The 56527-nt window shown below is 67.4% G+C and carries 50 protein-coding genes, 2 tRNA genes and 1 other RNA gene (2 of these 53 only partly in view); 32 read left to right on the top strand and 21 right to left on the bottom strand.

The features are described 5' to 3' along the window. From EJP69_RS04940 to EJP69_RS04920, 5 genes are all read right to left on the bottom strand, one after another. Window positions 1–65 (bottom strand) — tRNA-Arg (locus EJP69_RS04940); it reaches 12 nt to the left of the window's first position. 186 nt (window positions 66–251) lie between these two features. Then, a tRNA-Pro gene (locus tag EJP69_RS04935) sits at window positions 252–328 on the bottom strand. A 35-nt stretch (window positions 329–363) separates the two neighbouring features. Next, window positions 364–1068 carry a glutathione binding-like protein gene (locus EJP69_RS04930; RefSeq protein WP_126468879.1) on the bottom strand — a complete coding sequence of 235 codons (705 nt, stop codon included), beginning with the start codon at window positions 1066–1068 and terminating at the stop codon, window positions 364–366. 109 nt (window positions 1069–1177) lie between these two features. Beyond that, window positions 1178–1447, bottom strand: coding sequence for a UBP-type zinc finger domain-containing protein (locus EJP69_RS04925; RefSeq protein WP_093195558.1), 270 nt, complete (start codon window positions 1445–1447; stop codon window positions 1178–1180). 38 nt (window positions 1448–1485) lie between these two features. Further along, a complete protein-coding gene (locus EJP69_RS04920; protein WP_126468878.1) occupies window positions 1486–3168 on the bottom strand; it encodes an FAD-dependent oxidoreductase in 1683 nt (560 codons plus the stop codon). A gap of 171 nt (window positions 3169–3339) precedes the next feature. On the opposite strand from EJP69_RS04920, the gene EJP69_RS04915 reads away from it, so the two are divergent. From EJP69_RS04915 to EJP69_RS04905, 3 genes are read left to right on the top strand one after another with little or no spacing between them, the layout of a single operon-like run. Further along, window positions 3340–4221, top strand: coding sequence for a GNAT family N-acetyltransferase (locus EJP69_RS04915; RefSeq protein ID WP_093195556.1), 882 nt, complete (start codon window positions 3340–3342; stop codon window positions 4219–4221). Beyond that, complete coding sequence (gene ppk1, locus EJP69_RS04910) at window positions 4218–6539, top strand: polyphosphate kinase 1 (protein WP_126468877.1); 2322 nt, start codon at window positions 4218–4220, stop codon at window positions 6537–6539. The genes EJP69_RS04915 and ppk1 overlap by 4 nt, the downstream gene beginning before the upstream one ends. Window positions 6540–6558: 19 nt before the next feature. Continuing rightward, entirely contained in the window at window positions 6559–7020 is a 462-nt protein-coding gene (locus EJP69_RS04905; protein WP_176947504.1) for a SixA phosphatase family protein, read from the top strand. 30 nt (window positions 7021–7050) lie between these two features. Here the strand turns inward: EJP69_RS04905 and EJP69_RS04900 are convergent, their stop codons facing one another. Then, window positions 7051–8571, bottom strand: a complete 1521-nt coding sequence (locus tag EJP69_RS04900) for a Ppx/GppA phosphatase family protein (RefSeq protein WP_093302515.1) — start codon at window positions 8569–8571, stop codon at window positions 7051–7053. Window positions 8572–8835: 264 nt separating this feature from the next. Between EJP69_RS04900 and pstS the strand changes: the two genes are divergently transcribed. The 7 genes from pstS to phoR are packed head-to-tail and all read left to right on the top strand — an operon-like array spanning window position 8836 to window position 15484. Beyond that, a complete protein-coding gene (pstS, locus tag EJP69_RS04895) occupies window positions 8836–9870 on the top strand; it encodes a phosphate ABC transporter substrate-binding protein PstS (RefSeq protein WP_093195552.1) in 1035 nt (344 codons plus the stop codon). Between the two features lie 30 nt (window positions 9871–9900). Further along, on the top strand, window positions 9901–10983 hold the full coding sequence (gene pstC, locus EJP69_RS04890; protein ID WP_093195551.1) for a phosphate ABC transporter permease subunit PstC: 1083 nt from the start codon (window positions 9901–9903) through the stop codon (window positions 10981–10983). Then, entirely contained in the window at window positions 10980–11864 is an 885-nt protein-coding gene (pstA, locus tag EJP69_RS04885; protein WP_093195550.1) for a phosphate ABC transporter permease PstA, read from the top strand. The genes pstC and pstA overlap by 4 nt, the downstream gene beginning before the upstream one ends. A 20-nt stretch (window positions 11865–11884) precedes the next feature. Then, on the top strand, window positions 11885–12664 hold the full coding sequence (gene pstB / locus EJP69_RS04880) for a phosphate ABC transporter ATP-binding protein PstB (protein ID WP_021007056.1): 780 nt from the start codon (window positions 11885–11887) through the stop codon (window positions 12662–12664). Between the two features lie 16 nt (window positions 12665–12680). Continuing rightward, the gene (gene phoU / locus EJP69_RS04875; RefSeq protein ID WP_019653047.1) at window positions 12681–13382 is read left to right on the top strand and encodes a phosphate signaling complex protein PhoU; all 702 of its coding nucleotides are present in this window, start codon (window positions 12681–12683) and stop codon (window positions 13380–13382) included. Between the two features lie 27 nt (window positions 13383–13409). Beyond that, the gene (gene phoB / locus EJP69_RS04870) at window positions 13410–14102 is read left to right on the top strand and encodes a phosphate regulon transcriptional regulator PhoB (RefSeq protein WP_007836652.1); all 693 of its coding nucleotides are present in this window, start codon (window positions 13410–13412) and stop codon (window positions 14100–14102) included. A 44-nt stretch (window positions 14103–14146) separates the two neighbouring features. Continuing rightward, complete coding sequence (gene phoR / locus EJP69_RS04865) at window positions 14147–15484, top strand: phosphate regulon sensor histidine kinase PhoR (RefSeq protein ID WP_170217042.1); 1338 nt, start codon at window positions 14147–14149, stop codon at window positions 15482–15484. A gap of 49 nt (window positions 15485–15533) precedes the next feature. Here phoR and EJP69_RS04860 read toward each other — a convergent pair whose 3' ends face one another. The 3 genes from EJP69_RS04860 to EJP69_RS04850 form a co-directional block, all read right to left on the bottom strand. After that, window positions 15534–16877, bottom strand: coding sequence for an MATE family efflux transporter (locus EJP69_RS04860; protein WP_126468876.1), 1344 nt, complete (start codon window positions 16875–16877; stop codon window positions 15534–15536). Beyond that, window positions 16874–18610: a hypothetical protein gene (locus EJP69_RS04855; RefSeq protein WP_126468875.1), complete on the bottom strand. Its 1737-nt coding sequence runs from the start codon at window positions 18608–18610 to the stop codon at window positions 16874–16876. Before EJP69_RS04855 ends, EJP69_RS04860 begins: the two co-directional genes overlap by 4 nt. 79 nt (window positions 18611–18689) lie before the next feature. Then, window positions 18690–18959 carry a type B 50S ribosomal protein L31 gene (locus EJP69_RS04850; RefSeq protein ID WP_019653042.1) on the bottom strand — a complete coding sequence of 90 codons (270 nt, stop codon included), beginning with the start codon at window positions 18957–18959 and terminating at the stop codon, window positions 18690–18692. Between the two features lie 182 nt (window positions 18960–19141). On the opposite strand from EJP69_RS04850, the gene EJP69_RS04845 reads away from it, so the two are divergent. Then, window positions 19142–20200, top strand: coding sequence for an oxidoreductase (locus EJP69_RS04845; protein ID WP_126468874.1), 1059 nt, complete (start codon window positions 19142–19144; stop codon window positions 20198–20200). Between the two features lie 131 nt (window positions 20201–20331). Here EJP69_RS04845 and rho read toward each other — a convergent pair whose 3' ends face one another. Both rho and trxA read right to left on the bottom strand, forming a co-directional pair. After that, window positions 20332–21597: a transcription termination factor Rho gene (gene rho, locus EJP69_RS04840; RefSeq protein WP_093195546.1), complete on the bottom strand. Its 1266-nt coding sequence runs from the start codon at window positions 21595–21597 to the stop codon at window positions 20332–20334. 194 nt (window positions 21598–21791) lie between these two features. Next, entirely contained in the window at window positions 21792–22124 is a 333-nt protein-coding gene (gene trxA / locus EJP69_RS04835) for a thioredoxin TrxA (protein ID WP_093195545.1), read from the bottom strand. A gap of 157 nt (window positions 22125–22281) precedes the next feature. Between trxA and EJP69_RS04830 the strand changes: the two genes are divergently transcribed. The 3 genes from EJP69_RS04830 to EJP69_RS04820 are packed head-to-tail and all read left to right on the top strand — an operon-like array spanning window position 22282 to window position 29383. Next, window positions 22282–24888 carry a PD-(D/E)XK nuclease family protein gene (locus tag EJP69_RS04830; RefSeq protein WP_126468873.1) on the top strand — a complete coding sequence of 869 codons (2607 nt, stop codon included), beginning with the start codon at window positions 22282–22284 and terminating at the stop codon, window positions 24886–24888. Beyond that, window positions 24885–28148 (top strand): UvrD-helicase domain-containing protein, encoded by a 3264-nt coding sequence (locus EJP69_RS04825; RefSeq protein WP_126468872.1) that lies wholly within the window; start codon window positions 24885–24887, stop codon window positions 28146–28148. The genes EJP69_RS04830 and EJP69_RS04825 overlap by 4 nt, the downstream gene beginning before the upstream one ends. Further along, window positions 28145–29383, top strand: coding sequence for a TIGR03862 family flavoprotein (locus EJP69_RS04820; RefSeq protein WP_126468871.1), 1239 nt, complete (start codon window positions 28145–28147; stop codon window positions 29381–29383). Before EJP69_RS04825 ends, EJP69_RS04820 begins: the two co-directional genes overlap by 4 nt. Before the next feature lie 94 nt (window positions 29384–29477). On the opposite strand, the gene ffs is transcribed toward EJP69_RS04820, so the two are convergent. Next, window positions 29478–29574: signal recognition particle sRNA small type (ffs, locus tag EJP69_RS04815), an RNA gene on the bottom strand. A gap of 87 nt (window positions 29575–29661) precedes the next feature. On the opposite strand from ffs, the gene dnaX reads away from it, so the two are divergent. The 8 genes from dnaX to EJP69_RS04775 all read left to right on the top strand — a co-directional run bounded on the left by dnaX (window position 29662) and on the right by EJP69_RS04775 (window position 37164). Continuing rightward, window positions 29662–31536 (top strand): DNA polymerase III subunit gamma/tau, encoded by a 1875-nt coding sequence (gene dnaX, locus EJP69_RS04810; protein WP_126468870.1) that lies wholly within the window; start codon window positions 29662–29664, stop codon window positions 31534–31536. Window positions 31537–31593: 57 nt separating this feature from the next. Continuing rightward, a complete protein-coding gene (locus EJP69_RS04805; RefSeq protein WP_012747441.1) occupies window positions 31594–31926 on the top strand; it encodes a YbaB/EbfC family nucleoid-associated protein in 333 nt (110 codons plus the stop codon). A gap of 115 nt (window positions 31927–32041) precedes the next feature. Continuing rightward, window positions 32042–32632 (top strand): recombination mediator RecR, encoded by a 591-nt coding sequence (recR, locus tag EJP69_RS04800; RefSeq protein WP_093195540.1) that lies wholly within the window; start codon window positions 32042–32044, stop codon window positions 32630–32632. Between the two features lie 8 nt (window positions 32633–32640). Then, the gene (locus EJP69_RS04795; protein WP_093195539.1) at window positions 32641–33033 is read left to right on the top strand and encodes an MAPEG family protein; all 393 of its coding nucleotides are present in this window, start codon (window positions 32641–32643) and stop codon (window positions 33031–33033) included. A 138-nt stretch (window positions 33034–33171) separates the two neighbouring features. Next, a complete protein-coding gene (locus EJP69_RS04790; RefSeq protein WP_093195538.1) occupies window positions 33172–34212 on the top strand; it encodes an ABC transporter substrate-binding protein in 1041 nt (346 codons plus the stop codon). Window positions 34213–34256: 44 nt separating this feature from the next. Continuing rightward, a complete protein-coding gene (locus EJP69_RS04785; RefSeq protein WP_126468869.1) occupies window positions 34257–35072 on the top strand; it encodes an ABC transporter ATP-binding protein in 816 nt (271 codons plus the stop codon). Beyond that, window positions 35072–35908, top strand: coding sequence for an ABC transporter permease (locus EJP69_RS04780; protein ID WP_093195536.1), 837 nt, complete (start codon window positions 35072–35074; stop codon window positions 35906–35908). Before EJP69_RS04785 ends, EJP69_RS04780 begins: the two co-directional genes overlap by 1 nt. Window positions 35909–35976: 68 nt before the next feature. Further along, on the top strand, window positions 35977–37164 hold the full coding sequence (locus EJP69_RS04775; RefSeq protein WP_093302543.1) for a low temperature requirement protein A: 1188 nt from the start codon (window positions 35977–35979) through the stop codon (window positions 37162–37164). A gap of 42 nt (window positions 37165–37206) precedes the next feature. Here the strand turns inward: EJP69_RS04775 and EJP69_RS04770 are convergent, their stop codons facing one another. Beyond that, window positions 37207–38832 (bottom strand): transglycosylase SLT domain-containing protein, encoded by a 1626-nt coding sequence (locus EJP69_RS04770; RefSeq protein ID WP_093195534.1) that lies wholly within the window; start codon window positions 38830–38832, stop codon window positions 37207–37209. Further along, window positions 38829–39617, bottom strand: a complete 789-nt coding sequence (gene gloB, locus EJP69_RS04765) for a hydroxyacylglutathione hydrolase (protein WP_126468868.1) — start codon at window positions 39615–39617, stop codon at window positions 38829–38831. Before gloB ends, EJP69_RS04770 begins: the two co-directional genes overlap by 4 nt. 19 nt (window positions 39618–39636) lie before the next feature. On the opposite strand from gloB, the gene EJP69_RS04760 reads away from it, so the two are divergent. Next, window positions 39637–40389: a class I SAM-dependent methyltransferase gene (locus EJP69_RS04760; protein WP_126469281.1), complete on the top strand. Its 753-nt coding sequence runs from the start codon at window positions 39637–39639 to the stop codon at window positions 40387–40389. 51 nt (window positions 40390–40440) lie between these two features. Continuing rightward, the gene (gene rnhA / locus EJP69_RS04755) at window positions 40441–40890 is read left to right on the top strand and encodes a ribonuclease HI (protein WP_093195531.1); all 450 of its coding nucleotides are present in this window, start codon (window positions 40441–40443) and stop codon (window positions 40888–40890) included. 133 nt (window positions 40891–41023) lie between these two features. Here the strand turns inward: rnhA and moeA are convergent, their stop codons facing one another. The 5 genes from moeA to EJP69_RS04725 all read right to left on the bottom strand — a co-directional run bounded on the left by moeA (window position 41024) and on the right by EJP69_RS04725 (window position 46255). Next, window positions 41024–42340 (bottom strand): molybdopterin molybdotransferase MoeA, encoded by a 1317-nt coding sequence (gene moeA, locus EJP69_RS04745; RefSeq protein ID WP_126468867.1) that lies wholly within the window; start codon window positions 42338–42340, stop codon window positions 41024–41026. Then, window positions 42337–42972, bottom strand: coding sequence for a molybdenum cofactor guanylyltransferase MobA (mobA, locus tag EJP69_RS04740; protein WP_126468866.1), 636 nt, complete (start codon window positions 42970–42972; stop codon window positions 42337–42339). Before mobA ends, moeA begins: the two co-directional genes overlap by 4 nt. 14 nt (window positions 42973–42986) lie before the next feature. Beyond that, complete coding sequence (moaA, locus tag EJP69_RS04735) at window positions 42987–44135, bottom strand: GTP 3',8-cyclase MoaA (protein ID WP_126468865.1); 1149 nt, start codon at window positions 44133–44135, stop codon at window positions 42987–42989. A gap of 58 nt (window positions 44136–44193) precedes the next feature. Next, complete coding sequence (locus tag EJP69_RS04730; protein WP_126468864.1) at window positions 44194–45477, bottom strand: serine hydrolase domain-containing protein; 1284 nt, start codon at window positions 45475–45477, stop codon at window positions 44194–44196. Window positions 45478–45565: 88 nt separating this feature from the next. Beyond that, window positions 45566–46255 carry a hypothetical protein gene (locus tag EJP69_RS04725; RefSeq protein WP_126468863.1) on the bottom strand — a complete coding sequence of 230 codons (690 nt, stop codon included), beginning with the start codon at window positions 46253–46255 and terminating at the stop codon, window positions 45566–45568. Window positions 46256–46459: 204 nt separating this feature from the next. Here EJP69_RS04725 and EJP69_RS04720 point away from each other — a divergent pair, with 204 nt between their 5' ends. Both EJP69_RS04720 and EJP69_RS04715 read left to right on the top strand, forming a co-directional pair. Next, window positions 46460–47095 carry a superoxide dismutase gene (locus EJP69_RS04720; protein ID WP_093195526.1) on the top strand — a complete coding sequence of 212 codons (636 nt, stop codon included), beginning with the start codon at window positions 46460–46462 and terminating at the stop codon, window positions 47093–47095. A gap of 11 nt (window positions 47096–47106) precedes the next feature. Further along, window positions 47107–48030, top strand: coding sequence for a ZIP family metal transporter (locus EJP69_RS04715; RefSeq protein ID WP_126468862.1), 924 nt, complete (start codon window positions 47107–47109; stop codon window positions 48028–48030). A 93-nt stretch (window positions 48031–48123) separates the two neighbouring features. Here the strand turns inward: EJP69_RS04715 and EJP69_RS04710 are convergent, their stop codons facing one another. Then, the gene (locus tag EJP69_RS04710; protein ID WP_093302565.1) at window positions 48124–49557 is read right to left on the bottom strand and encodes an aldehyde dehydrogenase family protein; all 1434 of its coding nucleotides are present in this window, start codon (window positions 49555–49557) and stop codon (window positions 48124–48126) included. A 63-nt stretch (window positions 49558–49620) separates the two neighbouring features. Beyond that, window positions 49621–50172: a peroxiredoxin gene (locus tag EJP69_RS04705; protein ID WP_093195523.1), complete on the bottom strand. Its 552-nt coding sequence runs from the start codon at window positions 50170–50172 to the stop codon at window positions 49621–49623. Between the two features lie 161 nt (window positions 50173–50333). Between EJP69_RS04705 and EJP69_RS04700 the strand changes: the two genes are divergently transcribed. The 6 genes in view from EJP69_RS04700 to EJP69_RS04675 are tightly spaced (at most 17 nt apart) and all read left to right on the top strand, a layout consistent with a single transcriptional unit that may run on beyond the window. Beyond that, window positions 50334–51911 carry a phospholipase D family protein gene (locus EJP69_RS04700; RefSeq protein ID WP_126468861.1) on the top strand — a complete coding sequence of 526 codons (1578 nt, stop codon included), beginning with the start codon at window positions 50334–50336 and terminating at the stop codon, window positions 51909–51911. Window positions 51912–51920: 9 nt separating this feature from the next. Then, window positions 51921–52691: a sterol desaturase family protein gene (locus tag EJP69_RS04695; protein WP_126468860.1), complete on the top strand. Its 771-nt coding sequence runs from the start codon at window positions 51921–51923 to the stop codon at window positions 52689–52691. Beyond that, window positions 52675–53622 carry a fatty acid desaturase family protein gene (locus EJP69_RS04690; protein WP_126468859.1) on the top strand — a complete coding sequence of 316 codons (948 nt, stop codon included), beginning with the start codon at window positions 52675–52677 and terminating at the stop codon, window positions 53620–53622. Before EJP69_RS04695 ends, EJP69_RS04690 begins: the two co-directional genes overlap by 17 nt. A 3-nt stretch (window positions 53623–53625) precedes the next feature. Further along, window positions 53626–55542 carry an iron-containing redox enzyme family protein gene (locus EJP69_RS04685; protein ID WP_126468858.1) on the top strand — a complete coding sequence of 639 codons (1917 nt, stop codon included), beginning with the start codon at window positions 53626–53628 and terminating at the stop codon, window positions 55540–55542. Further along, entirely contained in the window at window positions 55526–56449 is a 924-nt protein-coding gene (locus EJP69_RS04680; protein ID WP_093195518.1) for a DUF6999 family protein, read from the top strand. Before EJP69_RS04685 ends, EJP69_RS04680 begins: the two co-directional genes overlap by 17 nt. 17 nt (window positions 56450–56466) lie before the next feature. Continuing rightward, window positions 56467–56527, top strand: the 5' portion of a protein-coding gene (locus EJP69_RS04675; RefSeq protein ID WP_126468857.1) for a hypothetical protein. Its footprint extends 311 nt past the window's final position; only the first 61 of its 372 coding nucleotides appear in the window; it begins with the start codon at window positions 56467–56469; the stop codon falls past the right edge of the window.

Below are 56527 nucleotides of genomic sequence, written 5' to 3'. Positions count from 1 at the left end.
AGGGGATCGAACCCCCGACAACCTGCTTAGAAGGCAGGTGCTCTATCCAACTGAGCTACGGGCAGATTTGAGGCCGAAGAGAAGCCAGGAAAATCAACGACTTAGACGCCTTTGCTTCCGGGCTGGCCGCGGCGGATTCTACCCAGTTCCACGGCACGACTCGCCCTGCAACGCGCATCGCCGACTCTGCTTCGGATCCAAAACGAAAAATGCACACAGCCCGCTATGTGACTGTGTGCATTTCGATTTTTTGGTCGGGGCGAAAGGATTCGAACCTTCGACCCTCTGGTCCCAAACCAGATGCGCTACCAGGCTGCGCTACACCCCGACAAGCCTTCTATTCTAGCCCGGATAAAGGACCTTTCAGTGCTTCTGGTACTGCGTCTTGCCGAAAAGAATCTCACGTTCCTTGTCGCCGGTGATCGGCTGGCGTAGGTCGGCCAGCACTTTCACGCCGCGCTGCACGGCCGGGCGCGCGGCGATGCCGTCGAACCAGTCCTTCAGACGGGGGAAGTCGGTGAGGGTGATGCCCTGGTTTTCCCAGCTGCGCAGCCACGGGAAGATGGCGATGTCGGCAATCGAGTAGCTCTTGCCGGCGATGAACTTGTTCTTCGACAGCTGCTTGTCGATCACGCCGTAGAGGCGCTTGGCTTCGTTGCTGTAGCGATCGATGGCATAGGCGATCTTTTCGGGGGCGTAGATGCGGAAATGATGCGCCTGGCCGAGCATGGGGCCGACGCCGCCCATCTGGAACATCAGCCACTGCAGCACGTCGTAGCGCTCACGGTCGCCGGTAGGCAGGAACTTGCCGGTCTTGCCTGCCAGGTAGACGAGGATGGCGCCCGATTCGAAGAGAGAGATCGGCTTGCCGTCCGGACCGTCGGGGTCGGTGATGGCGGGGATCTTGTTGTTGGGGCTGATCTGCAGGAAGTCAGGCGCGAACTGGTCGCCCTTGCCGATGTTCACGGGGTGCGCGCGATACGGCAGCTCGCACTCCTCCAGCATGATGTGAATCTTGTGGCCGTTCGGCGTAGGCCACGAGTAGACCTCGATGGGCGATGCGGGCATGTTGTCTGGCGCTCCGGTGATGGGCTGTGTTTGATGGGAGCCCGCCAGCTTATACGTGCGACTCCAAACGCGCGCAGGCGCGGGAATTCGCCGTCTGCCTGGTCAAGTCTCAGCCGACCTGTCTTTCATGCACGTTGCACCACATCCAGCTTTCGCCCGGCTCGAGCGAACGGATGACGGGATGACTTTCCGCGTGCGAATGCCTCGTCGCATGACGGTTCTTCGACGAATCGCAGCAGCCGACGTGACCGCAATGCACGCACAGGCGAAGGTGCACCCAGGTGTCGCCGGTCTTCAGGCAGTCTTCGCAGCCGCGTTGATGCTGTGCGTGGGGCTGCGCGATCTCGGTGGGCACGTGCTCGCAGGACTTGATGGGCAACTTTCGACTCCTTGTTGTTCGGGGTGACTGGTCGTGCCTCAGGCCACTGCCGAGGTTTGAGACAGATGCTGGTGAATCAACGCGACCGCCGCCGCGCCTTCGCCGATCGCGCCGCCCACGCGCTTGACCGAGCCCGAGCGCACGTCGCCGACGGCGAACACGCCCGGCACGCTCGACTCGAGCGGCGCGGCGGGCCGGGCCGGAAAGCCGAGGCTGGCGGCCGTGCCGGTCAGCACGAAGCCGTGCTTGTCGACAGCCACGCCGCAGCCTTCGAGCCATGAAGTCTCGGGCTCTGCGCCGACGAAGAGGAAGATGTTGCGCGCCGCGCAGTCATGTTCGTTGCCGGAGGTGTGACAGCGCCATGTCGCGCCGGTGAGCCCTTCGTTGGAGCCGCCGTGCAGGCGAACGAGCTCGGTGTGCGGCTGCAGCGAGATGTTCGGCGTGGCTTCGATGCGGTCGATCAGGTAGCGCGACATGCTGGCCGCGAGCGACGGTCCGCGCACCAGCACGTTGACCTTGGCCGCGTGGCGCGACAGGAACACCGCAGCCTGGCCGGCCGAGTTGCCGCCGCCGACCAGTGCCACCTCCTGGCTGGCGCAGATCTTCGCTTCGATCGCCGAGGCCCAGTACCAGATGCCGCGGCCTTCGAATTCGGCAAGACGTGGAACGTCGGGGCGGCGGTAGCGCGCGCCGCTGGCGATGACCACCGTGCGGGCGTGGATCGTGCGGCCGTCGGCCAGTGCGATGGCCAGGCTGTCCATCGGATTGTTGCGGGAGCAGTCGAGCGAGACGACCTTGGCCGGAATCAGCATCTCGACGCCGAATTTCTGGGCCTGCACGAAAGCGCGGCCCGCCAGCGCCTGACCGGAGATGCCGGTGGGGAAGCCCAGGTAGTTCTCTATGCGCGCGCTGGCGCCCGCCTGGCCGCCGAATGCGCGGCAGTCGAGCACGATCACGCGCAGCCCTTCGGACGCCGCGTACACCGCGGTCGCCAGGCCGGCGGGGCCGGCGCCGACGACAGCCACGTCGAAGAGTTCGTTGCGCTCGGCGGTATCGACCATGCCGAGGCAGCGGGCCAGCGCTTCGTCGCTCGGATTGACCAGCACGGAGCCGTCGGGGCACACGGCCAGCAGCTTGCAGGCGCCGTACTGCGTGAGCAGCGCGGCGGCGTCGGGGTCTTCAGCGGCGTCGACCAGGTGATATGGATAGCCGTTGCGGCGCAGGAAGTTTTCCAGCCGCGCCATGTCGGGCGACTGCGGCTGGCCGATCAGCACCGGCCCGCTGGCGCCGGATTCGATCAGCGCCACGCGCCGCAATATCAGTGCGCGGGTGATTCGCTCGCCCAGGTCGGCTTCGGCGACGAGCAGCGCCCGCAGTTGCGCGGGGGACACGAGCAGCGCTTCGACGTCTTCGTCGGCATGGCCGTCGACCAGGGCAGGGCGGCCGCTCAGCTGGCCGACTTCGGCCAGAAACTCTCCCGGCCCCTGCCGGACGATCGGAACCACGTGGCCGAGACCGTCGCGTTGCGTTACTGCGACGACGCCTTTCAGCAGCACGAACATGCCGGGGCCGGTTTCTCCCGCAGTGAACAGCCTCGAGCCGCGCGCGAACTGCTGCACGGTGCCGAAATGCGCAATGCGCGCAATCTCCGTGTCACTGAGTACGGGGAAGGTCTGATGGAGGCGGCTGTTGTCGGTGCCGTTGGCATTGGTCGTGGCCATGGGGAAACTCCGTTTCGAAAAACCACCGCATTAGACGACGAAGCCCGCCCGAGCGGTTACGGGCGTTTCGGCGGCGGCTGCGGGCTGTAACAGCGTCACGTGCCTGCAATGTTCCTGACATGCCCGCTTCATCGCAGGTGCGGAGACTCCCTCGGCAGAAAGGGTTTCCCCATGAAAGAACTGCCCAACCCGACGTTTCCGCTTTCGCAGATCGGGCTGCGCGCGGCCTTGTGGCCCGCTCCTGCAACCGCCACATCGACCGCTGCCGCCCGCACGTCGGTGCCCCAGGCTCCCGCGGTCATCCTGCCGCAGGCCATCGAGTCCAAGCAAGGCATCACCGTGGGCTGGGCCCGTCACCTCGACGACGTGCGCGCCGCCCAGCGTCTTCGCTACGACGTCTTCGTCGGCGAAATGGGCGCCCGGGTCTCGTCGCCGGTGGCCGGCCACGACATCGACCTGTTCGACGATTTCTGCGAGCACCTCCTGGTGCGTGACGAACTGACCCAGCAAGTCATCGGCACCTACCGCGTGCTCACCCCGGCACAGGCTCGCCGGGTCGGTAGCACCTACAGCGATACTGAATTCGACCTCACCCGCCTGCGCGACCTGCGCGAGCGCATGGTGGAACTGGGCCGCAGCTGCGTGCACCCCGACCACCGCCAGGGCGGCGTGATCCTCGCGCTCTGGGGAGCGCTGGCCGGCTTCATGCACCGCAACAAGCTGGACACGATGATCGGCTGCGCGAGCATTCCGATGTCACACAACGGTGTCACAAATGGCGATGCGGCAGCCAGCATCTGGCGCCAGGTGTCGGCCAAGCACATGGCGCCGATCCAATACCAGGTGCAGCCCCGCCTGCCGCTGCCGGTCGAACGGCTCGACAGCACGCTCGATGTGGAGCCCCCGGCGCTCATCAAGGGCTACCTGCGTCTGGGCGCGAAAGTGCTCGGCGCGCCTGCCTGGGATCCGGATTTCAACGCAGCCGATCTGCCGATGCTGATGCGCATCGACGATCTGCCGGCGCGTTACCGTAAGCACTTCCTGGGCGCATGAAGCCGGCGGCCGACCGGCCCGAAACCGGGCCGCTCGCTTCGTCATCTGGCGAGGGCCGCCAGCAGATGGCTGGAGCAACTGCGTCACAAAGCAGTCACGGAACTGTCACAAGAGGGGCTGACACTGTCATATTTCAGCCTACGTTTCCTCCTGTGTCGCCTGCTGCAGAATCAGTGCCCATGCCATCCGCCCCCGCAGAATCGTCCCTCGACGTTGCGGCACCCGCGTTCACATTGCTCGATCGCGACCACAGCATTCTTTCGTTCAACGAGCGTGTGCTCGACTGGGCGCATCGCAAAGAGGTGCCGCTGATCGAGCGCTTGCGCTATCTGTGCATCGTCTCGTCGAACCTCGACGAGTTCTTCGAAGTCCGTGCCGCGCCTCATCTGATCGCGGGCAGCGCCGGCGACCACAAGGGCACCTACACGGTCGAGTCGTTCGAGCGGCTGGCCGAGGCGGCCCACAAGCTGGTGGCGCGCCAGTACACGCTGTACAACGACGAGCTGATGCCGACGTTCGCAACGCACGGCATCCGCATCATTTCGCACGGCGAGCGCAATCCGGCCCAGCGCAAGTGGGTCGCCGAGTATTTCGAGCGCGAAGTGCGCCCGCTGCTGATTCCGGTCGGCCTCGACCCTGCACACCCGTTCCCGCAAGTGGCGAACAAGTCGCTCAACTTCATCGTGAGGCTGGGCGGCAAGGATGCTTTCGGGCGCGAAAACCCGATCCAGATCGTCAAGCTGCCGCGCGTGCTGCCGCGTCTGATCAAGATGCCGGCGAAGGTGTCGGAGGGCAAGACGCTTTTCGTGGCGCTGTCCAGCGTCGTGCGGGCGCACCTCGGAAGCATGTTCCCGGGGCGCGAGGTGGGAGATTTCTCGCAGTTCCGGGTCACGCGGCATTCCGACCTTGCGGTGGACGAGGAAGACGTCAAGAACCTGCGCACCGCGCTGCGCCAGGGGTTGCAACACCGGCACTACGGTCAGGCCGTGCGGCTCGAAGTCTCGGCAAGCTGTGCCGAGTCGCTCGCGAGCTTCCTGCTGGCACAGTTCAACCTGCCGCCCGAGGCGCTCTACCGCGTGCACGGGCCGGTCAACCTGGCCCGGCTCACGCAGCTGGCCGATCTGCTCGACGAGCCTCAGCTGCGCTTTCCGCCTTACCGTGCGTCCTACCCGGTCACGCTGTCTTCCGGGCAGTCGTTCTTCGAACAGCTGCAGCGCGGCGACGTGCTGATCCACCAGCCCTTCGAGAGCTTCGAGGGCGTGCTGGCCTTCCTGCGCGAGGCGGTGCAAGACCCGCAGGTGCTGGCGATCAAGCAGACCATCTATCGCACGGGCGCCGACTCGGAAATGATGGACTTGCTGCGCGAAGCCGTTCGCCGGGGCAAGGAAGTCACGGTGGTGGTGGAGCTGAAGGCGCGCTTCGACGAAGAGGCGAACATCAACTGGGCTGAAATGCTCGAATCGATCGGCGCGCAGGTGGTGTACGGCGTGGTCGGCCTGAAGACCCACGCCAAGATGCTGCTGGTGACGCGGCGCGAGGGAAAGCAGCTGCGCCGCTACGGCCATCTTTCCACCGGCAACTACAACCCGCGCACCGCCAGGCTCTATACCGACATCAGCCATCTCACGGCCGATCCGCTGCTGACGGCTGACATGGAGGCGGTGTTCGTGCACCTGGCAAGCCAGAGCCGGCTGCCGAAGCTCAACCGCATGTGGCTGGCGCCGTTCGACCTGCACAAGAACGTCATCGCCCAGATCGATGCGCTGGGCGTGGCCGCCGCGGCCGGCCAGCCGACGCGCATCGTCGCCAAGATGAACGCGCTGACCGACGACGAGATCATCGCCTCGCTGGTCCGCGCCGGTCAGAAGGGCGTGAAGATCGACCTGATCGTGCGCGGCGCCTGCACGCTGCCGGCCCAGGTGCCGGGTGTGACGGACAACATCCGGGTGCGCTCGGTGATCGGCCGTTTCCTGGAACATTCGCGCGTCTTCTATTTCCGCAATGGCGAGGAAGAGGCGCTGTACCTGTCCAGCGCCGACTGGATGAACCGCAACATGATGCGCCGCGTCGAGCTCGCCTGGCCCGTGACCGACCCCGGACTGCGCCAGCGCCTGATCGACGAATGCCTGGTGGCCTACCTGCACGATGGCCGCGATGCCTGGGACCTGGGCGCGGACGGTACCTACACGCGCGTCGACCACGACACGCATTCGGGCGAGGCGGGCGCATCGCCCGTCGTCGAAGCCCATGGCGCGCAGGCGGCGCTCATGAACCGCTACGCATCACGAGGGCATCTCAGAGATGCATCCAGCAACTGAAGATCGAAAGACGATGACCATGGACTTGATCTTCTGGCGTCACGCCGAAGCCGAGGACTGGACCGAGGGGTGCGACGACATGCAGCGTTCGCTTACCCCGCGCGGCGAAAAGCAGGCCAAGCGGATGGCGGCCTGGCTGGACCGTCAACTGCCGGACGGCACGCGCATCATCTGCAGCCCCGCTCGGCGCTGCGAGCAGACTGCCCTGGCGCTGGGCCGCAAGTACAAGCTGCGTTCGGAGCTGGCTCCCGACACCACGGCCGAGGCGCTGCTCGGCGCGGCCGGCTGGCCCAATGGCAAATCGGTGGTGTTGATGATCGGCCACCAGCCGTCGGTGGGGCAGGCGATTTCCCTGCTGCTAGGCCTGAAACAGGACAGCTGTCCGGTGCGCAAGGGGGCGTTGTGGTGGATCCGCACGCGCGAGCGCGACGGCGACGTGCAGACCGTCGTTGTGACGGTGCAGTCGCCTGAATTGCTCTAACTGCTCTAACTGACTGGATAGTGGAGGGGCTCAGCAGCCGCTGAGCTCCACGCGCCAGTTGCTGGTTTTCTGCCAGGCCAGCACTTCCTCGCGCAGCAGGTGCGCCGATTGCGGATACGCATCCGCCCAGTCCGGCGCACAGGCGATGGTGAAAGCCCGGGCACCCAGTGCCGCGAGATGCAAAGCCTCCGGATCCGGGTCGCGCCGCGCATGGCAAAGGATTACGGCGAGCCGCAGGGACAGCAGTTGCATCACGAAGGTTTCGTCGTCCAGGGAGGCCTCGAGCTTGCGCAGCTTGCCGCGCTGGCCCAGCACCAGCTGGCCGAGCGCATGCAGCTCGTTGACGGCAAAGCCCGGTGCATCGGTGTTGTCGAGGATGTAGGCGCCGTGCTTGTGATAGTCGCTGTGCGACACCAGCGTGCCGATCTCGTGCAGTTGTGCCGCCCATCCGAGCTTGCGCAGCGCGCGGCCTGCCCGGTTGGTCGTGCTGCCGCCGCGCGCGGCGGGCGAAAGCTGCACGAAAAGGGCGGCGGCGGTCTCGCCGACGCGCCGGGCCTGTGCCGCATCGACCGCGAACCGGTTGGCGAGCCGCGCCACGGTGGTGGTGCGCATGTCGGCAACGCTCTCGTCGCGCTCGAGCAGCTCGTAGAGCACGCCGTGGCGCAGCGCGCCCTGGGCGACTTTCATCTCGTCGATGCCGAGCAGGTCGAACACCGCGCGCAGCACGCTGAGCCCGCCGCCGATCACGGCCTTGCGGTCTTCGCGCATGCCGTCGATGCGCAGCTTTTCGGCGCTGCCGGCCTTGAGCAGGCGGTCGAGCAGCCAGTCGAGGCCCTCGCGCGTGACCAGGCCGGGCTCGCCGCCCGCCGCCGCGAGCACGTCGCCGACCGCGCCGATGGTGCCCGAGGCGCCGTACGCCACGTCCCACTGGTCGCGGGTGTAGCTGCCGAGCGCGTCGTCCAGCACGGCCTTGGCGGCGACTTCGGCGGCTCGGAAGGCGGACTGGGTGAAGAGCCCCTCGCCGAAGTGCTTCATCGACCAGGCGACGCTGCCGACCCGGTACGACTCCATGCGGTCGGCTTCCAGGGCATGCCCGATGATCATTTCGGTGGACCGCCCCCCGATGTCGACCACCAGCCGGCGCTCGCGGTCGGAGGCGTCGTTGTGCGGCAGCATGTGCGCCACGCCCTGATAGATAAGGCGGGCTTCCTCCCGCCCCGGGATCACGTCGATGCCGAAACCCAGGATGGTGCGCGCGCGCAACAGGAATTCTTCCCGGTTGCGGGCTTCGCGCAGGGTCTGCGTGGCGACTGCCCGCACCTGCGAGCGCTTGAAGCCAGCCAGCCGCTCGCCAAAACGCGCGAGCGCATCCCAGCCGCGCTGCATGGCCTCGGTCGTGAGGTTGCGTGCGCTGTCCAGGCCGTTGCCCTGGCGCACCGTTTCCTTGAGGTATTCGGTGCGGTGGATCTGGCCGTGGTCGACCTGTCCGATTTCGAGCCGGAAGCTGTTGGAGCCCAGGTCGACTGCTGCGAGGCGGGTGCCGTTTTGCATGTGGTTCTGAAGGGAGAAGGCGGGGAGTCTTTATGTTTGATCGTAGCGCCGTGACAGGGCGCCCCGCCTTCTGGATCGCCCGATGGCGAGTCTCGGGAGGCTAGGCGCATCGCATGACGGTTATGTGACAGCGTCACACGAATCACCGGCGGGAAAAAGGCATTTTCCCTCGACAGAGGGGTGTCACACCGATGTCACAGAAGCTTTCTAGAGTCCGTCCCAAGCCCGAAAAGGGACTACTTCTTACTTCTAAAAGGAAGCTTCATGAAAACGACGTTCAAATTTGCAACAGCCGGTCTCGTGGCCGCGGTGTTCTCCATTCCCGCCTTCGCACAAGACGTGACCGGCGCCGGCGCCAGCTTCCCGGCACCGCTGTACGCCAAGTGGGCCTCCGATTTCAACAAGGCCACCGGCGTCAAGATCAACTACCAGTCGGTCGGCTCGGGCGCCGGCATCAAGCAGATCGAAGCCAAGACCGTCGATTTCGGCGCTTCGGACGCTCCCCTGAAGGACGACGAACTCCAGGCCAAGGGTCTGATGCAGTTCCCCACTGTCATCGGTGGCGTGATCCCCGTGGTCAACATCCAGGGAGTCAAGCCCGGCGAACTGAAGCTCAACGGCCAGGTCCTGGGCGACATCTACCTCGGCAAGATCACCAAGTGGAACGACCCCGCCATCAAGGCGCTGAACGGTTCGCTGAACCTGCCCGACGCAGCTATCGCCCCGGTTCGCCGTGCCGACGGTTCGGGCACCAGCTTCCTGTTTACCAACTACCTGAGCAAGGTCAATGCCGAGTGGAAGACCAAGGTCGGCGAAGGCACGGCCGTGAACTGGCCCACCGGCGCGGGCGGCAAGGGCAATGAAGGCGTCGCCGCCTTCGTGAATCGCCTGCCCAACTCGATCGGCTACGTCGAATACGCCTACGTCAAGCAGAACAAGATGACGTACGCCCAGATGCAGAACGCCGCCGGCACCTTCGTGTCGCCCGACGACTCGGCATTCAAGGCCGCCGCCGCCGGCGCTGAATGGAGCAAGAGCTTCTACCAGGTGCTGACCAACCAGGCCGGCAAGGACGCATGGCCCATCACCGGCGCAACCTTCATCCTGATGCACAAGGTGCAGGACAAGCCCGCCAACGCGACCACCGTGCTCAAGTTCTTCGACTGGGCCTACAAGAGCGGCGACAAGACGGCCGACGAGCTCGACTACGTGCCGATGCCCGACGCCGTGAAGACCGCCATTGCGAAGGCATGGGGTGACGTGAAGGACTCGTCGGGCAAGGCCGTCGCGTTCAAGTAAACCTACCCATCAGTCCAGGACGGCGCGCCCATGAGCAACTCTTCGCTCCAGGACGCGCCGCTTTCGTCTTTGCCGGAGCGACCCGTGTCATCCACCTTTCCTGCCGCCACCACCTCTCTCGACCTCGCGGCCGAGCGCGGTCGTGCAACCGCACCTCCGCCGCCCGTGAAGGCTCCGCGTTCCGGCCCGATGGCCGACCGGCTGTTCGGCTGGGCCGCCAAGGGCGCCGCCTTGCTGACGCTCGCGATGCTCATCGGCATCCTGCTGTCGCTGGTTGCCGGTGCATGGCCCGCCATTTCCAAGTACGGCCTCGGTTTCCTCACGAGCAGCGTGTGGGATCCGGTCAAGGACGAATACGGCGGCCTGGTCATGATTTACGGCACGCTGGCTACCTCGTTCATCGCACTGGTGATCGCTGTGCCGGTGAGCTTCGGTATCGCGCTCTTCCTCACCGAACTTTCGCCCAGCTGGCTCAAGCGCCCGCTGGGCACGGCCATCGAACTGCTCGCAGCGGTGCCCTCCATCGTGTACGGCATGTGGGGCCTGCTGGTGTTCGGCCCGATCCTGTCGACCTGGGTGCAGCAGCCGCTGCAGAAGCTGCTCTCCGGCGTGCCGTACCTTGGCGCGCTGGTGTCCGGCCCGCCCGTGGGCATCGGTATTCTTTCGGCCGGCATCATCCTCGCGATCATGATCATCCCGTTCATCGCCTCGGTGATGCGCGACGTGTTCGAGGTGACGCCGCCGCTGCTCAAGGAATCGGCCTACGGTCTCGGCTCCACCACCTGGGAAGTCGTTTCCAAGGTGGTGCTGCCCTACACCAAGGCCGGCGTCATCGGCGGCATCATGCTCGGCCTCGGCCGGGCGCTGGGTGAAACGATGGCCGTCACGTTCGTGATCGGCAACATGAACCAGCTCAACTCCCTTTCCGTGTTCGAGGCTGCCAACAGCATCACCTCGGCACTTGCCAACGAATTCGCCGAAGCCGGCGCGGGCCTGCACCAGGCTGCGCTGATGTACCTCGGCCTCGTGCTGTTCTTCATTACCTTCGTCGTGCTGTCGCTCTCCAAGATGCTGCTGGCCAAGATGAAGAAGAGCGAAGGAACCAAGTCGTGAGCACCGCCCAGAACCTTCTCGTGGCCAAGGCATTGGCCGAAACGCGCCAGGCCAAGTTCGCTGCGCGCAACCGCGTCAACAAGATCGCTCTCACGCTGTCGCTTGCCGCCATGGCCTTCGGCGTGTTCTGGCTGATCTGGATCCTCTGGGAAACGCTGCGCCAGGGCGTGGGCGGCCTCGCCATCGCCACCTTCACCCAGATGACGCCGCCGCCGAACGAGGCGGGCGGCATCGCGAATGCGATCTTCGGCTCGTTCGTGATGGTGATGCTGGCCACCTTCGTGGGCACGCCCATCGGCATCATGGCCGGCATCTACCTGGCCGAGTACAACCCCAAGGGCTGGCTCGCTTCGGTCACGCGCTTCGTCAACGACATCCTGCTGTCGGCGCCGTCGATCGTGATCGGCCTGTTCGTCTACGCCGTGGTGGTGGCCTACTTCAAGACATTCTCCGGTCTCGCAGGCGCAGTCGCGCTTGCGCTGATCGTGATTCCGGTGGTGATCCGTACCACCGAGAACATGCTGCAGCTGGTGCCGCCGGGCCTGCGCGAAGCAGCCTATGCACTCGGCACGCCGAAGTGGAAGGTCATCACCAGCATCACGCTGCGCGCTGCCCGTGCAGGCGTGGTCACCGGTGTGCTGCTGGCCGTGGCGCGCATCGCCGGCGAAACCGCGCCGCTGCTCTTCACCGCGCTGAACAACCAGTTCTGGACCGCCGACGTGAGCCAGCCGATGGCCAGCCTGCCGGTCACGATCTTCAAGTTCGCGATGAGCCCGTACGAGAACTGGCAACAGCTGGCATGGGCCGGCGTGTTCCTGATCACGATTGCCGTGCTTGCCCTCAACATCCTGGCGCGGGTACTGACGCGCAACAAACATTGAACTCGGAAGAAGACAACAACATGCCAAACACAGTTGCACAACCGTCGCGCTCGAAGATCTCGGTCAAGGACCTGAACTTCTACTACGGCAAGTTCCACGCGCTCAAGGGCATCAATCTCGAGATCCCCGAGAACAAGGTCACGGCCTTCATCGGTCCCTCGGGCTGCGGCAAGTCGACCCTGCTGCGCACCTTCAACCGCATGTTCGAGCTCTATCCGGAGCAGCGCGCCGAAGGCACCATCGCCCTCGACGGCGAGAACCTGCTCACCTCCAAGCAGGACGTGGCACTGATCCGTGCCAAGGTCGGCATGGTGTTCCAGAAGCCCACGCCGTTCCCGATGTCGATCTACGACAACATCGCCTTCGGCGTGAAGCTGTTCGAGAACCTCTCGGCCAGCGAAATGGACGATCGCGTCGAATGGGCCCTGAAGAAGGCAGCCCTATGGACCGAAGTGCGCGACAAGTTGCAGCAAAGCGGCTCCGGCCTCTCCGGTGGCCAGCAGCAGCGTCTTTGCATCGCCCGCGGCATCGCGATCAAGCCCGAAGTGCTGCTGCTCGACGAGCCGTGCTCGGCGCTCGACCCGATCTCGACCGCGAAGATCGAGGAACTGATCGCGGAGCTCAAGAACGAATACACGGTGGTCATCGTGACGCATAACATGCAGCAGGCCGCCCGCTGCAGCGATTACACCGCCTACATGTACCTCGGTGACCTGATCGAGTTCGGCGCGACCGAACAGATGTTCTTCAAGCCGCAGCGCAAGGAGACCGAGGACTACATCACTGGCCGTTTCGGTTGAAGTCAAAGGAGACAACATGACCGAGAAACATCTCTCCAGCCAATTCGACAGCGAGCTCAACGGCGTTTCGTCGCGCGTGATGGAACTCGGCGGCATGGTCGAGTCGCAGATCAACCAGGCCGTGTACGCACTGCTGCAGTTCGATCCCGAGGCGGCCAACCGCGTGATGGAAACCGAGCATCGCGTCAACGCGATGGAGATCGACATCGACCGCGAGCTGTCGTCGATCATCGCGCGCCGCCAGCCGACCGCACGCGACCTGCGCCTGCTGATCGCCATCAGCAAGACCACCGCCAACCTCGAGCGCGTCGGCGACGAGGCCAACAAGATCGCCCGCATGGTCAAGTCGATCATCGAGAGCGGCGCGGCCCGGCAGCTGCCCACGACCGAACTGCGCATTGCCGCCGACCTGGCCGCGGGCTTGCTTCGCAAGGCGCTCGATGCCTTCGCGCGGCTCGACACCGCGGCGGCCGTGTCGATCCTGAAGGACGACGACCTGATCGACAAGGAGTTCGACGGGTTCGTCCGCAAGCTGGTCACCTACATGATGGAAGACCCGCGCACGATCTCGGCCAGCCTGGACCTGCTGTTCCTGGCCAAGGCCATCGAACGTATCGGCGACCACGCCAAGAACATCGCCGAATTCATCATCTACATCGTCAAGGGTGCCGATGTGCGGCACACTTCGATGCAGGAAATCGAGTCCGCGCTGCAGTAACAACCGCAGCAAGACTCCAAAGAAAGCATGAAGAAACCCCGAGTCCTGATCGTCGAAGACGAGTCCTCGATCGCCGAGCTGATCGCCGTCAACCTGCGCCACAACGGCTTCGAGCCGATCTGGTCGGAAGATGGCGCCGCAGCCCAGCGCGAGATCGACGCCTTCCTGCCCGATCTGATCCTGCTCGACTGGATGCTGCCCGGCCAGAGCGGCCTGCAGCTCGCGCGCCAATGGCGCAAGGACCCGCGCACCAAGGCCATCCCGATCCTGATGCTGACCGCGCGCGGCGACGAACCCGACAAGGTTGCCGGCCTCGACGCCGGCGCCGACGACTACATCACCAAGCCGTTCTCCACCCAGGAAATGCTGGCCCGCATCCGCGCCGTGCTGCGCCGCCGGGCACCTGAAGTGGTCACTGAGCGCGTCGAGATCGGCGAACTGGCCCTCGATACCTCCACGCACCGCGTGACCTGGCAGGGCGGCGCGCTGAAGGTCGGGCCGACCGAATTCAAGCTGCTGGCCTACCTGATGCAGCATGCCGAGCGCGTGCACAGCCGGGCGCAGCTGCTCGACAAGGTGTGGGGCGACCACGTCTACATCGAGGAGCGCACGGTCGACGTGCACGTCAAGCGCCTGCGCGAATCGTTGGGCGCGGCGGCTCCCATGGTCGAGACTGTCCGCGGAGCGGGCTATCGCCTGACCGCCCAAGTCACGGTTTGAGCGCCGTGGCTTCCCTTGGCCGCGGGCGCGGATAATCGCCCGCCATGCCGTTCCGTATTGCTACTTTTTTAATAGCATCCCTCATCATAGGAGCGGGTGCTGTCGGCATTTTTGGCTGGAAGTTCGGGTGGCTGGGCGCGTGGCTGGGCGCCGTAGTCTGGCTCGGGCTGGATGCCTGGCGTGCCGAGCGGCTGATGCGTGTATTGCGCAACGACGCCAGTGGCCTGCCTTCGCGTGGCGCAGGCGTGTGGGGCGAACTGGCGGAGCGCATCCGCAAGCTGTTGCGCGACCGTGAGCAGCAGACCCGACAGGCCGAAGACCGCCTCCAGGAGTTTCTCGCGGCAATCCAGGCGTCGCCCAACGGCGTGGTGCTGCTCGACGAGCAGGGCCGGATCGAATGGTGCAACCAGACCGCGGCAAGCCAGTTCGGCATCGATGCCGAGCGCGATCTGGCGCAGCATCTGGCCAACCTCGTGCGCGACCCGGCCTTCGTGGCCTACCTCGCGTCCTGGAACTACAGCCGCGACGTGGTCATCGACGCATCCGGACTCGGTCACGGCCACCAGCGCGGCCACCCCGTGCGGCTGTCGGTGCAGGTGCATCCCTATGCGGGCAACCGTCGGATGCTGCTCACGCGTGACATCACTGCGCTGGAGCAGGCCGAGGCGATGCGGCGCGACTTCGTGGCGAACGTGTCGCATGAGATCCGCACGCCGTTGACGGTGCTGGCGGGCTTTGTCGAGACCCTGCAGAACCTGCCGCTCGATGCGGATGAGCGCACACGCTATCTCTCCCTGATGGGGCAGCAGTCGCATCGCATGGAGACGCTGGTGAACGACCTGCTGACGCTGTCGCGGCTCGAAGGCAGTGCGCCGCCTTCGGGCAACCAGTGGATTCGCATCCGTGCACTGTTTGCGCAATGCGAAGACGAGGGCCGGGGCCTGTCGGGTCGCCTGACGCCGCAGGGCCATCGGCTTTCGTTCTCCGTGGATGCCGAGTCCGAGGTGTCGGGCGCGCCGACGGAGCTTCAGAGTGCGATGTCGAACCTGCTGAGCAATGCCATCCGCTACACGCCCGGCGGTGGCGAGGTGGCGGTGAGCTGGAAGGTGCTGCCCGACGGGCGTGGCGAATACGCCGTGAAAGACACCGGTCCGGGCATTGCCGCCGAGCACATTCCGCGGCTGACCGAGCGCTTCTATCGCATCGATCGCAGTCGCTCGCGCGAAACCGGTGGCACGGGGCTGGGGCTGGCGATCGTCAAGCACATCGCCCAGCGGCACGGCGCGGAACTGCGCATCGAAAGCACGGTGGGCAAGGGCTCCCGCTTCGCGCTGGTGTTCCCGGCGGCGCGTGTGCGTGAAGCGCGCGTGATGGCCAAGTAGGCCGTCGGGTTCTTCACTCTTCGTTCGTTCTTTCTTTCTTTCTTTCTGACTATCTCGCGCGCTGACGCATCGTCCAGCGCAGCAGCACTCCGAACAGCAGGGCGGTCAGGGCCAGCGCGGCGGCGCTCATGATCCAGAACGCCAGAGGCGACTGCATGGCCGCCCAGGGGCCGAGGCCACGGTAGGCGAGGAGATAACTTCCGCCAAGGCCCACGCCCCACAGCATCGTGCAGTAGATCACCAGTGGTGCCAGCGTGACCCGGTAGCAGCGCAGCACGAACACGCAGAAGGTCTGCACCGCGTCCGCGAAGTGGTACAGCGCCACGGCCAGCAGCAGCGCGCCAGCCATCGCGATGACTGCCGGGTTGTCGGAATACACGTTGGCGAGCTCGTTGCGCAGCGCGGCCATGACGGCGGCATAGAACAGCGCGCACACGGCGGTCAGCTCGAAGCCCTGGCGGCAGGCGTGCCGCGCCTTGGCTGCATCGCCCGCGCCGAGCCAGAAGCTCACGCGGGCGCTGGTCGCGATGGCCAGCGACAGCGGCGTCATGTAGGCCACGGCCAGCAGGTTCGATGCGATCTGGTGCGCCGCCGCGGCAGCTGTGCCGAGTCGCGCGATGAACAGGGCCATCAGCGTGAATGACGTGACTTCGACCAGCACCGCCAGGCCGCCCGGCACGCCGAGCCGCGCGAACTTGCGGATCTGCTGCCAGTCGGGGGCCTCGATGCGCTTCCAGAGCCCGTAATCGGCATAGAACGGCCGGCTGCGCAGCAGCCAGATGGCGCAGCCGAGCATGGTCCAGTTCACGCACAGCGTGGCCCAGCCGCAGCCCACGAGGCCCATGGCCGGCAGGCCCGCGCCGCCGAAGGTGAACCAGATGGACAGCGGCAGCTTCACGACCAGCGAGCCCAGCTGCAGCCGTGTCACGAGCTGGGGCCTGCCCAGGCTCTGGTTGAGCGTGCTGAACAGGCGGAAGAGCAGGGCGGGCGCCAGCGCGAAGGCCAGCACGGCGAGGTAGGCCTCGACTTCGCCCCGCATGTCCGCCGGCACCTGGGTCCATTGCAGTACCGAGCCGGGCAGCAGCAGGATCACCATGCCGACCATGATCGCAATGGCCGCCAGGTACAGCGATTGCCGCACCGACCGGCCCACCTCGCCGCCGCGCCCGCCGCCGTGGAGTTCGGCCCAGATCGGCAGCAGCGCCTGCAGGACGCCCATCAGCGAGACGTAGACGCTGACGAAGACCGCGGCGCCGACCGACAGCGCGGCCAATGCATGCTCGGAGTAGCGGCCGGCGATGATGGTGTCGGTCACGCCGAAGGCCATCACGGCCAGCTGGCCGACGAGCACCGTGCCGGCGTGCCGCGCGATCAGAGCCCGTTCGCCCCTCACTGCGGCGTGATCTTCTGGTAGAGCAGGAGGTCGTCGGCCGCGCTGCTGGGACGGCGCAGCGTACCGGCAAAGCGCCACTGGTCGAAGGGAATGATTGTGTGCAGGCGCTCGATCGTTTCGGGGCTGGCCAGCAGCCACGGGCAATCGGTGCCCAGCAGCAGTGGTTGCACGTTGAAGTTGCCGTGATGGCGCAGCGCGGCGATGTGCGGGCGGCTGAGCGCGAGTTCCGCGATGCAGCGCGGCTGGCCGACGCGCTCGGCCACGGCGCGGATCTGCGGCACGTAGCTGCGCGCGTAGTCGATGGGCGGAAGCCACAGCGTCATCAGCAGCATCCAGCACAGTGCCGTGCCGCCGGCCGGCAGCACCAGCGTCTTCCAGAGCGCGGCGCGATGCCGCCCCGTGCGCCAGCGCACCAGCCAGCACCAGGCGATGGTCGCGGCCGCGGCCAGGGCCACGGCAATCGGCGAGAACTCGGGAACGAAGCCGGGCACCAGCCGTGCGACGCTGGCCGCGGGCTTGGGCGGCACGCCCGTCTGCATGGCGATCCAGTAGATCCAGCCCAGCACCGCGAGGCCGCTGAAGAACAGCACGTTGAACCAGTCGATCAGGGCCGCCGCGCTGCGCCGGAAGGTGGGCAGGGCGAATGCCGCGAGCGTGGCGAAGGCGGGCAGCGCCAGCAGAAGCGAACGGTCGGAGTAGTCGGTGGTCCAGGTGGCGGCCAGCGGCACCACCGCGAACCAGAAGGGCAGCGCGACGTGACGGGCCGTGAGCTGTCGCCGCCAGCGCCACAGCGTCCAGATGGCGAGCGGCCAGACCGGCCACGTGAACCACACCAGCAGCTTGGCCTGGCTGCGCACGTCGCCGACAAGGGAGCCGCCGAGTACGGTGATCTTCCACGTGGGCAGCTTCAGGCCGAACACGAGCACGGCCGCCAGCACGGTGATGCCGATCATCGTGAGCAGGGCGCCGAGCGTGTAGCCGGGGCCGCTGTCTTCGTCATAGGCGTTTTCGCTCTCGGACTGCGCGGCAAGCCGGCGCTCGTAGGCGATGTACAGCGCGCTGCCGACAGCCAGCGCCAGTCCGACCGTGGGCGCACCGCTCAGCGTGATGCCGATGGTGCCCACGGCCAGTGCGATCACGGGGCCCGTGCGGCGATAGGGCAGCGCGGCCACGCCGTAGAAGAGGTGGGAGGCGAAGAAAAGCTGCGCCAGTGCGGGCGTGGTCTCGTGGCCCAGTTGCGCGAGACCGAGGCAGGCGATCAGTGCCAGCAGGCCGCCATCAGCGATGGCGCGCGCATAGTCCGTCGGGCGGGCCTCGCCACCGAATGCGAAGGCCACCGGCTGGGCGCGTGAGGTGCGGGCCAGGTAGTACACGGCGTACCAGGTGGCCGTGAAGGTGCCCCAGAGCAGGAACGCGAACGCGATGCGCACGGCCAGGTCGGGGTTCAGCCACGAGGGGGCGATCTTGATCGCCAGGGCACCGATCCAGTACGGGATCAGCGCCGGCGTTTCCGGGCGCAGGCCCAGCAGCATCGGGTCGAACCAGCGCGCGATGCCTTCGGTGCTGCGAGCCAGCTCGGCCATGTAGCCGAAGGCCGTGATGTCGGCGCTCTTCCAGGGGCCCCGGCCCACCAGCCCCGGCAGCAGATACGCCGCGCACAGCAGGAGCAATGCGATGCGCGGCAGCCGGCGCACGGCGCTCTGGGCAACGATCGCGGGGGTGGGCTGGTTCAAGTGGCGGGAGAAGGCTGGATTAGGAAATAAAAAGGGCAGCGCGGTAAACCGGGCTGCCCTCGACGCAAAAGCGCGTACCTTACTTCGAGGCGGCGCCGGTGGTCTTGCCGAAGCGGTTGCGGAACTTCTCGACGCGGCCGCCCATGTTGTCGACCGACTTCTGCGTGCCGGTGTAGAACGGGTGCGATTCGCTGGTGGTATCGAGCTTGAACAGCGGCAGTTCACGACCGTCGTCGGTCTTGCCCATTTCCTTGGTGTTCGCGCACGAACGGGTCACGAACTTGAAGCCGTTCGACATGTCGACGAACAGGACTTCGCGGTAATTCGGGTGAATGCCTTCTTTTGCCATGGTGTTTCCTTTTGCGCTTTTGGAATCAATGCGCGGTCGATGCGAGAGCCACCAGCGTGCCAGGAGCGGCGCGCTGCCTCGGAGAAGACCGAGGAGGCCAGACGAAGCTGCCTGACCGCACTTTTCGCGGAGCCAGCGATTATCGCATACTGCCCCATTTTCGAGCAAACCAAAGGCTCCCAATGACTTCCACACCCCTGCGCGCGGGCCTTGTCGGCTATGGTTTTGCCGGGCAGACCTTCCATGCGCCCGTTCTTTCGGCCGTTCCGGGCCTGGAACTGGCGGCCGTGGCCAGTTCGCAGCCGCACAAGGTGCATGCCGACTGGCCCGGCGTGGCGGTCGTTCCCGACGTGGCCGCCCTCGTGACCCGTTCGGACATCGACCTGATCGTGGTCGCCACGCCCAATGCCCAGCACCATCCGGTCGCCAAGGCGGCGCTGGAGGCTGGCAAGCACGTGGTGGTGGACAAGCCTTTCACGCTCGACGTGGCCGAGGCGAGGGAGCTCGACTTGTTGTCGAGACGCAACAATCGGGTTCTCGCTGTTTACCAGAACCGCCGCTTCGACGCCGATTTCCTGACTCTCAAGGATGTCCTGGCAACCGGCGAACTGGGCCGCCCGGTGTACATGGAATCGCATTTCGACCGCTTTCGGCCCGAAGTGAAGGAGCGTTGGCGCGAGCAGGCCGTGCCCGGCTCGGGCCTCTGGGTGGATCTGGGCTCCCATCTGGTCGACCAGGCGGTGCAGCTCTTCGGCCGTCCCGACACGATCCAGCTCGACACCGCGGTCCTGCGCGACGGTGCCGTGGTCGAGGACTACTTCCATGCCGTGCTGGGCTACGAGGCCGGGCCGCACGCGCCGCTGCGCGTGGTGCTGCATTCGACGACGCTCGCGGCGCACGCGGCGCCGCGCTATATCGTCCACGGCACGCGCGGGAGCTACGTCAAGCACGGCGTCGATACGCAGGAAGACGCGCTGCGCGCCGGACAGCGGCCGCCAGCCGAAGGGTGGGGCGCCGATCCGCTGGACGGAGAGCTCTCGTTGGCAGGGCCTGGCGGGACCTTCGTCAAGCGAAGCATTCCCACGCGGGCCGGCAACTACGTCGACTACTACTCCGCGGTTCGCGATGCCATCCTCGGCCATGGCCCCAATCCAGTGCCGCCTGAGCAGGCTGTCGCGCTGATGGAACTGCTCGACCTCGGTCGCCAGAGCGCTCTCGAGGGGCGTGCGATCCGCACATGAAAAATGCCCGCGCAAGGCGGGCATTCATTCGTAGGGTGCCACTGATTCGGCTTTGCCGGTCAGTGGGCACCGTCCCGGTAGGGGGTTGGCGTAGCGACACGAAGTGCGCGCAGCCTGGGGGCGAGCAACAGTTACCCGCCGCGACGCATCATGTCGAAGAACTCGACATTGGTCTTCGTCGCCTTCATGTTCTTGAGCATCAGCTCCATCGACTCGATCTCGTCCATGTTGTACATGAGCTGACGCAGGATGCGGGTCTTCTGCAGGATCTCGGGCGCCAGCAGCAGTTCTTCGCGGCGCGTGCCGCTGCGGTTGAGCTGGATCGACGGGAAGACGCGCTTCTCGTAGAGGCGGCGGTCGAGATGGATTTCGGAGTTGCCGGTGCCCTTGAACTCTTCGAAGATCACTTCGTCCATGCGGCTGCCGGTGTCGATCAGCGCGGTGCCGATGATGGTCAGCGAGCCGCCTTCCTCCACGTTGCGCGCGGCGCCCAGGAAGCGCTTGGGGCGCTGCAGCGCGTTGGAGTCGACACCGCCGGTCAGCACCTTGCCCGACGAGGGCACGACGTTGTTGTAGGCGCGGGCGAGGCGGGTGATCGAGTCGAGCAGGATCACCACGTCCTTCTTCAGCTCGACCAGGCGCTTGGCGCGCTCGATGACCATTTCGGCCACGTGCACGTGGCGTGCGGCGGGTTCGTCGAAGGTCGAGGCAATGACCTCGCCCTTCACGGTGCGCTGCATTTCGGTCACTTCTTCAGGGCGCTCGTCGACGAGCAGCACCATCATGTGGACGTCGGGGTAGTTGGCGCTGATCGCGTGGGCGATGTGCTGCATCATCACCGTCTTGCCGCTCTTGGGCGGCGCCACGAGCAGGGCACGCTGGCCTTTGCCGATGGGGGCGATGATGTCGATGATGCGGCCGGTGATGTTCTCGTCGCCCTTGATGCCCTCGCGCTCGAGCTTCATCTGTTCCTTGGGGAACAGCGGCGTCAGGTTCTCGAACATCACCTTGTGCTTGTTCTGCTCCGGCGGGCCGTTGTTGACCTTGTCGAGCTTGGTCAGCGCGAAATAGCGTTCGCCGTCCTTGGGCGTGCGCACCTCGCCTTCGATCATGTCGCCGGTGTGCAGGTTGAAGCGGCGCACCTGGCTGGGCGAGATGTAGATGTCGTCCGTGCTGGCCGTGAAACTGGTGTCGGGGCTGCGCAGAAAGCCGAAGCCGTCGGGGAGTATTTCGAGCACGCCGTCGGCGAAGACCTGTTCGCCGGCCTTGGCGCGCTTCTTGATGATCGCGAACATCAGCTCCTGCTTGCGCATGCGGCCGACGTTTTCGATCTCAAGCGCTTCAGCCTGCTTGAGGACTTCAGACACGTGGAGTGCCTTGAGTTCGTTTAAGTGCATGGAATGAGCCCTTGACGGGGCCTATCGGTCGGGGAGAAACGGAAAACGGGGGGAGGTTGGGTGTGAAGCGAGAACTGCCTCACCAACCGGGGAACTCGAACCGGTTGCCTGAGTAAAGGGCCGGTGATCTGTGGGAGATTATGACAGGAAAAACGCGCCGGCCAACGCATTGCGCGCTGGCCGGTTGAAATCGATCAGGCGAGTTGCTGGTCGATGAAGGCGGTGAGCTGAGCCTTGCTCATGGCACCAACCTTGGTGGCTGCCAGCTGGCCGTCCTTGAACAGCATCAGCGTGGGGATGCCGCGGATGCCGAACTTGGCGGGGATGTCGCGGTTCTCGTCGACGTTCAGCTTGGCGATCTGCAGCTTGCCTTCGTAGGCAGTGGAGACTTCGTCCAGGATCGGGGCGATCATCTTGCAGGGGCCGCACCATTCGGCCCAATAGTCGACCAGCACCGGCTGGCTGGACTTGAGCACGTCGGCCTCGAAGGAGGAGTCGGAGATGTGTTTGATGAGTTCGCTGGCCATGTGATGGGTCCTTGTGCGCAGAGAGTTTCGGTGCAGCTAAAGTGCTGGTCATTGTGACAGAAACCAAGGGGCGGCGTGCCTTGCAGGGCGGCTATGGCGGCGATAGCCAAAGCCCTTGCGCCCCGCGTCCGCGCGTGCTCCGACCCCTCGATAGAACATGAACGAAGGCCATCCCGTCCAGGCCCTGTGGTGCGATCCCGCCGATGGCGTGGTCGCGCGGATCGTCCGTGCGCTCGCCGAGCGCCAGCTGCATGCCGCCCGCACCGTGGTGCTGGTGCCCTATGCGCAGCTGATGGGCGTCGCGCGCGCCATGTGGGCCCGATGCGGCAGTCCGGGCTTCGTGCCGCGCTTCGAGACCACACACAACTGGGCCCGCAGCGCGGGCGGCTTCGTGCCGACGGGCTACGACATCGCCCACGACATGGCGCGCGACCTGGTCACCGCGCAGGCGCTGCTTTCGCAGGCGGGCTTCCATGCCGAGCGCTTCGCCCTGGCCGGCCGCGTCGTCGAGCTCGCCTATCAACTGGCGCCCCTGGCCGCTGCCGTGACGCCCGAGGAGCGCGGCGGCGAATGGGCGCAACGTGCGGCGAGCGTGGCGGACGCGGGCAGCGAGTCCGAGTGGTTCCGCATCGAGAGCGCATTGATCCGCATCGCCGTCGCCTGGACTTCGACCTCGAGCTACGCCACCGACGTGCTGCAGCGCGAGTCCACGCGAGCCCAGGTCGACGCGCTGATCGTGCTCGAGGGCTTCCAGGCCGATCCGCTCACCCAATCGCTCTGCAGGCTGTGGGGCGACCGCGCGCTTCACCTCTCGCTCGTGCCTTCCGGCGCGCCCACGCAGGCCTGCGCCTCGCACGTCGCCCTCGACCCCGAGGACGAAGCCGGGCTCGCCGCGGCCTGCGTGCTGCGCCATCTCGCCGAAGACCGCGCGCCCGTCGCGCTGGTCGCGACCGATCGCGCGCTCACCCGTCGCATCAGCGCCCAGCTGAGTGCGCAAGGCGTCGTCACGCACGACGAAACGGGCTGGAAGCTCTCGACCACGCGCGCAGCCGCTTCGCTGATGAGCGCGCTGCGCGCATGCGCCCACGACGCCACCAGCGACCAAGTGCTCGAATGGCTCAAGAGCGGCGCCGACGGCGATTCGCCCATCGTCCAATCGGTCGAAGCGCGCCTGCGCCACGAAGGCATGCGCGACTGGTCGGCGTGGTGTGCCTTGATGACCCGTAGCGAGAAGTCGAAAGACACTGCGCTGCTGGTCTTCACCGAGGCCGTCGAGGCGCGCCGTGCGCCCATGGCTCGTTCGCGCCCGCTGGCCGAGTGGCTGCGCGCGCTGCGCGAACTGCTGGAGGCCAGCGACCAGTGGGCCTTGCTCGAGGAAGACCTGGCCGGCGGCAAGGTGATCGGTGCGCTGTGGCTCGACGCCGGCGCGCATGGCGACGACGAGGACGAATTCCCCGGCGGCCGCCACACCCTGACGGAATTCACCGCCTGGGTGCGCGACGTGCTGGAAGACGCCAGCTTCGTGCCCCCCGCCGGCGACCAGGCGCCCAGGGTCGTGGTGCTCCCGCTCTACCAGTTGCTGGGTCGGTCCTTCGGCGCGGTGGTCATCCCGGGTTGTGACGATCGACGCTTGCCCGCATCGCCTGAGCCCCCAGGCAACTGGAGCGCAGCCCAGCGCCTCGAACTGGGCCTGCCCTCGCGCGAGGCACTCGAGGCTGCGCAGCGCGCAGCCTGGGCCGCGGCCCTGCACAACCCGTCGTGCGAGCTGATCTGGCGCCACTCCGACGCCAGCGGCGAACCCGTGCGTCCGAGCCCGCTCGTGCAGGCCCTGGAGCTCGACCACGCCCTGCAGCCCTCGGCCGATCCGCGCCTGCCGCGCGACGTGCCCGTGCAGCCGACCGGCTACCCGACGCCTTCGGGCGCTCTCCTGCCGCTGGAGAACATCTCCACCAGCGTGTATGAAGACCTGCGCCGCTGCCCCTATCGCTTTTTCGCGCTACGGCAGCTGGGCCTGCGCAGCGCCGACGAGCTCGATGCCGAAGTCGACAAGCGCGACTTCGGCAACTGGCTGCATGCGGTGCTCGGCCATTTCCACGAAGCCTTGGCCGAAGCTCCGACGCAGGATGCGCAGCAGCGCATCGCCCTCATCGAAGAGGCCGCGCGGCGCGCGACGCAGGAACTCGGGCTGTCCGACGCCGAGTTCCTGCCGTTCGCCGCCGCATGGCCCGCGGTGCGCGACGGCTACCTGGGCTGGTTGACCGGGCACGAGGCGGCCGGCGCAGTCTTCACCGAGTCCGAGCCGTGGAAAGAGCAGTCGCTGGGCGAGCTGCGCCTGATAGGCCGGCTCGACCGCATCGACCGCATGCCCGACGGCCAGGCCTTCGTGATCGACTACAAGACCGAGTCCGCCACGGTCAGCAAGGAGCGCGTGAAGGACCCGACCGAAGATACGCAACTGGCCTTCTACGCCGCGCTCGTGGCCGACGACACCCTGCGTGCGGCCTACGTGAACGTGGGCGAGAAATCCGCCGGCACGCAGACCGTCGAGCAACCCGCCGTGGTCGAGGCGCGCGACGCTCTGGTGGCCGGCATCATCGACGACTTCAGGCGCATCGCTCAGGGCGCGGCACTGCCGCCGCTGGGGGAGGGCGCCGTGTGCGACTACTGCGCCGCACGCGGCCTCTGCCGAAAGGACTTCTGGGGCGATGAGTCCCCGCTGCCCGCCATCGTGGGCGGCCCGACGACCGGAGGCGACACGCAATGAACGGCGCAGCCTACGAACACAACGGCCGGCACGTCAAGCGCGAGGCCTTCTACACCGTCGCCTGCGATCCGCGGCGCTCGGTCGCCGTCGAGGCCTGCGCCGGCGCGGGCAAGACCTGGATGCTGGTCTCGCGCATCCTGCGCGCGCTGCTCGAGGAGGGCGAGTCCGCCTGCGAGCCGCATGAGATCCTGGCCATCACCTTCACGAAGAAGGCGGCCGGCGAAATGCGCGAGCGGCTCGACCAGTGGCTGGAGGATTTCGCGCAGCGCGCACCGGAAGAGTTGGTCGGCCAACTCGTGATGCGCGGCATGGAGCCTGCCGCGGCAGCCGCTGCCGTGCCCCGCCTGAAGGGCCTCTACCGGCGCCTGCTCGAAGGCGGCAGACCGGTGCAGTTCCGCACCTTCCACGCCTGGTTCGCCGGGCTGCTGCGCAACGCGCCGCTCGCGGTGCTGCGCGAGCTGGGCCTGCCTTCGAACTACGAGTTGCTCGAAGACGACGCGGAGGCGCGCGGCCATACATGGCGGCCCTTCTTCGAGGCGGTCACGGCCGACAAGGAGGCGCTGGCCGACTATTACGCCGTCGTTGCCACGCACGGTCGCTCGCAGACGGCCAAGGCCCTAGGCGAGGCGTTGTCGAAGCGCGTCGAGTTCTCGCTGGCCGATGCTGAGAATGCCGTGCAGCATTTCAGCGCGCTCTATCCCGCGCTCGAAGGCCTGGACGAACCGACCGATGCATTGCGCGGCGAACAGGTCCGCCGTCGCTGGCTCGACCGGGCCGCCGCGCTGGGCCGTGAGAGCAACAAGACGCCGCAGAAGGCCGCCGAAGCCGTCATCGACGTGTTCGGAACGGGCGAGCCTGCCGCCGGTTCGCTGTCCGCCGCGCTTGCCCTGCTGCGCAAGAGCTTCTTCGTGGCGACCGAGGACCGCCTCAACAAGAACCTGCAGAAGTTTCCCGCCGCGCAGGAGGCCGAGGCCGAGCTGCAGCTGCTCTGCGCGGCCCAGGCCCAGCACGCCGCATGGCTCTACCAGCAGCGCATGACGCGCCTCACGCGGCTGCTGATCGCGGCCTTCGCCGAGGTCAAGCGCACCCATGGCTGGGTCGACATGAACGACGTCGAGCAGGCCGCGCAGCTGCTGCTGGGCCAGTCGGCCCTGTCGGGCTGGGTGCAGGAGCGGCTCGACGCGCGTATCGCGCACCTGCTGATCGACGAGTTCCAGGACACCAATCCGCTGCAGTGGCAGGCGCTCTACGGCTGGCTCAGCGCCTACACCGGCGCACAGGGACGCGCGCCGCGCGTGTTCATCGTGGGCGACCCGAAGCAGAGCATCTATCGCTTCCGCCGCGCCGAGCCGCAGGTGTTCATCGCCGCGAAGAAGTTCGTGCGCGAAGGGCTCGACGGCGAGCTGCTGAACTGCGACCACACGCATCGCAACGCGCAGTCGGTGGTCGGGCTGGTCAACGCGGCGATGCTGGCCGCGCAGGAGGCCGGCGAATTCGACGGCTACCGCGCCCACACCACGGAGCGCGGCGACGACGGCGAGTTGCTCAGGCTGCCGGCCATCGACCGCGATGCGCTCGGCGATACGGCCGAGGCGGCACCGGCCGACGACGGCATGCTGCACTGGCGCGACAGCCTCGTCACGCCGCGCGTGCTGCCCGAGGAACAACTGCTGCAGAAGGAGTGCGAGCAAGCCGCGCGATGGGTCGCGCAGCGCATCGCCGACGGTACGCAGCCCAGCCGCATCATGGTGCTGGCGCGCAGGCGCAGCCGGCTCTCGGCCATGCAGGACGCGCTGCGCCTGCGCCACATTCCCGTGCAGCAGCCGGAAAAGAACGACCTGCACGACGCGCCCGAGGTTCAGGACGTGGTCGCGCTGATCGACGCGCTGGTGTCTCCGGCGCACGACCTGTCGCTGGCGCGGGCGCTGAAGTCGCCGGTGTTCGGTGTCGACGACGAGGCGCTGGTGCAGCTCGCACTGCGACAGCGCGAGCGCGGCCCGGTGAGCTGGTTCTCGCTGATCCAGAAGGACGAGAGCCTTCCGCAGGTGCTGGTCGAGGCCGGCCCGCGGCTCAAGAGATGGCAGCGCTGGCTCATGACGCTGCCGCCGCACGACGCGCTCGACGCGATCTTCCATGACGGCGACCTGCTTGCGAAGTTCGGCGCCGCCGTGCCGGCTGCGATGCGCCAGGGCGCGCTGGCCAATCTGCGCGGCGTGCTTTCCGCGTCGCTGGACATCGACGGCGCGCGTTTCGCCACGCCGTACGCGCTGGTGCGTGCCCTGCGCGCGGGTGGAGTGCGTGCCCCGACCGTGGTCGCTCCCGACGCGGTGCAGCTGCTGACCGTGCACGGCGCCAAGGGGCTCGAAGCCGACACCGTGCTCATGCTCGATTGCGACGCCGCGCCGCCGCGCGCCCAGACCATGGGCGTGCTCATCGAATGGAAGGGCAGCGACAGCGCGCCGACGCGCTTCATCTTTCTTGCGAGCGAGAAGACACCCCCGGCCTGCGCGGCGGGCCTTCTCGAGGAAGAGCAGCGCGCGCGCCATCGCGAGGAGCTCAACGGGCTTTACGTTGCCGTCACGCGGGCGCGCGAGCGGCTGGTGCTGTCCTCGGTGCGGCCCGCGCGTGCCAACGAGGGCAGTTGGTGGGCGCGTCTGGAAGCGCTGTGCGAGCCCACGGAGGCCGACGAGCCGCTGGTCGCGCTGTCGGCGCCGGGCAGCGCAGCAAGTTTCCCGATGCAGCGCATGCCGGAGGCCCCCGAGCCTGTCGAGCAGCCGGCCGTGGCAAAGAAAGCCGCCAGCACCACGCTCGATGCCCGCGCCGCCGCCTTCGGCCAGGCGATGCACCGGCTGCTTGAATGGGCGGTGCCGGGCGAACCGCTGGCGGCTGCCCATGTGCGCGCCGCGGCCCGCGAATTCCTGCTCGACGCGCAACAGGCGCGCGGCGCCGCCGCGCTGGCCCAGCGCATCCGTTCGGGCGAGGGTGCCTGGGTGTGGGACGATCGCAGGGTCGACTGGCACGGCAACGAAGTCACGCTGGTGCACGAAGGCGAAACCCTGCGGATCGACCGGCTGGTGCGCGAGCGCGACAGCGGTGCCTGGTGGATCCTCGACTACAAATCCGCGGCGCGCCCCGAGCGGGACGCCGCGCTGATCGCACAGATGCAGCGCTATCGCGCCGCGGTGCAACATGCCTATCCCGGTGCCACGGTGCGCGTCGCGTTCCTCACCGGGCAGGGCGAACTGGTAAATCTCGAATGAATGTTTCTCCCACCGTCGCCGTCATCGGCGGCGGCCCCGCCGGCCTGATGGCGGCTGAAGTACTGAGCGCATCCGGCGCCCAGGTGCATGTCTACGACGCGATGCCCTCGGTGGGCCGCAAGTTCCTGCTGGCCGGACGCGGCGGGCTGAACCTCACGCACTCCGAGCCTTTCGACGCGTTCATGAGCCGCTTCGGCGAGCGCCGGGCGCAGCTGGAGCCGATGCTCGCGCAGTTCGGTCCGCAGCAGGTGCGCGAGTGGGCCAGCGGGCTGGGCATCGAAACCTTCGTCGGCACCTCCGGGCGCGTGTTTCCCACCGACATGAAGGCAGCGCCGCTGCTGCGTGCCTGGCTGCATCGGCTGCGCGCGGCGGGCGTGCAGTTCCACATGCGGCATCGCTGGATGGGCGAGGGGCCGTTCGACATGGCGTCGCTGCGCTTCTCGACGCCCGCAGGCGAAGTCACGGCGAAGGCCGATGCCGTCGTGCTGGCGCTGGGCGGTGCAAGCTGGGCACGCCTCGGCTCCGACGGCGCATGGGCGCCGTGGCTGCAGGCGCAGGGCATGGAAGTGGCACCGCTGCTGCCGGCCAACTGCGGTTTCGACGGGACGGGCTGGAGCGAGCATTTCTCCAGTCGATTTGCAGGACAGCCCTTCAAGTCGGTGGCGATTTCCTTCACGGACAGCCATGGGCGGCATTTCGCGCGCAAGGGTGAATTCGTCGCGACAGCCGGTGGCATCGAGGGCAGCCTGATCTACGCGGTATCGGCCTTGTTGCGCGACGAGATCGCCGAAAAAGGAAGCGCGACGCTGCTGCTCGACCTGCTGCCCGATCGAAGTGCCGAGCAGGTGCTGGCCGCAGTGAAGCATCCGCGCGGCGCGCGTTCGCTCAGCAGCCATCTGAAGAGCCGACTGGGTCTCGAAGGCATCAAGGCCGGCGTGCTGCACGAGGCCTTGAGCCGCGAGGCGATGCACGACGCGGAGCAGCTCGCGGCGACGATCAAGGCAGTGCCACTGAAGCTCGTCGCGGCCCGGCCTATCGACGAAGCCATCAGCACTGCTGGCGGCGTGCGCTTCGACACGCTGGACGCGCAGCTCATGTCAACGGCACTGCCGGGCGTGTTCGCGGCTGGGGAGATGCTGGACTGGGAGGCGCCGACCGGCGGCTACCTGCTCACGGCTTCGATGGCGAGTGGCGCCGCGGCGGCGCGCGGCGTGATCCAACGGCTGGGCCTTTGAAAGAAAGGCCTCGCGCCGTAGATTTTTTCGCTGGAGATCTGTTTTTGCGGGCCCCGTTTCATTTCGCGTGGAATGAAACGAAACCGCTGAAGAAGTTGACGAGCCTTACCCCTGGCACTGACTACGCAGTTAGGGCTGCTTGGTTCCCCACCTGACCCGGTTGGCCGCTTCACCATGCAGGGAGGCCCGTCAGGTTGGATTGTAACCCCTCGGGAAGTCCGCACTCCGGGGCGTGGGGTTCGGGGGACGGGGCCACGCCTCCTTTTAGAATGCCCGCAATGTCTTATCTCGTGCTCGCTCGCAAGTTCCGCCCGAAAACCTTCGGTGAGATGGTCGGCCAGGGGCATGTGGTGCAGGCGCTCGAGAACGCGCTGACCACGCAGCGCCTGCATCACGCCTATCTCTTCACCGGCACCCGGGGTGTCGGCAAGACCACGGTCTCGCGCATTCTTGCGAAATCGCTCAACTGCCAGGGGCCGGACGGGCAGGGCGGCATCACCGCCACCCCCTGCGGCGTGTGCCAGGCCTGCCGCGACATCGATGCCGGCCGCTTCGTCGACTACACCGAGCTCGACGCGGCCTCCAACCGTGGCGTGGACGAGGTCCAGTCGCTGCTCGAGCAGGCGGTCTACAAGCCGGTGCAGGGGCGCTTCAAGGTCTTCATGATCGACGAAGTGCACATGCTCACCAACACCGCGTTCAACGCGATGCTGAAGACGCTCGAGGAGCCGCCCGAATACCTCAAGTTCGTGCTGGCCACGACCGACCCGCAGAAGGTGCCGGTCACGGTGCTGTCGCGCTGCCTGCAGTTCAACCTGCGGCCGATGGCGCCCGAGACGGTGCTGGAGCACCTCACCGCCGTGCTGCAGACCGAGAACGTGCCGGCCGATCCGCAGGCGCTGCGCCTGCTGGCGCGCGCGGCGCGCGGCTCGATGCGCGATGCGCTCTCGCTCACCGACCAGGCCATCGCATTCGGCAACGGCGAGCTGGTCGAGTCCGGCGTGCGGCAGATGCTCGGCAGCGTCGACCGCGGCCATGTGTTCCGCCTGATCGAGGCGCTGGCCCAGGGCGACGGCAAGACGGTGGTCGAGACTTCCGAGGCGCTGCGCGTCGACGGCATGTCCGCCGCCTCCACGCTCGAGGAAATGACGGCCGTGCTGCAGGCCATGGCGGTGCTGCAGGCGGTGCCCTCGCGGGCGGAAGCGGCAGATGCGGCCACCGACCCCGATGCGGCCGACACCGCGCGCCTTGCTGCGCTGATGCCGGCCGACGAAACGCAGCTGCTGTACAGCCTGTGCCTGCATGGGCGCGGCGAACTGGGCCTGGCTCCCGACGAATACGCCGCGCTGACCATGGTGCTGCTGCGGCTTCTGGCCTTCAAGCCTTCCAGCGCGACCGCTTCGACGGCATCCCCGGAAAAAAAAACTCTGAATGAAGCCGCGGCCGCCGCGCCGCAGGCTCCGGCGCGTGTCGTGTCGCCCGCTCCGGCTCCCGTGTCGGTGGCCCGCCCGCCGGTCGAAGCGCCTGCAGCGGTTGCACAGGCTCCCGCTCCGGCCCCCGCGCCTGCTGTCGTCCAGGCCGCTGCACCGGTTCCGGCCGGCCATCGCCTCGCCGTGGTCGACGAACCCCGGCAGGCCGAGCCCCGCCCCGACGCCGCCGAGGCGCCCGCCAAGGTCGTCGGCGTGCCCATCCGGGTCCAGCCCCCGCCGAGTGCCCGCGACATCCCGCGCCCCGACGAGCCGCGAAGCACCTTCACGCCCATCCCGACCAGCGAGGACGGCGATTTCTGGTACGCCACGGTCACGCAGCTGATCGCGGCCGAGGCCATCAGCGCCCTGACGCGCGAACTCGCACTGCAGTCGCAGCTGGTGGGCCGCGACACCGACCAGTGGCTGCTGCGCATCGAGCGCGAGACGCTGAGCCAGCCGTCCAGCCGCGAAAAGCTCACTGCCGCGCTGAACGGCCTGGGTCACGCGATCAAGCTCGCCATCGAAGTCGGCGCCGTGGTCGACAGCCCCGCGCGCCGCAACAAGCAGGCGGCCGACGAACGCCAGCGCGTGGCCGAGGAGGCCATCATGAGCGACCCCGAAGTGCAGGCGCTGATGCGCGACTTCGACGCGAAGATCGTCCCCGGCACGCTGAAGCCGGCCTGAGTCCGCGTCTCCCGTATCCTTCACCCACTTTTCCAACCCGACAGATCAGGATCAAAGATGTTCAACAAAGGACAACTGGCCGGCCTCATGAAGCAGGCGCAGGCAATGCAGGACAACCTCAAGAAGGCCCAGGAAGAACTGGCCACCATCGAGGTCGAAGGCGAATCCGGCGCCGGCCTCGTCAAGGTCGTCATGACCTGCAAGCACGACGTCAAGCGCATCACCATCGACCCCAGCCTGCTGGCGGACGACAAGGACATGCTCGAAGACCTGGTGGCCGCCGCCTTCAACGCCGCCGTGCGCAAGGCCGAGGAAACCAGCGAGCAGAAGATGGGCAAGCTCACTGCCGGCATGCCCGGCCTGCCTCCCGGCATGAAGCTGCCGTTTTAAATGACTCTCCCCCAGGCTTGCCCACTTCGTGTGGCCGCCACCCCCCTCGCCGGGGGCAACACCAGCGGCCCGGCAAAGCCGGTTCCGCGGTGTTCCCGCGAAGGGGCAGCTTGACATGGCAGACGCCAGTTCGCTGGATGCATTGGTCGATGCGCTGCGCCGCCTGCCCGGGGTTGGCGTCAAGTCGGCTTCGCGCATGGCGTTCCACCTGCTTCAGCACGACCGTGAGGGCGCGCAGCTGCTTGCGCGCGCATTGCAGCAGGCGGCCGGCCAGGTGCGGCATTGCGAGCGCTGCAACACCTTCACCGAAGCGCCGATCTGCCACGTCTGCCTCGACACGCGGCGCGACGCCAGCAAGCTCTGCGTGGTCGAGACGCCGGCCGACCAGGCCGCGCTCGAGCGCACAGGCGCATTCCGCGGCTACTACTTCGTGCTGATGGGCAAGCTCAGTCCGCTCGACGGCATCGGCCCGAAGGACATCGGCCTGCAGAAGCTCTTCGATCGCGCGCGCGACGGCACGGTGAGCGAAGTGATCCTCGCCACCAACTTCACGGCCGAGGGCGAGGCCACGGCGCACGTGATCGGCGAAGCGCTGAAGCAGCACGGCCTCACCGTGACGCGACTCGCGCGCGGCGTGCCGGCGGGCAGCGAGCTCGAATACGTCGATCTCGGCACCATCGCGCACGCCCTCGTGGACCGCAGATAGATAGAACCATGACTCTCTCGCTGCTCACGATCGCCTACTGGTGCGTGCTCGTCGCCTGCGTACTGCCGTATCTGGCGGCATGGATCGCCAAGGCGGGCAGCTTCGGTCCGCGCGACAACCTGCATCCGCGCGAATGGGCCTCCAAGCAGAGCGGCTGGCGTGCACGCGCCAACAGCGCACAGGCCAACAGCTTCGAGGGGCTGCCGTTCTTCATCGGCGCGGTGATCATCGCGCACCAGCTCGGCGCGGCGCAGGCGCGCCTCGACATGCTCGCGGTGGCCTACGTGGTGCTGCGCACGATCTATCTCGCGCTCTACATCAGGGGCATCGGCAGTGCTCGCAGCGCTGTCTGGGCACTCGCGTTCCTGGTCAATATCGCGATACTTTTTCTGGCTCGATGAAGCCTTGGCGAAGGCTTCTCGGCGAGGCCTTCATGCTTACGTGAAAACCCGCACGGGAACACCCCGATGCAGTCGCGTGTTGCGGCCCCTAAGCTCGATTCAGTCCTTACGAATCACAGAGCCAACGGGCAAGGTTTCATGCTTCATCGCCGCACATTCGTTTCAGCTTCAGCCGCCATTGCCGCAGCAACCATTGCGTTGCCGCGTGTCTTTGCGCAGCAGGCGAAGCTGGAGAAGACCAAGGTCTCCATCGCGGTCGGCGGCAAGGCGGCGTTCTACTACCTGCCGCTCACCATCTCGGAGCAGCTCGGCTACTTCAAGGCCGAAGGGCTCGATGTGGAGATTTCCGATTTCGCCGGCGGCGCGCGCGCCCTGCAGGCGGTGGTGGGCGGGTCGGCCGACGTTTGCTCTGGCGCCTACGAGCACACCATCAACCTGCAGGCCAAGAACCAGTTCTTCCAGGCCTTCGTCTTGCAGGGCAGGGCGCCGCAGATCGCGGTGGGCGTGTCGACCAAGAACATGGCCGGCTACACCGGCATTCAGGATCTCAAGGGGAAGAAGATCGGCGTCTCCGCGCCGGGCTCGTCGACCAACATGGTGGCCAACCTCGTGCTGTCGCGCGGCGGGCTCAAGGCCAGCGACGTGAGCTTCATCGGCGTAGGCGTGGCCGCGGGCGCGCTCACCGCGCTGCGCTCGGGCCAGATCGATGCCATCAGCAACACCGACCCGGTGATGACGATGCTGGAGCAGAAGGGCGACGTGAAGATCATCAGCGACACGCGCACGCTCAAGGGCACGCAGCAGGTGTTCGGCGGCACGATGCCGGCGGCGTGCCTCTATGCGTCGAGCGAGTTCATCCAGAAGAATCCCAACACCTGCCAGGCGCTGGCGAACGCCATCGTGCACGGCCTGAAGTGGCTGCAGACGGCGGGGCCGGGCGACATCATCAAGACGGTGCCCGAGACCTACCTGCTCGGCGACCGCGCGCTGTATCTCGCGTCGTTCGACAAGGTGCGCGAATCGATCGCCACCGACGGCCTGATACCCGCCGACGGCCCGAAGACGGCGCTCAACGCCATCTCGAGCTTCGACACCTCCGTGAAGGCCGAGAAGATCGACCTCGCGAAGACCTACACCAACGATTTTGCAAGGCGCGCGAAAGACAGGTTCAAAGCCTGATTCCGAACGTCCCGCGACCCGGCTCAGGCCGGGTTTTTTATGCCATGTCCGACCACGCACTCGAACTCCTCTCCATCAGCTGCACCTTTCTCTCGAAGGACGATCCGGGCCAGCGCTACACGGCGGTGGCCGACACCACGCTGCGGGTGAAGGCGGGTGAATTCGTCTCGGTGGTCGGGCCCACGGGCTGCGGCAAGTCGACGCTGCTGAACGTGGGCGCGGGCCTGCTGGAGCCTTCGTCGGGCACGGTGAGGGTCTTCGGGCAGACGCTCTCGGGCATCAATGCGCGCGCCGGCTACATGTTCCAGACCGAGGCGCTGATGCCATGGCGCAGCGCCATCGACAACGTGATGGTGGGCCTGCAGTACCGGGGCGTGCCCGAGGCGCAGGCCCGCGAGCAGGCCGAGGCGTGGCTCTCGCGCGTGGGCCTCTCGGGCTTCGGCGACCGCTATCCGCACCAGCTCTCCGGCGGCATGCGCAAGCGCGTGGCGCTGGCGCAGACGCTGGTGCTCGACCCCGACATCATCCTCATGGACGAGCCCTTCAGCGCCCTCGACATCCAGACGCGCCAGCTGATGGAGAACGAGGTGCTCGAGCTCTGGAGCGCGAAGAAGAAGGCGGTGCTCTTCATCACGCACGACCTCGACGAAGCCATTGCGATGAGCGACCGCGTGGTGGTGCTGTCGGCCGGGCCGGCCACACACCCTATCGGCGAATTCGCCATCGACCTGCCGCGCCCGCGCGACGTGGCCGAGGTGCGCACGCAGCCGCGCTTCGTCGAGCTGCACACCCAGATCTGGGAAGTGCTGCGCGACGAGGTGCTCAAGGGCTACGCGCAACAACTCAGGAAGGCCGCGTGATGGCACGGCTCGGCCTGAACGAACGCAACGCGCGCTTCTGGCAGCTCGCGCTGCTGGTGGTGATCCTCGTGGCGTGGCACATCGCCTCGCGCAACCAGCAGATCGCCTTCTTCCTCGGCGAGCCGATCCAGGTGGCGGGCCGCATCTGGAGCTGGTTCCTGCCGTTCGAGATCCCGGCCAACGCGCTCTTCCCAGAAGGGCTGAAGGGCAACGCCGACATCTACCAGCACCTGGGCACCACGCTGCTCGAGACGGTGCTGGCCTTCGGCATCGGCACCGTGCTCGGGCTGGCCTGCGGGCTGTGGCTGGCGCTCGCGCCCACGGCGAGCCTGATCCTCGACCCGTATATCAAGGCGGCCAACTCGATGCCGCGCGTGATTCTTGCGCCCATCTTCGCGCTGTGGTTCGGCCTGGGCATCTGGAGCAAGGTGGCGCTGGCCGTGACGCTGGTGTTCTTCATCGTGTTCTTCAACGTCTACCAGGGCGTGCGCGAGGTGAGCCCGGTGGTGCTGGCCAACGCGAAGATGCTGGGCGCCAACCAGCGGCAGCTGCTACGCACGGTGTACCTGCCGAGCGCGACGAGCTGGGTGTTCTCCAGCCTGCACACGTCGGTGGGGCTGGCCTTCGTGGGCGCGGTGGTGGGCGAGTACCTGGGCTCGGCGCGCGGCGTGGGCTACCTGATCCTGCAGGCCGAAGGCACCTTCGACGTCAACACGGTGTTCGCGGGTATCGTGGTGCTCACGGCCTTCGCACTGGCGCTGGACGGGATCGTCGGGGTCATCGAGCGGCGCCTCATGAAGTGGCAACCCAAGACCGGCGAGACCGAAAAGCTCTAGCGTTGCCCGTGCGATGATCGCGCGCGGCTCCGCAGAGCGCCGCAACGATTCATGGGGGTAAACGAACAATGAGCCACGACAACAACAGGCGGGCCACGACTCTGCGCTCGCGCAGCGAGGCGGCACGGGTCTCGAACGAAGAGCTTTTCTTCGACCTGGTCTACGCGTTCTCCGTCACGCAGCTTTCCCACTACCTGCTCGACCACCTCACGCTCCTCGGGGCACTGCAGACGCTGGTCATGTGGTTCGCCGTCTGGCTGGGCTGGCAGTACACGGCCTGGACCACCAACTGGTTCAACCCCGGCACGCTGCGCATACGCGGCGTGCTGTTCGCGATCATGCTGCTGGCGATGGTGATGGCCTCGGCGCTGCCCGGCGCCTTCGCCGAGCGAGGGCTGGTGTTCGCGCTCTGCTTCGTGGGCATCCAGGCGGGGCGCACGCTGTGCATGCTGATCGCCATCGGGCCGAACGATCCGCTCACGCCCAACTTCCGCCGCCTGCTGGCGTGGAACTGCGTGGCCGGGGTGTTCTGGATCGCCGGCGGCCTGGCCGAGGGGCAGACGCGCCTCGTGCTGTGGCTCGGCGGCGTGCTGTGCGAATACATCGCGCCGATGATCGGCTTGCGCTTTCCGGGCCTGGGCCGCTCGCTGACCAGCGACTGGACCATCGACGGCGGCCACCTCGCCGAGCGCTGCCAGCTCTTCGTGATCGTCGCGCTGGGCGAGTCGGTGCTGGCCACCGGCATCGCCTTCGGCCACCACCCCGAGTGGCACGGCATCGACCTGTTCGCACTGATGGTGGGCTTCGCGGGCAGCCTGGCGATGTGGTGGATGTACTTCGACACCAGCGCCAAGGAGGCGACGCACGTCATCGAGCATGCGAAGGACCCGGGCGGCATCGGTGCCAAGTTCCACTACACGCACGTGATCCTGGTGGCGGGCATCATCGTCTGCGCCGTGGCGGACGAGCTGACGATCGGCGAGGGCTCGCACCACGCCGAGCTCAAGTACCTGGGGGCGCTGATTGGCGGACCAGCGATCTACCTGTTCGGCAATGCGCTATTCAAGCGCGTGGTGCGCGGCTTCCTGCCGCAGTCGCATCTCTTCGGGCTTGGCTTTCTGGCCGTGCTCGCGGTCTTCGCGTCGCACATGACGGTGCTGGTGGTGGGAACGCTCACCACCGTCATCATGATCGGCGTCGCCGCGATGGAGGCCGTGGTGCGCAGAAGGGCACAGCAGGCGGCGAAGGCTCACTGAGCCTTCGTTCGCGCGCTCGTTCGTTCGCGGTTTTTCAGCGCTTCAGCGCTTCTTCTTGGAGGGCGTGCCGCCGCGCTTCTCGCGCACGACCTGCTGCTTGCTGCTGGCAGGCACCTTGACGACGCTGCCGGCGCCGCGCGGAGCGGCTGCCTTCGAAGGCGTGCCGCCACGGCGGGCGGGAGTTGGCGCCGCGGCATGCGAAGTGGCGCGGATGCCGGTGCCAGCGCGGGCAGCGACCGTCGCGCGCACGGGCAGGTACACCACCACGCTGTAGCCGCGCTTGAACGCGTGGTTCGGCTTCACGTCGTTCCACTCGGCCACGCTGGCGGGCTTGAGGTTGTAGCGGCGCGCGATGCTCGCGACGCTGTCGGCGCGGCCGGCCTTCACGGTCGTGCGGCGCGTGACGATCTCGGGCTGGAAGCTCAGGTGGCCGCCGTCGGCCACCACGGCAGCCACGTCTTCCTTCACGCGGGCGCCGCGCGGCACGATCAGCGTCGAGCCGGTCTTGATGAGCATCCGCGGCGGGATGTTGTTGATGGAGCGCAGGTCGTTCTCGCTCATGCCCGAGCGCTGGGCGGCGTCGGCCACCGTCATGGTGTTGGGCACGACCCAGGCGGTCCAGCTGGCGTACTGGCCCTGCGAGTAGGCGTCGAAGTTGCGCTGGAAGACGGCTGCGTTGTCCCAGGGCAGCAGGATCTGCGGCGTGCCGGCGGCGATCAGCACCGGCTTGTGGGCGGCCGGGTTCAGCGCGCGGAAGTCCTCGAGGCGCACGTCGGCCAGCTTGGCTGCGAGCTCCACGTCGAGGTCGCGCGTGAGCGTGACGGTCTGGAAGTACGGGTGGTTGGCGATCAGCGGCAGCTCAGTGTTGAAGGCCTGCGGATTCGCCACGATGTTCTTCACCGCCTGCAGCTTGGGCACGTACATGCGCGTCTCGGCGGGCATGGTGAGGTCGCTGTAGGTGGTGGGCAGGCCCAGTCGCTGGTTCTTGGCGATGGCGCGGCTCACGCTGCCTTCACCCCAGTTGTAGGCGGCCAGGGCGAGCTGCCAGTCGCCGAACATGCCGTAGAGCTTCTGCAGGTAGTCGAGCGCTGCGCGGGTGGAGGCCACCACGTCGCGGCGGTCGTCGCGGAAGATGTTCTGCTTCAGGTCGAAGTCGTTGCCGGTGGCCGGCATGAACTGCCACATGCCCGCTGCGCGCGCGCTGGAGATGGCCTGTGGGTTGAACGCGCTCTCGATGTAGGGAAGCAGTGCGAGCTCGGTCGGCATGTTGCGACGCTCGAGTTCCTCGACGATGTGGAAGATGTACTTGTTCGAGCGCTCAGTCATGCGCTGGATGTAGTCGGGCCTGCTGGCGTACCACTGCTCGCGGTCGCGCACCAGGTCGTTGTCGAGGTCCGGCATCTTGAAGCCGCGGCGGATGCGGTCCCACATGTCGACCGGCGGCGCGAGCGTGACGACGCTCTGCGAACGGGCCTGGCCGCTGGCAAGTGGGGAGAGTGCGTCGCGGGGATAGACGGGGGCCGCGCTGCCGGCGACCTTGGAGCCGGTGCCGCCGGCCTGCGACGACGAGGAGGGGGAAGAAGAGGAGGGAGAGGAGCTGTTGTTCGTGCCCGCGCAGCCCGCGAGCACCAGTGAACCTGCAATGCAGGTGGCAGCGATCAGTTTCATCGGAAGTCGTTTTTCCATTGGCGCAGTGCGGCGAACACGTCGGCCTCTGCCGCATCGGCAGCAAGCTCGGCGTGGGCACGCACCGCTCGAAGGACAGTGGCTTCGCGGCTGCGAAGAAAGGGGTTGACCTGGCGTTCGATCGCCAGTTGGGACGGCAGCGTGGGCTGCCCCTGCGCGCGCAGGCTTTCGCAGCGCGCGTTGTAGTGAGTCAGCTCGGCGTTGGCCGGTTCCACCGCCTGCGCGAAACGCAGGTTAGAAAGTGTGTATTCATGCGCGCAGCAGATGCGCGTGTCGCCGGGCAATGCGGCCAGCGCGTCGAGCGAGGCCAGCATCTGTGCGGGCGTGCCTTCGAAGAGGCGCCCGCAGCCACCGGAGAAGAGCGTGTCGCCGCAGAAGAGCAGCGGTGCGTCCGTGGGTGCGGTTTGCGCGGCGGGAAGGAAGTACGCGATGTGCCCCGCCGTATGGCCCGGCACGTCGATGGCCTCGAAGCGCAGGCCCAGCACCTCGGCGATGTCGCCCTGCACCATCGGCGTGAAGGGCTCGGGGATGCGCTCGCGGGCGGGGCCCCACACCTGCGCGCCGGTGGCTGCATGCAGCGCGGCCACGCCGCCCGTGTGATCGGGGTGATGGTGCGTGACTAGAATCGCGGCCAGTTGCAGCTTGTGGCGCGCCAGCGCGTCGAACACCGGTTGGGCATCGCCCGGATCCACCACGATGGCGTGGGACCCGTCGTGCAGCATCCAGATGTAGTTGTCAGCGAAGGCGGGCAGCGGAACAAGGGTCATGAGCGGTCAAATTATAGGTTTGCAGGATTGGTTCGCGACCCCCCCGGGGCGGTACCTGCTGGCTTGGGAGCAGGCCCAGTTCGATCAGGCGGTGGCCGACGTGTTCGGCTATCACGCGCTGCAGCTGGGCGCCGCGGAGGTCGACGGCCTGCGCGCCAACCGCATGCCGCACCGCTGGCTGGCGCTGGACGATCCCGCCCGCGCCGGCAAGGCGACGCTGCTGGCCGACTTCGCGGCACTGCCGTTCGCGGCCAACAGCCTCGACCTGGTGGTGTTGCCGCATGCGCTCGAGCTGAGTCCCGATCCGCACGCCACCCTGCGCGAAGTCGAGCGGGTGCTGGTGCCCGAGGGCCGCGTGGTGATCTGCGGGCTCAACCCGACCAGCCTCTGGGGCATGCGGCAGCGCCGCGCGCACATCTATCGCCGGCTCGGCATCGGCGACCTCTACCTGCCCGAAGGCGGGGAGTTCATCGGCTACTGGCGCATGTGCGACTGGCTGCGCCTGCTGAGCTTCGAGGTGGAGTCGGGCCGCTTCGGCATCTACCGGCCGGCGGTGCGCAGCGAGGCCTGGCTGGAGCGCTCGCGCTGGATGGACGCCGCCGGCGAGCGCTGGTGGCCCATCTTCGGTGCGGCCTACTTCCTGGTCGCGGTGAAGCGGGTGCGCGGCATGCGCATGCTGAGCGCCGACTGGCGCCGTGCCGGAGCCCGTGCCACGGCGCCCGTGCCCATTGCGGGCAAGGTGCACCGCAGCGGCGAGCCCAACAAGAACTGAAATTGAAATTGAAATTGAATCGATAGAGATGAAGAAAAAGGAAAAGCTGGTTTGAACGAAGTCGTGATCTACACCGATGGCGCCTGCAAGGGCAATCCCGGCCCCGGCGGCTGGGGCGCGTGGCTCAAGTCGGGCGCCACCGAGAAGGACCTGTTCGGCGGTGAACTCAACACCACCAACAACCGCATGGAGCTGACCGCGGTCATCGAGGGCCTTGCCGCCCTCAAGCGGCCCTGCAAGGTGCTGCTCTACCTCGACAGCCAGTACGTGCGCAAGGGCATCACCGAATGGATCCGCGGCTGGAAGGCCAAGGGCTGGGTCACCGCCAGCAAGGAGCCGGTGAAGAACGTCGAGCTCTGGAAGCGGCTCGACAAGCTGGTGAACGAAGGCGGCCACCAGATCGAATGGCGCTGGGTCAAGGGCCACTCGGGCGACCCGGGCAACGAGCGCGCCGACATGCTGGCCAACAAGGGCGTGGACAAGGCCCTGGGCCGAATCTAGGTAGTCCCGGGGGGCCGTTGATACGAGGCCCCCGCTCGAGGACACCGAGGAACCGGCTCCGCCGGGCCTCAGGTGTCGCCCCCGGCGAGGGGGTTGGCGAAGCGACACGAAGTGCGCGAAGCCTGGGGGAGTGCTAGATGTTCCCGTCGAACATCATCACGTCCACTTCCTCGCCGGGGCCCACGCTGCCCTGGTCGTGGCGCAGCACCACGAGCCCGTTGGCTTCCAGCATCGAGCTGAGCACGCCCGATCCCTGGTTGGCCGCCACGCAGATCTCCGGCAGCGCGCCGGGCACGGTCTTCACGAAACCGCGTTGATATTCGGTGCGGCCCGGCTTCTTGCGGATCGGGCCCGTGGTGCGCGCGCGCAGCAGCGGCGATGGCGCGGCCGCCGCTTCATGGCAGCCCATCATGCGCAGCAGGGCGGGCCGCACGAAGGCCAGGAACGTCACCATCACGGCCACCGGATTGCCCGGCAGGCCGAACAGCACGGCAGGCTGCGAAGAGGCTTCGCGTGGGATCAGCCCCACCGCCAGCGGACGCCCCGGACGCATCGCCACGCGCCAGAAGGCCATGTCGCCCAGCTTCTGCATCACGTCGCGCGTGTGGTCGGCCGCGCCCGCGCTCACGCCGCCGCTGGTGATGATGGCGTCGGCCTCGCGCGCGGCACGCTGCAGCGTGGCGGCGAGCGCTGCCGGGTCGTCGCGCACCAGGCCGAGATCGACGACCTCGCAGCCCAGCCGGGCGAGCAGGCCGAAGACGGTGTAGCGGTTGCTGTCGTACACCGCGCCTTCGCGCGGCGCTTCGCCCAGGCTCAGGATCTCGTCGCCGGTCGAGAAGCAGGCCACCCGCAGCCGTCGCAGCACGGGCACGCCGGGCAGACCCAGACTGGCGACCATGCCGAGCGCGGCGGGTGACAGGCGCTCGCCCTTGCGCAGCGCGGGCTGGCCCTTCATGAGGTCTTCGCCGGCAAAGCGGCGGTTGTCGCCGCGGCGCAGCACCCTGGCGGGAAAGCACACGCGATCGCCGTCGACCTTGCAGAACTCCTGCGGAATGACGGTGTCGAGGCCCGCGGGCATCATCGCGCCGGTCATGATGCGCACCGCGTCGCCAGGCCCGAGAGTGCCGCGCCAGGCTGCCCCGGCCAGCGCCGTGCCCGCCACGCGCAGCGTGACGGAGGCGTCGATGGGCGCGTTGTCGGGCAGCACCGCGCCGTCGAAGGCATAGCCGTCCATGGCGGAGTTGTCGTGCGGCGGAACGCTGACGGGCGAGACGACGTCCTCGGCCAGCACGCGGCCGAGGGCGTCGAACAGCGAGATGCTCTCGCGCTGGGTGACGACGGCAGTGGCCGTCAGCTGGGAAAGAAAGGCGTGGACCGCCTCGACGCTCAGGTCGGCGGCGTCGTCGTGGCCCGCGAGGGCTGAAGAGGCGATGTCGGCAATGCGGCTCATCGGTTTTCGAGGGCGTGCAGTTCGGCCAGGGTATTGGCGTTGAAGAAGGCGTCGGGCGCGTCGCCGGGACGGTCGAAGGGCACGTGCACCGCGCGGTGCTGCGAGATCCATGCATGGACCTTGCGGCCGCCGGCGGCGGTGTAGCGAAGCAGGCTGTCGCGCAGTTCGGCGCGCAGCAGGCAGAAGACGGGTTGGGGCCGCAGCGCCGGCCCGTCTTCGGTGGCCTCGGGGGCGAGGGCCATGGCGATGTCGGCCTGGCCGGCGATCGCGGCTTCGGCGAGCCGGGCGGCGAGGTCGGACGGGAACAGGGGCGTGTCGCAGGGCACGGTCAGCAGCCAGGGCGTGGTGCAGTGCTCCAGCCCGGCCAGGAAGCCCGCCAGCGGGCCCGGGTAGTCCGGGAGGCTGTCGGGCCACACCGGCACGCCGAGGGCCTCGTATTCAGCCAGGTTGCGGTTGGCATTGACCATGAGCGGGCCGACCTGCGGCGCCAGCCGCCGCATCGCATGCAGCGCCAGCGGTTCCCCGTTGAAGGGCTGGAGCCCTTTGTCGATGCCGCCCATGCGCGAACCGCGTCCGCCGGCCAGCAGCAATCCCGTGATGTCGGCGGGCGCGATGACGGCGTGCGCGGGCATGGCGGCCGCCTGCCTCATCCGCCGATGTAGCTCATCTCGACGCGGCGCGGCGCCTTGTCGTGGGCGCCGCCGTCGCCTTCCGGACCGTGCAGGGCGCGCAATTCGGAATAGCGGTCGGCGCGGCCCTGCCAGATGTGGCCGATGGCAGAGGCGATGTCCTCGTCGCTGGCGCTGCCGCGCAGCAGCGGGCGAAGGTCGTGGCCGGCGCTGGCGAAGAGGCACAGGTAGAGCTTGCCTTCGGTCGAGAGCCGCGCGCGGCTGCAGTCGTGGCAGAAGGCCTGGGTGACGCTGCTGATGACGCCGATCTCGCCGCTGCCGTCCGCATAGGCCCAGCGCCGGGCGGTCTCGCCGGGCGTGGTGGCTCCCATCGGCACCAGCGGGAACTCGGAATGGATGCGCGTGATGACGTCGGCCGAGGGCAGCACCTCGTCCATGCGCCAGCCGTTGGTGGCGCCCACGTCCATGTACTCGATGAAGCGCAGGATCACCTTGCCGCCGTGGTGCGTGCGGAAGTAGCGCGCCATCGGCAATATTTCCTGCTCGTTGGTGCCGCGCTTGACCACCATGTTGACCTTGACGGGGCCCAGTCCGGCGGCCAGCGCCGCGTCGATGCCGGCCAGCACGTCGGCCACCGGGAAGTCGACGTCGTTCATCTGGCGGAACACCGCGTCGTCGAGGCTGTCGAGGCTGACGGTCACGCGCTGCAGGCCGGCGGCGTGCAGTTGGGCGGCCTTGCGCGCTAGCAGGGAGCCGTTGGTGGTCAGCGTCAGCGCCAGTGGCTCGCCGGTGGGCGTGCGGATCGCGGCGAGCTGCTCGATCAGGCCCTCGATGTTCTTGCGCAGCAGCGGCTCTCCACCGGTCAGCCGGAGCTTGCGCACGCCGTGCGAGGCGAACAGGCGGGCCAGCCGGGTGATTTCCTCGAAGCTCAGCAAGGCGCTGTGCGGCAGGTACTTGTAGTCCTTGTCGAACACGTCCTTCGGCATGCAGTAGCTGCAGCGGAAGTTGCAGCGGTCGGTCACGCTGATGCGCAGGTCGGTCAGCGGCCGGCCCAGGCGGTCGAGCAGCATGCCCGTGGCGGGCACGGCTACCTCCGGCACGGCCACGGCGGGGCGTGCGCGGCCGATGCTGGAGATCGGAATGACGGTGCTGCTGCTGTTCTTCATGGGTTCACGGGGCGGGGCCTGATTTTGCGCCAGGCTCCAAGGGCCTGCGGAACACAGGCTACTTGATCACCGCCGCATAAATCATGTCCCGGGTCAATGTTCTGTAATGTGTCCTGAATTTCGGCGACTGCAGCATCAGCACCACGAACATCTCGTTCTTCGGGTCGACCCACATGTAGGTGCCGCCCGCGCCGCCCCAGTTGTATTCGCCGCCGGCCGAGGGGTAGGGCGCCTCGCCGTCGTTGCGGCGCACGGCAAAGCCCAGGCCGAAACCGTAGCCCGGTCCCGGCAGGTACAGCGGGCCGGGCACGATGCCGGCGCCCGCGTTGGAATGATCGGCGGTCATCAGCGCGATGGTGCGCGGGCCGAGGTAGCGCTTGCCGTCGAGCGAGCCGCCGTTGATCAGCATCTGCAGGAAGCGTGCGTAGTCGTTCGCGGTCGACACCAGCCCGCCGCCGCCCGATTCGTACCTGCGCACCACGCGCGGGTCGTTGAACTCGGCGCCCACGCCGAAGCTGCGGTCGTTGGGCAGCGGCTCGGCGATGCGCGACTGGCGCGCCGGCTCAGGCACGTAGTAGGTGGTGTCCTTCATGCCGAGAGGGTCGAATAGCCGGGCTTTCTCGAACTGGTAGAGCGACTGGCCCGACGCCACCTCGATCACGCGCCCGAGGATGTCGGTCGACTGGCTGTAGTCCCAGGTCGTGCCGGGCTGGTAGGCAAGCGGCAGCTTGGCCAGGCGCTGGGAGAACTCGGCCAGCGTCGGGTCGCCGGCGCCCAGGTCGGCGGCGTTGTAGGCCTGCTTCACGAGGCCGGGGCCGAAGAAGCCGTAGGTCAGGCCCGAGGTGTGGCGCATCAGGTCCTGCACGGTGATCGGGCGGCGCGCGGGCACCGTCTCGAGCACCGGCTTGCCGTCGGCACCGGGCTTCTCGACGCCCACTGTCATGCTGGCGAACTCGGGCAGGTAGGCCGAGATCGGGTCGTCCAGCTTCAGGCGGCCGTCTTCCACCAGCATCATCGCGGCCACCGTGGTGATGGGCTTGCTCATCGAGTAGATGCGGAAGATGCCATCGCGCGGCATCGGTGTGCCGGCCGCGCTGTCGAGCCTGCCGACAGGCTCGAACCACGCCACCTTGCCCTGTCGCGCCACAAGCAGCACCGCGCCCGGGATCTTGCCGGCGGCCACGTCGGCCTTGAGCACGTCGGTGAGCATCTGCAGGCGCTCGGTCGAGAGGCCGACCTGCTCCGGCTTCGCGGCGGGCAATTGCTGCGCCGCCGCAAGCAGGGGAAGGGCCAGGCCCAGGCCGAGCACGGCCGCACGCAGGTTGCGCTTCAGGAATCTCATGGTGTCGTCTCCGTCTTGTCGTGGTGGGTGAAAAACCGCAACCGCCCGGCGGTCTCGCGTGCCGCCTTCGCTGAACTCCCCTCGGGGGCTATCCGCGGCAGAGCTTCAGGTTCGTGCGCGTGGCGCGAACCACGGGCAGGAAGATCTCGGCGTCGGCCGGCGGGTAGTTTTCCTTGATGCCGTCGTCGGTGCGGGCGGCGTCCTCGGCCAGCGGCTGCAGCGTCTTCAGGCAGGCGGCGCGGTCGTTGAGCTTGAACTGCGTGAGCGCGAGGTCGTTGCGCAGCCAGGCCTTGGTGATCCAGTCGAGGGTCTTGTCGCAGTCCGACAGCACGGGGGCGAGGGTGGTCTGCGCCGTGGCGTAGTCCTTCGCGTCGTACTGGCGCTTGAAGCTCTTGCGCGAGCCGGCCACGGCCTTGTCGGTGCAGGCGGGGGCGGGGCGGATATAGGTGCCCTCGAAGCCGGCGCGCATGCCGCAGTAGTCGCGGCACTGGTCCGATCCGTTGGTCGTGACCTGCACCTTGTCGGCATTCAACGCGAAGCTCAGCACGCATCCCGTGTCGTCGAGCTTGGCCTTGCCGCGCGCGATGGTGCCGTCCAGCGCGCAGGTGTGTGCGTTGGCGCCGATGGTGGTGATGTCGAAGTGCCCGTTGGGCTTGACGCGCAGCGAGCCGCTGCCGCCTTCGTAGATGTAGTCGCCGGCCGGCGGCGTGGCGGGCTCGGCGGCGGCGAGGCCGGCGCCAAGGAGCAGTACGAGGGGAAGGATGCGTGCGAGCTTCATCGTTTGAGATCTCCCGGAAACGTGCTGCAGGGCAGTGTATCGATCGTTTCAGGAAGCTTCCTCGGCCATCGGAAATGGCCGGTTTGCAGCATCCATGCCTCATATGTCTTGACGTAGACAATGAGAATTCCTATCATTTGGACGCCTGAGTACGCAGCACGTGGACGACGCAAAGGGCTCTTCCAATCAAGGAGCTTCCCGACCGTGCCGTACACCCTCCCAGCCTTGCCCTATGCCTTCGATGCGCTCGAACCCCACATCGACGCGCAGACCATGGAAATCCACCACGGCAAGCACCACCAGACCTACGTGAACAACCTCAACGCGGCCCTGAATGGCACGCCGCATGAGGAAACTCCGCTCGAAGAGCTGATCGCCGGCGTCGAGCAGCTGCCCGAGGCGCTGCGCGCGCCGGTGCGCAACAACGGCGGCGGCCACGCCAACCACACCCTGTTCTGGACCGTGATGGCCCCCGTCGGCCAAGGCGGCGGCGGTGCACCTGCTGGAGCGCTGGCCAACGCCATCGACGCCGACCTGGGCGGATTCGATGCGTTCAAGGAGGCTTTCACCAAGGCTGCCCTCACGCGCTTCGGCAGCGGCTGGGCGTGGCTGTCGGTGGGCCCCGGCGGCAAGCTCGCGGTGGAAAGCAGCGGCAACCAGGACAGCCCGCTGATGCGCGGCATCGGCTCGGGCAACACGCCGATCCTCGGGCTCGACGTGTGGGAGCACGCTTACTACCTCAAGTACCAGAACCGCCGCCCCGAATACATCGCGGCCTTCTACAACGTCGTGAACTGGGCCGAGGTGGCCCGGCGGCACGCTGCCGCCACCGGCGGCTGAGGAGCAAGCCCATGAACGAGCCGCAGCAGGGCACGGTGGCGCAGGGCGGGCGGCCGAGGCCCGTGCGGCCGATGCGCGAATGGATCGGCTTCACCATCGTCGCGGCGGGCGCGCTGGTGGGCGTCGTCCAGTTCTGGCAGTTCGTGCGATCCGATCCGCTGGTGTGGAACGCCTTGCTCGGCGGCTCGGTCGCCGCGCTGGCGACGGCGCTCGGCACGCTGCCGGTGCTGTTCTCGCAGAAGCTGCCGGAGCGGCTGCAGGACACGCTGTTCGGATTCGGCGCCGGCGTGATGCTCGCGGCCAGCGCCTTCTCGCTGATCATCCCGGGCCTGGAGGCAGCGAAGAACGCGGGCACCTTCGGCGGCGGGAGCTGGGCCGCGGGCGGGGTGATCGGCTCCGCCATCCTGCTTGGCGGCATCGTCCTGATGCTGCTGGACCGCGTGCTGCCGCACGAGCACTTCATCAAGGGCCGCGAAGGCAACGCCGCGAAGCAGCTGCGCCGCACCTGGCTCTTCGTGTTCGCGATCGCGCTGCACAACGTGCCGGAGGGCCTGGCCATCGGCGTGGGCTACGCGGCCAACAACGGGCTGCGCGCCGACGCACTGGCCACCGGCATCGCCATCCAGGACGTGCCCGAGGGGCTGGTGGTCGCGGTGGCGCTGCTGGCCGCCGGCTACAGCCGCGTGTTCGCGGTGCTGATCGGCATGCTCTCGGGACTCGTGGAGCCGCTGGGCGCCGTGCTGGGCGCGGCAGTGGTGGGCCATTCGGCGATGCTGCTGCCCTGGGGGCTGGGCTTCGCGGCGGGCGCGATGCTCTTCGTGATCAGCCACGAGATCATTCCCGAATCGCACCGCAAGGGGCACGAAGCCTTCGCCACCAGCGGGCTGATGATCGGCTTCGTGCTGATGATGCTGCTGGATACCGCGCTGGGGTAGGGCTCCCTTCGCAGGACACCGCGGAACCGGCTTTGCCGGGCCGCAGGTGTCGCCCCGGTGAGGGGGCGCGAAGCCTGGGGGGAGGGCCCAGTTCTAGCCGTGCTTGACGGCGACTGTCTTCAGCGTGGTGAAGCCGTACAGGGCCTCGAAGCCCTTCTCACGGCCATAGCCGGAAGACTTCACACCGCCGAAGGGCAGTTCGACGCCGCCGCCGGCGCCGTAGTTGTTGATGAACACCTGGCCGCTCTTCACGCGCTTGGCCATGCGGAACTGGCGCGCGCCGTCGGCCGTCCAGACGCCGGCGACCAGCCCGAAGTGGGTGGCGTTGGCGAGCGCCACGGCTTCGTCTTCATCGGCGAACTGCATCGCGGCCAGCACGGGGCCGAAGACTTCTTCCTGGGCGAGGCGGTGGTTCACCGGCACGTCGCGCAGCAGGGTGGGGGCCTGGTAGAAGCCGGTCTCGGGCGCTTCCTCGACCACGATGCCCTGCGCCACCATCGGGATGCCGGCGTGCTGCGCGTCGCTCAAAAAGTCCCACACGCGCTGCTGCTGCGTCTGGCGGATCAGCGGGCCCACGTCGAGGTCCATGGCTGCGGGGCCCACGCGCAGCGCCTCGAAGGCATGGCCCAGGCGCTCGAGCAGCGGTTCGTAGATGTCGCGCTGGATCAGCACTCGCGAGCCGGCCGAGCAGGTCTGGCCGGCGTTCTGCACGATGGCGTTGATCACCACCGGAATGGCGGCGTCCAGGTCGGCGTCCGCGAAGATGATCTGCGGGCTCTTGCCGCCCAGCTCCAGCGTGACGGGGCAATGCCGCTCGGCCGCGACCTGCTGGATCAGCGTGCCGATCTTCGGGCTGCCGGTGAAGCTGATGTGGTCGATGCCCGCGTGCCGGGCGAGCGCGTCGCCCACTTCATGGCCATAGCCCGTCACGATGTTCAGCGCACCGGCCGGAAAGCCGACCTCGGCCGCCAGCTGCGCCACGCGGATCAGCGAAAGGCAGGCGTCTTCCGCCGGCTTCACCACGCACACATTGCCCGCCGCCAGGGCGCCGCCCACGCTGCGCCCGAAGATCTGCATCGGGTAGTTCCAGGGAATGATGTGGCCGGTAACGCCGTGCGGCTCGCGCCAGGTGAAGACGCTGTAGCCGTCCTGGTAGGGAATGGTTTCGCCGTGCAGCTTGTCGCAGGCGCCGGCGTAGAACTCGAAGTAGCGCACCAGCGCCACGGCGTCGGCGCGGGCCTGCTTGACGGGCTTGCCGCAGTCGCGCTGCTCGATCAGCGCGAGCTCGTCGACATGCTCGGCGATCTTCTGCGAGAGCTTGAAGAGCAGGCGGCCGCGGTCGGCGGCGCTGACCTTGTGCCACACGCCCTCGAAGCAGTCGCGCGCGGCGCGCACGGCGGAGTCGATGTCGGCGGCGTTGCTGCGCTGGATTTCGTCGAAGGGCTGGCCGTCGGAGGGATCGATGACCGGCAGGGTGCGGCCGGAGGAGGACGGAACGTCCGCGTTGGCGATGTAGTTGAGCTGCATGGGGCTGGATTTTGCGCGAAGCATGCAAAAGCCGTGGCCGCCGCGCGGCACAAACCCCAACCGCTACTTGGCGGCAGTTTTCGGCAGCGCCTTCACTGCATTCAGCATGCGCTCCACGTGCTTGTCCGGATTCAGGTTCTGGTAGTAGTAGGCCACCTTGCCGTCCGGTGCGATCACGTACGACAGGCGGTTGGCGAAATCGGGCCGGGTCTGCATCAGCGCGTCGAAGCCCTGGATCACGGTCTTGCCCTCGTCGGAGGCCACCGGAAAACGGCTCTGGCAGGACTTGACCGAGAACCTGGACAGGGTACCTATGTCGTCCGCCGAGACGCCGATCACGCTGGCGCCCAGCGCGGCGAACTGGTCGATGGCTTCGGCGAAGGCATGGGCCTCGATCGAGCAGTCGTTGGAGTCGGCCGCCGGAAAGAAGTACACCACCACCGGGCCCTTGGCGAGCGCGTCGGCCAGCGAATAGCGGAAGGTCTTGCCGCCGAGGGCGGCGTTGGCGGTGAACTTGGGAACGGGATCGCCGATGTCCAGGGCGGCCCAGGCAGGATGTGCAAGGGCGGTAAAAAACGCCATCCAGGCGATGCGGTGGAGGTGCGAACGAGCCATGATGTAACTCCGCAGCGGTGTGGATCGAATTCTAGGTCGGAGCCTTCGCAAGAAAAGCCTTGAAACCGATACAAGCCGGCCAGCGTAAAGAACGAGAACGAACAGGACAGTCGGACACCACGATGAGAAGAAGAGAAGAACTGAGCAACGGAAGCACCATCATGAACGCCTGGTTCTCAACCTTTCTGCGCATCGCGCTTGCGGGCGCCCTGGCCGCGGTGCTCGGCGCCTGCGGCTCGCTGCCGCCGGCGCGGGAGCGGCCCGCGGAGTTCGCCGCATCCGCCGATTCCTCGACCATGCTGGCGAAGATCGTCGCCGCCTCGACGCCGCCCGAGGAGCATTCGGGCTTCCGGCTGATGCCGCTGGGCGTGTATTCGCTCGACGCGCGCCTCCAGCTCGCCCAGCGGGCGCAGCGCTCGCTGGTGGTGCAGTACTACCAGCTCGAGAACGACCCCGTCGGCCGCCTGCTGCTGCGCACGCTGCGCGAGGCGGCGATGCGCGGCGTGAAGGTGCGGGTGCTGGTGGACGACCTCTACACCGTCAAGAGCCAGCAGCTGTTGCTGGCGCTGTCGGAGACGCCCAATGTCGACGTGCGCCTGTTCAATCCCTTCTGCTGCGGGCGCAACGGTTTCCTGTCGCGCTTCGCGGCGTCGCCCTGGGAGATTCCGCGGCTCAACCATCGCATGCACAACAAGCTCTTCATCGCCGACGGCGTGATGGCGGTGGTGGGCGGGCGCAACATCGCCGAGGAGTATTTCGTGCTGAACGAGGCGCAGAACTTCATCGACATGGACGCGCTGGTGGTCGGCAAGGTGGTGCCGCAGCTCGAGTCGATCTTCGACGCCTACTGGAACAGCCAGCAGGTCTGGCCCATCGCCGACATCGTGACGGGCGAGGGCGGTCGCAAGCCGACCGGCGCCGACTTCGACAGCTGGGTGGGCATGGCGGCACCGCCGCCGAAGGTGGTGCTGCCGCCGTCCGACATTCTGGGCTACGGCCCCATCGCCGAGGAGCTCGACGCCGGCCGCATGGGCCTGCTGTGGGGCGAGGCGCGCGCCATCGCCGATCCGCCCACCAAGCCCACGACCATGACGGCGGATGAGGCCATCGCCACCAGCGTCACGATGAAGGTCTGGGCGCTGCTGCTCGACGCCCAGAGCGAGGTCGACCTGACCTCGCCCTACCTGGTGCCGGGCGAGCGCGGCATGGAGGCCTTCCAGGACCTGGGCCGGCGCAAGGTCAAGCTCACGCTGCTGACCAATTCGCTGGCCGCCAACGACGAGCCGCTGGTGCACACCGGCTACGCGCGCTACCGTGAGAAGCTGCTGCAAAGCGGCGCCGACCTGTACGAGCTGAGCCCGCAGCGAACCACCGCGGGCGAACGCTTCGGCATGTTCGGCAAGTCGCTCGGGCGGCTGCATGCCAAGACCGCCGCCATCGACAAGAGGCGCATCTTCATCGGCTCGATGAACCTCGATCCGCGCTCGGCCAGCCAGAACACCGAGATGGGGGTGGTGGTCGACAGCCCGCAGTTGGCGCGCGAGATGCTTCGCGTCATCAACATCAGCAAGCTGCAGAACTCGTATCGGCTGCGGCTGGCCAAGGACACCGGCACGCTGGAGTGGCTCACCAACGACGGCGAGAAGGAGATGATCCTGACGACCGAGCCGGAGTCGGGCTTCTTCAAGCGCTTCTACAACATGCTCATCGCGCCGATCGTTCCCGAAATGCTGTTGTAGCCTCGGGGGATGGCGCAGACCTTCACCTCGTTGTCCGCCCCGCAGGTCATGCTGTGGGGCCTGCTTTTCTTCGGCGGCATCTATCTCTGCTTCGGCGCCGCCGCCTGGCTGCTGACCAAGCGCGTGCTGCCGGCGGCGGGCATCGGGCGGGTGCTCGATCCGCGGCCGCTGCAGCCGGGGCAGCTGCGGCGCGAGCTGACGCAGTCGGGCGTGTCGGTGCTGATCTTCGGGCTGGGCATGGTGTTTCCGTGGGGGCTGCTGCAACTGGGCTGGGCGCGGCTCGATCCCGATGCGGGGTGGCGGCAGATCGCGGTGGAAATCATCGTGCTCGCGATCTGGAACGACGTGCATTTCTGGATCAACCACCGGCTGCTGCACACGCGCTGGCTGCGGCGCTTCCATGGACCGCACCATCGCTCGTTCGTGACCACGCCGTGGTCGACCTACAGCTTCCACCCGATCGAGGCGCTGATGCTGGGCAACGTGATCCTGCTGCCGATGGTGGTGCACGACTTCAGTTTCTGGTCGCTGGCAGCTGTGCCGGTGTTCAGCCTGTTCTTCAACTGCATCGGGCACTCGAACTACGACTTCTTCACCGGCGTGTCATACAGTCACTGGTTCGCGGCGAGTCGCCGTCACCACCTGCACCACGCGGTGCACAACGGCAACTACGGCTTCCAGTTCACCTTCATGGACCGGCTGTTCGGCACGCGTGTTGCGGCCGACGCGGCCGAACCGGTTCTCCAGGCTTTCCGAAAGAAGCATGGCGCCACGGCCTGACATGGGCCGCCGCCTGCCTTTGCTGCGCCACTGGCGCGACTGGCAGAGCCTCGCCTACCTCGTGGCTCTGCCCGCGCTGGCGGCCTGGCAGTGGTTCCACGGCTTCGACGTGCTGCTCTACGGGCTGATGCTGTTCCTGACGCTCGGCGTCGGCGTGATCCACCACAACCACGTGCACCTGCGGATGTGGCGCAGCAGGCGCCTGAACAGGCTCACCGATTTCTGGATCACGCTGCTGCAGGGCCATCCGACCTTCGTGTTCTGGCCCGCGCACGTGGCCAACCATCATCGCCACCGGCACGGACCGAAGGACGTGGCGCGCACCTATCGCTTCGGCGGCGACACCAACCACCTCTGGGGCTACCTGCTGCATCCGTTCCAGGCCGTGTGGGTGCTGATGCCGCTTTTCTTCGCGTGGCTCGGGCGGTTGCGGCGGCATCGCCGCGGCGCCTGGCGCTACTGCATGGCGCAGTACGCGGTGTGGCTGGCGAGCTGGGCGGTGTTGCTGGCGATCGACTGGCGCAAGGCGCTGCTGTTCGTGATCGTGCCGCAGCTGCACGGCTTGCACTGGCTGCTTGCGACCAACTACCTGCAGCACGCGCACGCCGACGGCCGGAAACCCGTGCGGAAGGAAGCGCCGGGGGCATCGCGCGATACCGCGGGTAGCCGTTTGAACTACGCACGCAATTTCGAAGGGCTGGTGAACCCGTTGCTGTTCAACATCGGCCTGCACACCGCACACCACGAGAACCCGCATGCCCACTGGTCCGAGCTCACCCGCCTGCATCGCGCGCACTACCGCGCGCAGGTGGACCCCGTGCTCAACGAGGGCGGGCTGGTGCCGTACATGGTGCGCGTCTTCGTGCTGGGGGCCGTGTGGCCGCGATTCCGCAGCCGCCCGCTGATGCCCCGCGATTCATCAACTCACTGAACCATGCCTGTCTCATTCCAACGCGTGTACCTAGAAAGCGCCGGCTACTTCATGCCGGGCGAGCCGATTCCCAACGACCGCATGGACGCGTACATCGCGCCGCTCAACCGCATGTCGGAGCGCATCAAGCGGCGCATCCTGGCGGAGAACGGCATCCTCACGCGGCACTACGCGATCGACGCCGAAGGCGTGACCCGGCACACCAATGCGCAACTGGCGGCCGGCGCGATCCGCGACTGCCTGCAGCGCGGCGGCGCGGAGCTGTCGCGGGTGTCGCTGCTGGCCAGCGGCTCGTCGGGCGGCGATACGCTGATGCCGGGCTTCGCCAACATGATCCAGGGCGAGCTGGCGGCACAGCCCATGGAAACGCATTCGGTGCACGGCATCTGCGCCGCGGGCGTGTCGGCGATCCAGACGGCCGCGCAGGGCATCGAGCTGGGCGCGCATCGCTCGGCGATGGCGGTGGCCAGCGAGATGCCGTCGCGCCTCTTCAAGCGTTCGCGCTTCGCGGCTCGCGGCTACGAGACCGACTTCGACTCGCACTTCCTGCGTTGGATGCTGTCCGATGGCGCGGGCGCCTTGCTGCTGTCCGACGGCGCGCCCGCACTGGCTGGGGCGCCGGGCTTGCGCCTGAAGCTGAAATGGGTGCATCAGCGCGCCTTCTCGGGCGACTACCCGGTCTGCATGCAGCTCGGCCTGACCGAAGACCGCGCGCGCGGCCATCTCGACTTCGGCTCATGGGCCGAGGCCGAGGCGGCGGGTGCGCTGTCGCTGCGGCAGGACATCCGGCTGCTGCCGCACCTGTTCGACATCGGCATCCACGAATACGCGGGGCTGGTGCGTGACGGCTGGGTCGATCCGAAGCGGGTCGACCACTTCCTGTGCCACTACTCGTCGGAAAAATTCATCCCGGTGGTCGAGGACCTGATGGCCAAGGCCGACCTGTCGATCCCGCGCGAGCGCTGGTGGAGCAACCTCGCGTGGCGCGGCAATACCGGGGCGGCGTCGATCCTCGTGATGCTGGCCGAGTTCCTGCATACCAAGTCGCTGAAGCCGGGCGAGCAGATCTTCTGCTACGTGCCGGAATCGGGGCGCTTCATGGCGGCGTACATGCTGCTGGAGGTGGAAGCGGTCGATGCCGCGCCCGTCGTGGTGGCGCCGCGCACGGCGGCGGTTCTCGATGACGACCTCGTGATCGCACCCCCGCACGACCCCGACGCCGCGCCCGAGGGGCTGGGCGCACTGCTGACCGAGCTGGCCGCCATCTGGCACGACTACCGATCGCGCGTGTGGCGTACGCCGCTGATCCGCCAGATCCGCGAGCGCCGCTTCGCCGTGCCCGACTACCTGAACTGGATGGAGCAATGGGTGCCGCAGGTGCGCGAGGGCAGCAAGTGGATGCGCGAAGGCGCCGCCTCGCTGAGCGAGCCGTACCAGATGCTGGCCTCGCTGATCGGCGTGCACGCGGGCGAGGAGCAGAACGACTTCAACATCCTCTTCAGCGACTATCGCAAGGCCGGTGGCACGGTCGAGAACATCGAGGAGCTGCGCCGCAACCCCGGCGGCGAGGCGCTCAATGCCTACCTGCACGGCCTGGCCGCAACGCGCGATCCGATTGGCCTGCTGGGGGCGATCTACATCATCGAGGGCACGGGGCAGCGCATCGTGCCGGCGCTGCTGCCGTTGCTCAAGGCCAGCCTGAAGCTGCCGCCGGATGTTTTCCGCTTCCTCGAATACCACGGCCACAACGACGAGAACCACCTGAGCCGCTGGCTCACGGCCGTGGAGATGGTGATGGCCGTGGAAGGGCAGGCGCGCGCCGCCGGCCAGATCGTCGAGACCGCGCGACACACGGCCGCGCTATACCTGATGCAGTTCCAACACATCACGCAGCGAACGCCCCATGGATCGAACGCCTGAATTCCTGACGCAAGCCCACGACGAGCGCGACCCCAGCCCCTGGCTGGCGCTCTACCTCGACCAGAGCACGCCGCTGCCCGACGACGTCAAGGCCGCCTGGCTGGCCGATTCGAGCTCGGGCTCGCGGCAGTACCTGCTGCCGTTCCTGAGGCCGATCGCACGGCTGACGATCATCCTGATCCAGATTGCCAAGGTCTTCGTGCCGCGCAACTGGTCGCATTCGATCCTGCTGCACCGGCTGCTGGCCTGGGGGCTGAAGCGCTTCGTGTCGCCGGAGGCCAACTGGCTGATCCTGCGGCACTTTCACCTGGGCTCGCAGATCCTGGCCTTCATCGGGCGGAATTCGCCGGCGCCGGTGGCCACCAACCCGCTGGAGCCGGCCGACATCGACGCGCTGAAGGACGAGATGTTCCTGAAGCACGACCTGAACCTCTTCAACTTCGTGATCCGGCTGAACACCGCGCTGCGCGACAGGGGGCTGGCGCTGTGCAAGGCCGAGAAGGTCGATTTCTCGATGATCCGGGAGCCTGGGCTGCGGCTGGAGGACATGCCTCAGGGCAGGCTGAATTTCCTGGACCTGCAAAGCGCCATCGAGCTCTTCACGCCGCTGTACCAGCTGATGCTCACGGACAACGATTTCTGGCGCGCGGCCAACTCCCTGCAGCTGGACGAGACCATCGGCATCTATGCGGCGACGATCCTGAACGCGCCGGAACACCTGATCCTGGTCAACAACAAGCACCCGCTGGTGCCGCTGTCGACCCTGCGGGCGGGGCACCGGCTGGTGATCCACGGGCTGTCGACCGAAATGCTTCACAGTCTGCTGCAGCGGATGCAGGCGGCGCACCAGAAGGCCGAAAACGCCGGCCAGCCGGAGACAACCCTGTACGAGCAGCCACTTGCATAGGCGTATGCTGCCCCCAGATGCAGGCCATGAACACGACCGATAATCCGTCTCCCAGGACCGATCTGGCAGTGACCCACG

Origin of the sequence: Variovorax gossypii (assembly GCF_003965815.1) — a bacterium.
In the GTDB taxonomy this organism is placed as follows: domain Bacteria; phylum Pseudomonadota; class Gammaproteobacteria; order Burkholderiales; family Burkholderiaceae_C; genus Variovorax; species Variovorax gossypii.
This window is presented reverse-complemented; position numbering and strand designations above follow the sequence as displayed.

Excerpts from the sequence above, each read along its gene's own strand:
- EJP69_RS04930 (WP_126468879.1), bottom strand. The coding sequence starts at position 1,068 with ATGCCCGCATCGCCCATCGAGGTCTACTCGTGGCCTACGCCGAACGGC.
- EJP69_RS04920 (WP_126468878.1), bottom strand. The coding sequence starts at position 3,168 with ATGGCCACGACCAATGCCAACGGCACCGACAACAGCCGCCTCCATCAG.
- EJP69_RS04915 (WP_093195556.1), top strand. The coding sequence starts at position 3,340 with ATGAAAGAACTGCCCAACCCGACGTTTCCGCTTTCGCAGATCGGGCTG.
- ppk1 (WP_126468877.1), top strand. The coding sequence starts at position 4,218 with ATGAAGCCGGCGGCCGACCGGCCCGAAACCGGGCCGCTCGCTTCGTCA.
- EJP69_RS04905 (WP_176947504.1), top strand. The coding sequence starts at position 6,559 with ATGGACTTGATCTTCTGGCGTCACGCCGAAGCCGAGGACTGGACCGAG.
- EJP69_RS04900 (WP_093302515.1), bottom strand. The coding sequence starts at position 8,571 with ATGCAAAACGGCACCCGCCTCGCAGCAGTCGACCTGGGCTCCAACAGC.
- pstS (WP_093195552.1), top strand. The coding sequence starts at position 8,836 with ATGAAAACGACGTTCAAATTTGCAACAGCCGGTCTCGTGGCCGCGGTG.
- pstC (WP_093195551.1), top strand. The coding sequence starts at position 9,901 with ATGAGCAACTCTTCGCTCCAGGACGCGCCGCTTTCGTCTTTGCCGGAG.
- pstB (WP_021007056.1), top strand. The coding sequence starts at position 11,885 with ATGCCAAACACAGTTGCACAACCGTCGCGCTCGAAGATCTCGGTCAAG.
- phoU (WP_019653047.1), top strand. The coding sequence starts at position 12,681 with ATGACCGAGAAACATCTCTCCAGCCAATTCGACAGCGAGCTCAACGGC.
- phoB (WP_007836652.1), top strand. The coding sequence starts at position 13,410 with ATGAAGAAACCCCGAGTCCTGATCGTCGAAGACGAGTCCTCGATCGCC.
- phoR (WP_170217042.1), top strand. The coding sequence starts at position 14,147 with ATGCCGTTCCGTATTGCTACTTTTTTAATAGCATCCCTCATCATAGGA.
- EJP69_RS04850 (WP_019653042.1), bottom strand. The coding sequence starts at position 18,959 with ATGGCAAAAGAAGGCATTCACCCGAATTACCGCGAAGTCCTGTTCGTC.
- EJP69_RS04845 (WP_126468874.1), top strand. The coding sequence starts at position 19,142 with ATGACTTCCACACCCCTGCGCGCGGGCCTTGTCGGCTATGGTTTTGCC.
- rho (WP_093195546.1), bottom strand. The coding sequence starts at position 21,597 with ATGCACTTAAACGAACTCAAGGCACTCCACGTGTCTGAAGTCCTCAAG.
- trxA (WP_093195545.1), bottom strand. The coding sequence starts at position 22,124 with ATGGCCAGCGAACTCATCAAACACATCTCCGACTCCTCCTTCGAGGCC.
- EJP69_RS04830 (WP_126468873.1), top strand. The coding sequence starts at position 22,282 with ATGAACGAAGGCCATCCCGTCCAGGCCCTGTGGTGCGATCCCGCCGAT.
- EJP69_RS04825 (WP_126468872.1), top strand. The coding sequence starts at position 24,885 with ATGAACGGCGCAGCCTACGAACACAACGGCCGGCACGTCAAGCGCGAG.
- EJP69_RS04820 (WP_126468871.1), top strand. The coding sequence starts at position 28,145 with ATGAATGTTTCTCCCACCGTCGCCGTCATCGGCGGCGGCCCCGCCGGC.
- dnaX (WP_126468870.1), top strand. The coding sequence starts at position 29,662 with ATGTCTTATCTCGTGCTCGCTCGCAAGTTCCGCCCGAAAACCTTCGGT.
- EJP69_RS04805 (WP_012747441.1), top strand. The coding sequence starts at position 31,594 with ATGTTCAACAAAGGACAACTGGCCGGCCTCATGAAGCAGGCGCAGGCA.
- recR (WP_093195540.1), top strand. The coding sequence starts at position 32,042 with ATGGCAGACGCCAGTTCGCTGGATGCATTGGTCGATGCGCTGCGCCGC.
- EJP69_RS04795 (WP_093195539.1), top strand. The coding sequence starts at position 32,641 with ATGACTCTCTCGCTGCTCACGATCGCCTACTGGTGCGTGCTCGTCGCC.
- EJP69_RS04790 (WP_093195538.1), top strand. The coding sequence starts at position 33,172 with ATGCTTCATCGCCGCACATTCGTTTCAGCTTCAGCCGCCATTGCCGCA.
- EJP69_RS04785 (WP_126468869.1), top strand. The coding sequence starts at position 34,257 with ATGTCCGACCACGCACTCGAACTCCTCTCCATCAGCTGCACCTTTCTC.
- EJP69_RS04780 (WP_093195536.1), top strand. The coding sequence starts at position 35,072 with ATGGCACGGCTCGGCCTGAACGAACGCAACGCGCGCTTCTGGCAGCTC.
- EJP69_RS04775 (WP_093302543.1), top strand. The coding sequence starts at position 35,977 with ATGAGCCACGACAACAACAGGCGGGCCACGACTCTGCGCTCGCGCAGC.
- EJP69_RS04770 (WP_093195534.1), bottom strand. The coding sequence starts at position 38,832 with ATGAAACTGATCGCTGCCACCTGCATTGCAGGTTCACTGGTGCTCGCG.
- gloB (WP_126468868.1), bottom strand. The coding sequence starts at position 39,617 with ATGACCCTTGTTCCGCTGCCCGCCTTCGCTGACAACTACATCTGGATG.
- moeA (WP_126468867.1), bottom strand. The coding sequence starts at position 42,340 with ATGAGCCGCATTGCCGACATCGCCTCTTCAGCCCTCGCGGGCCACGAC.
- mobA (WP_126468866.1), bottom strand. The coding sequence starts at position 42,972 with ATGCCCGCGCACGCCGTCATCGCGCCCGCCGACATCACGGGATTGCTG.
- moaA (WP_126468865.1), bottom strand. The coding sequence starts at position 44,135 with ATGAAGAACAGCAGCAGCACCGTCATTCCGATCTCCAGCATCGGCCGC.
- EJP69_RS04730 (WP_126468864.1), bottom strand. The coding sequence starts at position 45,477 with ATGAGATTCCTGAAGCGCAACCTGCGTGCGGCCGTGCTCGGCCTGGGC.
- EJP69_RS04725 (WP_126468863.1), bottom strand. The coding sequence starts at position 46,255 with ATGAAGCTCGCACGCATCCTTCCCCTCGTACTGCTCCTTGGCGCCGGC.
- EJP69_RS04715 (WP_126468862.1), top strand. The coding sequence starts at position 47,107 with ATGAACGAGCCGCAGCAGGGCACGGTGGCGCAGGGCGGGCGGCCGAGG.
- EJP69_RS04710 (WP_093302565.1), bottom strand. The coding sequence starts at position 49,557 with ATGCAGCTCAACTACATCGCCAACGCGGACGTTCCGTCCTCCTCCGGC.
- EJP69_RS04705 (WP_093195523.1), bottom strand. The coding sequence starts at position 50,172 with ATGGCTCGTTCGCACCTCCACCGCATCGCCTGGATGGCGTTTTTTACC.
- EJP69_RS04700 (WP_126468861.1), top strand. The coding sequence starts at position 50,334 with ATGAACGCCTGGTTCTCAACCTTTCTGCGCATCGCGCTTGCGGGCGCC.
- EJP69_RS04695 (WP_126468860.1), top strand. The coding sequence starts at position 51,921 with ATGGCGCAGACCTTCACCTCGTTGTCCGCCCCGCAGGTCATGCTGTGG.
- EJP69_RS04690 (WP_126468859.1), top strand. The coding sequence starts at position 52,675 with ATGGCGCCACGGCCTGACATGGGCCGCCGCCTGCCTTTGCTGCGCCAC.
- EJP69_RS04685 (WP_126468858.1), top strand. The coding sequence starts at position 53,626 with ATGCCTGTCTCATTCCAACGCGTGTACCTAGAAAGCGCCGGCTACTTC.
- EJP69_RS04680 (WP_093195518.1), top strand. The coding sequence starts at position 55,526 with ATGGATCGAACGCCTGAATTCCTGACGCAAGCCCACGACGAGCGCGAC.